This is a genomic window from Alicyclobacillus sendaiensis NBRC 100866 (assembly GCF_001552675.1).
Taxonomy (GTDB): domain Bacteria; phylum Bacillota; class Bacilli; order Alicyclobacillales; family Alicyclobacillaceae; genus Alicyclobacillus; species Alicyclobacillus sendaiensis.
Genome location: NZ_BCRQ01000019.1, coordinates 1 through 44,343, shown reverse-complemented (window position 1 = coordinate 44,343; position 44,343 = coordinate 1). Strand labels below are relative to the sequence as shown.

The following is a 44,343-nucleotide window of genomic DNA, read 5'->3' as shown; positions in this document are numbered from 1 at the left end:
TCCATCGCAGGAGTTGATCGCGCCGCGGCGATTCTCGTATGCTATCGACGCGTCGCACGCGCCGCCATGGCGGCGCCGCACCGGATGGCAACCGCGAGAAGGAGGACCCTGGTGACGACACAACTCGAATTTTCTTGTTACGCGGACGTGGAGAAGGCGATGCTTGAACTCGTCCAACATCATTTCTTCGAAGGGCGGTTTCTCAAGACCCTTTGCAGCGGCGGATATCGGGAAGATCAGCTTCGGCACTTCGCCCTCCAATATGGCTACTACAGCCGTCATTTCCCGCGCGTGCTCGGCGCTGCCATTGCCGCCATGCCACCTATCGACGCTTGGTGGGTGCCTATCGCAGACAACCTCTGGGACGAGGCTGGCCGAGGCGAACCGGGCCGGGCACACGAAAAGCTTTACCTCACCTTTCTGCGCACCGTCGCACCCGACGCGAAGTTGGACGAACACGGCATCCCGCACGTGCCGATGTCGAAGGCCGTGGAGACGGCCATCGAGACGTTCATTCAATTCTTTCGACAGGCCACGCCGCTCAAGGCCATGGCCGCGGTCGGACTCGGATCCGAACTATTCGCCGGTCAAGTGATGGCTCGCATTGGCGAAGGGTTTCGCCATCCCCATTACCAACGGCGCGGAGCTGTAAACACGCTTTTCTGGGAGGTTCACGCCGACGAGCACGAGCCGCGCCATTATCAGCTCTGCAAACAAATCCTCGAGACCTTCACGTCTCCGCGCGATCTCGCCGACATGTACGAGACAGGGCGATACATCGCGCTCTCGGAGGCGAGGATGTATGAAGAGTTACACGATGAAATGATGTCCCTGTGAGCGGGGACAAAACACGTGACACGAAGCAGGGGTGCGGAAATCCGGATGGGGATCCCGCACCCCTTGTCTTGCGGTCACGCCAGCGAATCCGTCGGCATCACAGGCAGCGCCGCCAAGCGCCTCCAGAGCTCTGGCGCAAACTTCGCGAGATTCACCGGGCGCAACGTGTCGCGATCGACAAACGCGTGGCGAGTCTCGCCCCATGCGCACAACTCGCCCTGCGCATCGGTGACCTCATAGCGGAACGCAAGCCGCGCTCGAGTCATCTCGACGAGGCCCGCCGTCACGCGCACCACGTCCTCAGCGCGCAGTGCCTTTCGGTAGTGGCAACCGACGTCCGTCACGACAACCGTGACGCCGCGATCGTGAAAATCGTTCATGTAACGGATGCCGTTTTCTTTCAGAAAGTGCATCCGGGCAATCGAAAACCAGTCGATGTACGACGGGTGATACACGATTCCGGCCGGATCGCACTCACCCCAACGGACTTCAAGCGTGGTGACGACGCGCTCTGGCATTTCGCATTCCTCCAGGCCTAGCGATGCCCTTCGATTCTACCAGACGCGCGCCGCGCAGTGCACGTCACGCTCCCGGGGGACGCGCGAATCCATCGGACGCCTGTTGGGGCGACTGAGTAGGACGAGCGGCCTCGGTGGCGGTGCTCGCCGCGGAATCCGCCGCCGAACCGCTCGATCCGCCGCCCGCTCCTCCGCCGCTTGATGCCGAACCCGACGCCCCAGACGCCGCTTTGCTGTGCGTCATGAAGATGGCGATCACGGTGACGACGGACGCCACCGCGTTGGCGATGGCGTTGATTTCAGGATCCGTGATGAAAGGAAGGCCGAGTGCATCCGTGATGAGCTTGGCTGACGCCAACAAGCCGATGATGAGTGTACTTAGCCGCTTGGTCTGAACCAGTTGGATCAACGCATTCCAGACCTTCATTGCGCTTCACCCCCTTTGCATGTTCTCGTGTATGTCACATGCGCTTCGAGGGTGCAAGCGTTGACACGAGGAGAAGGCACATCTGAGACTGCCTTTTTGAAAGCAGCTAACGGATCTTCTATAATGAGGTCGCGCCGAGGTACAGAGGTACATATGTAGAGGAGGGAATCGGACATGGCACAGTCTCTCAAAGGGTGGAACGCCATCGTCACGGGCGCTGGAAAGGGCATCGGCAAGGCCATCGCCGAGCATCTCGCAAAAGAAGGTGTGAACCTAGGGCTCATCGCCCGCACGGAGAGCGATCTGCGTATGGCAGCCGATGCCATTCGAAGTGCGTACGGCGTTTCCGTCTACACGCACCCCGCCGACGTCGCCGACCGCGCGTCCATTGAGGCGGCCATCCACCACCTGAAGGAGCAATTGGGCTCCGTCGATGTCTTGGTCAACAACGCCGGCACGGCAAGCTTTGGCACCGTGGTCGACATGCCCGTGGAGCAATGGGAGCAGATCATCCGGGTGAACTTGCTCGGGACGTACTACGCGACGCGTGCCCTGTTGCCTCACATGATCGAACGCAACCGCGGTCACATCATCAACATCAGCTCGACGGCGGGCGAGAAGGGATCCGCCACGACGTCGGCCTATTCGGCATCCAAGTTTGGCCTGCTCGGCTTCACGGAATCGCTGATGTACGAGGTGCGAAAGCACAACATTCGCGTCATCGCGCTCTTGCCGAGCACCGTGAACACGGATCTGGCGCGCAGCGTGGGACTCAAGCTGGGAGACGAAGATCATCAGATGCAGCCCGAAGACGTGGCCGAGCTCGTGGTCGATGCGCTCCGCCTGCCGAATCGCGTGCTGCTGAAATCCGCGACGCTCATCATGACCAACCCGCAGTAAAGCCATTCCCCGCCCACCGTCAGGTCTGGGCGGGGCCTGCCCGGGTTCGTCGCCTAACCGTGCGGCGAACTGCCGTCGCTCGTAGGTTGGTGCTGACTTCCCCCGACCACATTGCCGGTCTCTGCACTGTGATTTCCCAACGCTCGATTGCCGAGATCGGTCCGATTCGTCCCGGAGGCAATCGATGAACCGTTCACGGACTGATTCGCGCTCTCCCCAATGAAGTTGCCGCCGCGCTCACTGACGGTGTCGCATCCTGCGACGGCGACCGCCACCAACAGGGATAGCCCCACGACTGCCAAGCGCACGCGATCACACTCCTTTGAGTTTTGGCGAGATCGTGGTTATACTTGCCACGAATCGCTCCGCACATGCAGAGGCCACGCATCCATGTCACAGGAGGTCATTCCATTGAGCGCTGTCCTGCGAAAGCTTCCGCTATCTGTCCAGCACGTGTTTGCGATGTTCGGTGCGACAGTGCTGGTGCCGATTTTGACTGGCTTGAGCCCTGGCGCGACACTCGTGGCGAGCGGCCTTGGGACGCTCATGTTCCATGCCGTGACACGCGGCAAGGTTCCCGCGTACCTGGGCTCTTCCTTCGCCTTCATTGCACCGCTCACGCTCTACGTCACGCGCCATCACGCGCCCCAGCAAGCGGTCACAGGGCTCGTGAGCGTGTCCATCGTGTACTTCGTCTTTGCCCTCATCGTCCGCGCCGTAGGATTCGATCGCGTCCGCCGCGCCATTCCCTCCGTCGTGGTGGGCCCTGTCGTTTCGATTATCGGACTGTCGCTGGCCACGACAGCCGTCACGGTCGACGCGTCAACCCACTGGGACGTGGCCATCGTGACGCTGGCCGCCGCCGTCGCGTGTGCCATCGCAGGCCCCCGGGCCTTGCGAATCATTCCCATCCTTGCGGGCATCGTCGTCGGATACGTGTACGCCTTGGCCCGTGGCCTGGTGCATGTCGGACAAGCCGCCGCACAGGCGAAGTGGATCGAGTTCCCCACCTTCCATGCCCCGGCGTGGAGCCTGGCCGCCGTGGCGAGCATGGCGCCCATCGCGCTCGTCACGATGGTGGAGGATCTCGGTCACATGTTCGTCCTGAATGAGATCATCGATCGCGACGTCACGCGCGACCCGGGGTTTAGCACCATCCTGTTTGGCAACGGCCTCGCGACGCTGATTTCGGCGCTGCTCGGCGGACCCGCGGAGACGACCTACGCGGAGAACCTAGGCGTGCTCGCGATGACGCGCAACTACTCCAGCCGCATCATTCAAGGGGCGGCCGTGATCGCCATTCTTCTGGGACTTGTGGGAAAGGTGAGCGCGGTGATTCAGTCCATCCCGCCCGCCGTGGTGGGGGGTGTTGGCATCCTGCTGTACGGGATGATCGCGGCGATGGGCATCCGGCACATGATCGAGGCCAAGGTGGACCTGACGAAGACGAAGAACCTCATTGTGGTCGCGGTCATTTTCATCATCGGGATTGGCGCGCCTCAAAACGGGATCGCCATCGCGACGGTCGCCGGCCTCATGATCTACTGGCTGCTGCCCGATCGCACAGCATCGTGAGAAAAGAAAGAACCGCCGTATTGCCACGGCGGCCGCAATGAAACCCAGGGGGAATGGAAGGGTTCAATATGTAGCATACGCATTTTCGCTTGAAAGTCCATTGAATTTTTGTGACGTCGCGCGACAGAGCAGGACAAAGAAATGCATCGGCGAACGTGAGAAAGCGAAAAAAGGGGCCACCGCGTGTGCGGTGGCCCAGGATGTTTAGGGGGTTTCAGGGGGGTTCCGCAGTTTCACAATACCACGCCCAGCTTGAAGAACGCTCGAAATCCAGTGCGTTTCACAAGTTGCGGCGACGGCACATAGCCCACAGCCAGCACAGCCCGCGCTTTGAACGCATAGCCTACAACAAAAGTTTGCCTCGGGGAAACGATGTGTCCCTGGGGAAACTTGTGGACATCATGGGCACGTAGCGAGGAGGTCCAAGCGATGAAGTGGATCTTAGGCGCAGCCGCCGTCGGTGCCGTACTCGCAGCCCGCTCCGCCGTCCTGTACGGCGCAGGGTCAAGGGCCCGCGCCGGTGAACGTCGCGAACGAATCCGCCACAAAGGACTGTAGCGCGTGTGAAAAGGCCTGCTTCCCTTGCCTCGCTCTCGGGAAGCAGGCCTATAGACTGTGTGGCCGCATTCGCGACTCCTCTCCTTCACACAAGCGTCTCGGGGTGCCTCAGAAGCTCCCTTTCGCCAGGCCGATGACGACAAGCACTAACATGATGGCGATGTAGACCCGGAGTCCCCAGAACACCGCCTTGACCCAACCCTTCACCTCGGCGCGCGGCAGCGGTTCCGTGGGAGAGATGGGCGCTCTCGGCGCACAGTCGACAATCGCGTGGTTCTTCCGCTTCATCGCTCACACCTCCTCAGAACAAGTTCGGGAAGATCACCGTCAGCCCGTACAGGCCATTCAGCACGACCAAAAGCCCGATGATGGCGAAACCGGAGATGTTCTGCCACGGGCGATTGACGTGATCGCCCATCACCTCACGGTCATTCAGCAGAAGCATCAGGAACATGAGCGCGGCCGGCATAAAGATGGACGCAATGACCTGTACAATCATGTTCAAGAAGCCCAGCGGCGCGTGCGGAATGAGCACGATCCCGGCCGCAATCACGGCGCTCGCGATGCCGGGCACATAAAACTTCCACGCCAGGCGCGCCGGCATGTTGATGCTCTTCGGCCAGTGGAAGGCCTCGCCCATGGCCCACGACGTGCTCGCCGTCAACGCGATAGCGGCGATGAGCCCGGCTTCCACCAGCCCGAGCGCAAACAACCGTTCACCCACCGGGCCAATCTTGGCGCCAAGCAGATTCAGAATGCCGCTGATGTCCAGGTTCACGCCGTGCGAGCCGTGCATGACCGTGCCCGTGAGCACGATGATGGCGCAGGCCACCACAATCATCGCCAATGTGCCGAGCGCCGTATCCAGCTGACCGTGCCGGATGTCTCGCTCCGTGAGCCCTTTGTCCACCACGGACGACTGCTGGAAGAACAGCATCCACGGCGCAATGGTGGTGCCGAAGTTGGCCAACACGATGAACAAGAACGAAGCGGTGAACCCGCCGGGAACGTTCCAACGCACAAACGCATCCGCCACAGCCGACCAGTGCGGCTTCGCCATAAACATGAGCGGGATGAAGATGAGGTTTCCCGCGGCAATCCAAAGTGCGATGCGCTCCCACGTGTAGTACCGCAAGACGAGCAGTGCAAATACGTCGATGGCGAGCGCAAGGGTTTCGCTAATCCACCCCGGGACCCCAAAGACGCCCATGCCAATCTTGATCCCGATGAACTCCGTCACGAGCGTGAGCACGTTGGCCACGACGAGATCGATCAGCGAAAACCAGCCCCAGAACGCGCCATATCGGCCCCAGATCATCTCGGCATGGCCCCGGCGCGTGACGGCGCCCAACCGGACGGTCATCTCCTGCACGACATACGCGATGAACCCCGCGATGATGAGCGAAGGAATGAAGAAGCCAATCCCGTACGTGGCCCCCGTCTGCGCATACGTGATGACGCCGCCAGCGTCGTTGTCGGCGATCATCGTCAGCACGCCAGGGCCGATCAGCACCAAAAGGAGCCGCAGGCGCGCCCAAAAGCCGCGCTTGTTGTAGAGGCGGGCCACCCGAGCCATATCTTTGGCGCGAAGTTCACGCTCCAGCTCATGCAAATCCTTCGTTGCGTACACATTGGTGTTGCGAGCCATGACAATCACCCCTGGGCGGGCGATGGGCAGGAAGTCCCCACGCCCCAATATGATGCAATACCTTGAAATCCACTCCAATTCGAGCTCTCTGCCGATGCATCGCACATACGGAGCGACTACTCGACGGACTGTCCATACCCATCACCTCCTCCACGGTCTCCATCATGGCCCAATGAAAAGCCCCCTGGCGGACCAGGGGGCACGGGCGCAACCCTATGCACATCCCCCCTGGTTGAGCTTTGGCACTATACGACGTAGGGCAAACCCAGCCACGTTAGGTAAAGCCTTAAGCCGGCCATACCTGTTCTACCCATTGGCGTGTCTCCACGTTTCCGGGCAGTGGCATGTGTTCGTATAGTAGCCTCGCCTAACGAGGAACGCATCTTCGCTAGTTATGGTATGTTTCACGCGCAGCGCGGTGCCTGGGCGGATGCCCGTCACCGGCCAACGCAATACCTCTGTCTTTGTATCATTGACCGTCCCATCTGTCAAGGGTTCTGAGGGTCAAGAACGCGTTCTCCCTGAAACCTTTTTTGTTGCGCACGTTTCCGGAGGCTACGGCTGCCATCTTCATGGCGGAGGTCCAATCACGCCTGGAGAACGGTCTGAAGCAGCGTGGCGAACGTCAACGCGATGAGCAGGGCAACCATCGCCCAGCCCCATATGCGCCCCCACCGTTTCGTGCGATACGGCCCCATCAGCTCCTTGTCACTCGTCATCACAACCAGAAAAATGAGGAGCGGCGTCATCAACACGCCCCCGATGACCTGCGTCACGATGGAAATCAGGTTGAGCGGCATGTGCGGAATCAAGATGGCAGCCGCCGCTATCACCAAACTGCCCGCGTAGATGGCATAGAATTTGGGCGCTTGCCGTACTTTGTCATTGAGGCTGTTGGACCAGCCGAACAGTTCCGCAATGCTCCAGGAAGACGAGAGTGACACCGTGATGGCAGCCAAGAAACCTGCGTCAAACAGGCCGATGCCAAAGAGCGTCGCACCCAATCGCCCCACGGTTTGCCGGAGTCCCCCGATGATATCCGCCGGACTCAGACTCGCCACGTTGTGGAGATGACCATATAGCGACGCTCCACAGACGATGATGGCCGCAGCGATCACGGCCTGCATCAGGCAGCCGAAAGCCGTGTCGATTCTGCCCAATCGAATATCGCGAGCGCTGACCCCTTTGTCAATGGCGCCGCTGCCCTGGAAGAAGATCATCCAAGGCGCGATCGCGTTGCCCACCGTGGCGATGACAAACCAGATCACGCCGTCCCGGAGCGAGGCGGGAACGTTCCACGTCGCGAACGCCTTCCCCAGGGCCGCGAGGCTCGGATGCGTCATGGCGGCCACGACGAGAAAGACGATGTTCAACCCGCCGATGACGAGGGCGATGCGTTCTTTTGTGTAGTAGCCCGTGAATACGACGAACGAGATCACGAAGATCAAGCAGAGGAGATCGGCTACCCACATGGGGATTCCGAGCATCGCAAGCCCAGCCGACATGCCGATGAACTCCGTCATGAGCGTCAACAGATTCTCGAAGGCGAGCGTCGTCACGTGATACAATCCCCAAAATCTGCCGTATCTCCGCCACGCGAGTCGCGAAAATCCTTCCTGCGTCACGGCGCTGAGTCGCATGCTCATCTCCTGGACGGTGAACGTGAGGACCGACAGGCACAGCACCAAGGGGACGAACAGCCCAATCCCAAATTGGACGCCCGTGGCCGTGTACGAGATGACGCCGCCCGCGTCATTGTCCGCGAGGGCAGCAAGAAAGCCAGGGCCCAAGAGCACCCAGAAAGACCACAAGAACCTTTTCAATCCCTTGTTGGCACTCGCTGCGGAGATCTCCTGAAGTTTCGACGGCGCATCCGATCTCGCCTGAGCTTGCGATGTTGCAGAACTCATCTCCATACCCGCCAACCCCCCTGCTCACTCCCCATCCGATTTGATGGAGTGGTCCATTGAGGTATCTGCCGACGTATCCTATGCACAGGGGAAACATCGGGTGATGCCGTCCGTTGCGAAATTCGAAACTCGCGAAACGCCGACAACACATCTTTCCTTCATGGAATGGATGAGGGTGAAGCAGGATGGGGCAGTTAGAAGAAACGGTGAAATCTTTGCTGAGACGCCGTTCCATGTCCATGCGCCAGCTGGCCACCGCCACGGGCATCAGCGTCAGCACCATTTCAAAAATGATCGCCGGGAAACAGAGAGTCAACTTGGACTACCTTCGGCGCATTGCGGACGTACTCGGCGTGCCTGCCATCGCGCTGGCAGAAGCTGCAGGACTTACGCTCAACAACGCATCCACCGGATTCAGCGAGCGCGACGATCATTCGTCAATGAATGCACTGCTCGAGTACCTCGGCATCGAGAACTGGTCTGCGCTGAGGGGCGAGATCGAGCGAGAACTCGAAAAATATGAGGCATACGCGCAAACGGACGAGGGCCAGCAACTCATCGCGGAAAAGTACCCCATCAAGCGAGGACAAATTCAAGGCGTCGGAGATTTCCTGCACGATCTCGACGAGATCTACGATCAATTCACACGCCCCGACACGCCTGAGGATGAGCGGTGGATCTTGGCCAGCGGCATCCTGTACTTCCTGCTCGCTACGGACGCCATCCCGGATTATCTGTTTCCCACAGGATATTTGGATGACGCGATCGCCATGCAAATGGTCCGCGAACGTCTGGCGCGCCGCCGAGACATGAAGATCCAGGGTTCCGACGGCTCCGCCGGTGACGGCAGGAAATTTTGATAAACAAACGAAAGAAGGTTGAAAGAAGTCGGCGCTTGCAAGAAACAAAACGGGCTCCCAGAAAACCCAGGAACCCTCGTCACCACTGTGGTGCCGGGAGCGGGACTCGAACCCGCACGGGGATACCCCCAGCAGATTTTAAGTCTGCTGCGTCTGCCTGTTCCGCCATCCCGACGTATGCGCAACATACCTCCATTATCCAACGCTCCGAGAAAATCCGCAAGCCCGGTTTGGAACCGGCGAGCGCATTGCCAATGAAGATCAAATATTCCAAGCGGTTCAATAAAATGCGACCGTTTGCGCCTCTGTCGCTTAGCGATGGGGCTCGAACCCTTGGGTCTGCGCAGTGGAGCACCCTGACTGCTTTCACGAACGGAAGCGGAAAGCGGAGAGAGACGTTCCCACACGCCCCATAAATCCTGCACAGCCGCTTCCGTCGAACGGCGGCGCTCAAGCAAAGGTTCCAAAGCCATCACCAGGTCCCAGACCGCTTCGTCGAATGGCCGCCCCGTGGTGGAAGGGTCCATGCCCATCCCGCCCTTTGGACTCAAGTGTGTTCTTGTTCTGAATTCTTCATCTTGTTTTCAGTTCCTTCTTCGGTCTTCGGGTCACCACCGGCCGCCCGATGCGGCGCATTCAAACTCATGTTCTGCTGCTGCAACACAGCGGCGTCCAAGCGCTTCAACAGGCGCTCCAGTTGCAGCAATTTCCCTTCGATTCGGTGCAAGTGACTCTGCATATCATCGATTTCCTGTTCGGCCTTGTAGTTAATTGCGAAGTCGATGATGGCCTCATGTTTGTCCCGAGCAGCCTGCCGATTCTGGCTCATCATGATGATGGGAGCCTGGAAGGCGGCCAAGAACGATAGACACAGATTCAAGAGAATGAACGGAGGCGGATCGAAGTGAAATTTCTGCGTACCCGGCGCCGCATTCCACACCATCCACGCTACCAGCAGGGACGCAAAGATGATGATGAACGTCCAACTTCCCCCAAAAGAAGCTATGCGATCCGCAAGCTTGTCTGACCATTTTGTCTTGCGCTGATACTCCTCGTCCAACATGGACAGGATATTCTCTTCATACAGGTTGACCAGCCGAGCAATCCGCTTGGCGTCGCCCTCGTTAATGGGAATATCAAACCCTTCCAGGTTGGCATTGTCGTCATCATCGCGATCCGTGTACACGTAGTAATACCGCTTCGCCATGCGACTCACCTCCATCGCGAAAGCTGTTTGCGACGCCACTCTGCATAAACCGTCCGTTTCCCCTCCATGTATTCATCCAAGTTCCCGCGATGAAACCGATGGACCCATCGCTCCTTGTGAGATTCCCAGCGGTGCAAAGCATCCTGGTGCGTCTGAAGCCACCTCGTCCAGGCGATGGAAGCTCGTGTATATCGGTTGCCCGATTTCGCGATCTGCAAATGGACAGCAGGCCACGAGTCATCCCCTTCGCGCACCCAAAACAAGCGTCCCTTTACGCCGGCATTCCCGCAAAATCGGTAGCCACATTGCTCGAGCGCGCGCCACTCTTCCTTGTGCAAAACGGGCCGACGCAAGAGGACCAACACGTCGATGGCGTCGTTTGCGATCGCGCCCTCGATGGTGGTCGTCCCAATGTGCCGGATCGAACAGTAGACGCGCCGATGAAACACGCGCGAAATCTGTTCCCGCTCCCGTTGGAACGCCAACAAGTGCCTGGTGCTAACCTCAATGAGAGATACGGGGACGCGAACAGCGTCGGGCGGGCGAAAGCCGAATTGACGGCGCAGGAGCACAACGCCGAGCCAGACCAAAAACGCGATGATCGAAGCGAGGGCGAACGCCTGGGTGACAAGCCCGTTCTGCGTGGAAAGCCACGTCACCCACGCGTCGTACAAGCTGTGCACGCACATGACAAGCACAATACGCCCCGTGATGATGGCCATGATGGCCAAGATCAAACCCAAACAACTGAACATGTACCACGCTTGCAGGCGTTCATGCGTAAACTCGAGGATGTGTCCACTCCCGAAGGCCAGGGCGCTGAGCAACATCGCGATGGCCAGTCCGGAGATACGCGCCCCCGGGGCGTCCCACACCCGGCGGAACAGAAGGCGGATCAGGGCGATCACGGCAATTACGCAACTCCAGCGCCAGATCTCTTCGAGGCCGGCCACCAGGCTTACTGCGTAGTCTACCCACGTCACATGGGACGCGACGTTGCTTAGGTTGAACCGCAACACGCTGCTCGCGGCATCGGCAGTCAATTCCAAGCAACCCAAGAATGCAAAGGGGGTCAAGACGTACAGATAGCATCGCGTCGCCGCGCGCGCAAGGGGACGGCGAAGCAAGAGGCGAGATCGCAACGGATCCCACGTGCAGAACAGCGCGCGCCGAAGGGAGGGAAGTACAATCACCAAGCTCAGGACGCTGAGCCCGAGATACACCTCTGCAATCCACAACACCTGACCGCCATCAAACAGATTGGCGAATGTCGCGAACGCCGCAAAGAAGGTGGCATACGCCACTTGCCACACGCGCATCTCTGCCACCAAGCGTTCGCACAACTCGTATAGGCGCGTCACCCGGTCATCCTCCAGCCTCCCCCGCATCTGCGAGGGAGGTCCACCCAGTCTCCGCATCCCATTATACTCGAGCGCGTGTCCGCGTGTCGCCTGTCAGGGATTCGAACGAGACCTCGGCCTGAACGTCTCGCAACACGTTTCCGCGGACGATCGCGCCTGAGTCTCCGGCGCAGACACCGCGAACTCGCGGCCAAACTCTTCCCGGAAGGATGTCCCGTGCCCACCCACGGACACCACGATGGATGGAGCCGCGCACTCATTACCTTCATGCCAAAAGAGACAATTCGCGACGGTACACTTCACGTCGACCTTCATATGCGGTCCCTCCTCCAATCGAGTTTCACGCTTAGTCTGCCGATCATGCGCCAGCTGTCATCCGCGCAGTGATTGACAACCGATCCACCTGGGATACCGGTGCGCGTCCCTCTGCTCAAGCTTTTTGCCCAAGACGCTTGACATCCCGAACGCAGGGTGTATAATAGCCTCAACACCGAACTCCATACGATGGAAGTCTGGATCTTTGAAGCCGGTCGTTCGGCCTCAACGGGTCGGGTGGCTGGCTTTTTCGTTCAGCGTCAGCGCACAGGAGTTCGGAATCTAAAGCAAGTGCTTCTGGTAAGCACCATGGAGGAATTTCGGATGTACGAAGGTACGGTCAAGTGGTTCAACTCGGAGAAGGGCTACGGTTTCATTCAGGTGGAGAACGGGGACGACGTGTTCGTGCACTACAGTGCCATCCAGGGCCACGGCTTCAAGACGCTGGACGAAGGACAACGCGTGACGTTCGACATCGTTGAGGGGCCGAAGGGTCCGCAGGCAGCGAATGTCGTGAAATATTAATCGGTCGCTCAAAAGCCCATGTTGCGACATGGGCTTTTTTTATGTCATCATGAAGGCATCGCCCAGCTGGCTCGTCCCGAGAGGCGAGAAGTGAGGAGAATGAGCCGATGATCACGATGTTGCTAGGCATTGTGGCCGGCATGATCGGCGTGTTGGAGACGCTGCTCGACGTGGTTTCCCAACAAGGTTATACGCCAAACGCGGACTGGCATGCGTACGGCGCCATCGCCGTCTCTGCGTTGGGCATCGCGGTTTCCCTGTTTGCTCGCCGCCACCCCAAAACTGCGGGCATCCTGCTGTACGCGTGCGGCGTTCTCGGGTTTATCTTCGCCAAATGGTCCTATCTCCCGCCGGGCATCGTGTTTTTCATCGCGGCGACCATCGCGCTGTTTTTCGACATGCGCGAGCAACCGTCGTGAGAAGACAAACCGAGGTTAGAAGAAGGGCGGCTCCTCGAGCCGCCCTTTATGTTTGTCACCAGCCCCAAGAGAGCTGAACCGCGATGCTCGTTCCATTGCCCATCGGGATGTCGATGGACCAGTGGTGATGACCCGTGGGCCAGATCCACTGCGTCCACCCCGCGCCATCTCCTGGAATCGAAATCGACCATGTGGTCTGGCTTGGCCACCCGTTTCCGGTGCCCACGCCCCCGCCCTGTCCCCTCGGGAAGGGGAAATGCGACGTCCCGGGCCACACGCTCGATGGACCGCTTGCATTCCTCCATCCGCTCGATCCCGGCCACGACGTCGTTGTGCCGTCCAAATACGTGGTTGTCGTGAACGATTCCCCATCCGTTCCAATCGAAGACGGCGCAATGACCACATTCCCAAAACGGTCCACCATGGCCACAGGCTGCACTTGATTCGAGGACGCAGCCAAGGGCTCTCCGTTCACCGTTGCGTCCGTGAACTGAACCGCGCCGGCATTGGCAAGAGGATACAATCCGCCCCGCATCGTCGAGGGATCCTCGCTGATCCACTCCGCAGAGGTGCCGATGTTCTCCGCATATCCATTCGAGAGCGTCACCGTGATGGTCTTGGATAAGGTTTGGCCCGACGGCGTAACGGCTCGCAGCGTCAGCTCCCACGTGGATGCGCTCTGCTGCTGAATTGCCGCCCAGACCTTCGAGCCCACAGGGATGGTCATCACGGTGTTCGCGGCGTTGGGAAGCTTTTCCCAGAAGACCTGGACCTGCGTCTGTCCGTTTTCCACCTGTTCGAGCGTCCCAATCTGCAGCAGATCCTGGGTTTGCACGCCGCCCAGCCCTATCCACTGTGCCGCCATCGCGCCCTCGCGGCCGGTGATGCTCGGCACCGTCCACGCGCCCGTGATACTGGTGTAGCCTTGCGATCCGGCCGGCGTATCGATGTATCCGCCCCAGTTCTCGGAGGTCTGTGTTCCCGACGGCAGGCTCGCTTCGCTGGTCAAATACACGCCGCTCGCCTTTTCAGATGCGCCGCCGACCGCATGAACATACGTCCAAGCCGCGCCGACGCCCCCCATCAGCACGAGGGCCGCCATCCAGCGCCCGCGGCGCGGCCGCCGAAAAGCGCGCTTCGTTGCCCCCATGGTCTTTCACATCCCCTTCGCACGACGTTTCTCCTACGTTTCGGTCCTTCGCAACTTCAGTCTAAGCCATATCCCTTGAAAATTGCTAGAACTGCGAGCCCGAACCCCGAGACCTGTGCACTTACGCGCCGGAATTGAACGTTGGAATATGTGGAAGAAGGATTCCAATTGTTTTTGTTGAAAACGTTTGATGATACCACGCCAGAGGAGGAAGCCCCATGAAGTATCGTCAGTTGTCCAATGGCATTCTCGTCTCCGAGATCACGTTTGGATGCTGGGAACTCGGCGGAGGACAATGGGAAAAGAAAGACGACGAGGTCAACATTCGGGCGCTGCAGCGCGCTTATGAACTCGGGATTCAGTCGTTTGACACGGCCGAGGGTTACGGACAAGGCCATTCCGAAGAAATCGTGGGCGTAGCGCTCGAAGGTGTTCGAAAAGATTGCGTGATCGCCACGAAGGTTTCACCCGGCCATCTGCGGCGAGATGATATCCTTCGCTCTGTGGAACAGAGCCTGAAGCGCCTGAGAACGGACTATATCGACATCTATTACGTCCATTGGCCGAATCGCGATATCCCCCTTTCGGAGACGATGACCACCTTTGCTGACTTGCGAGATCAAGGGGTCATTCGCAGCGTCGCCGTCTCGAATTTCTCCCGGGAGCTCCTTGAGGAGGCCATGAACTACACGCGCGTCGACTGTATCCAACCCGAGTACAGTCTCTTGGAACGGCGTATCGAAACCGATGTGCTTCCCTACTGCCGAGAACACGGGATCGGCGTGCTCACGTACTCGTCCGTGGCAAAGGGAATCCTGACAGGAGCTTATCACCTTGGCGGTTTGAAGCTGTCTCCCAACGACTTTCGCCAGGGCCGGCGCCTGTTCAAGCCTGAACATCTGGAAGCCGAGGCACCGCTCGTGCAGCACGTGAAAACCATTGCCGATCGGTACGGTGTGACGAGCGCAGAGGTGGCCATCGCGTGGATTCTCCACCAACCAGGGATCACAAGCGCCATTGTTGGAACCCAAAACATCGCGCACCTGGAAGATAACGTACGCGCGGTGGACCTCCGCTTGGACGAGGATGAGCTCCGCGAACTGGATGAGGTGAGCCGCAGCGTTCTGGCGCAAATTGACGGGCCGTCCTCGTCATCCAAATAGGTGGCGGACCACCCACAGCCAACCGTACATGCTCGCCAGGACGCTCAACAGCGTGGGCCACGTGAAGACAAGTCCAGCGCGCATAAAAGAGGAGACCGTGATGCGCACGCCGCGCGACTCCAACACGTGCAACCATAACAAGGTGGCGAGCGAACCGATGGGCGTCATTTTGGGGCCGAGATCGCACCCGACCACGTTGGCCAGCGCGAGAGCCACCTGGTCGGAGACGGGCAATCCCGTGTGCTGAATCGCCAGGAGCCCGAGCATCACGCTGGGAAGGTTGTTCGTCACGCACGACAGACACGCGGAGACGACGCCCATGACCATCACGGCCCAAAACAGGCCCGCGTGCGATGTCGTTTGCACCAGGCGGGTGAACCAGTCCGTCAGATGCGCGCGCTCCAGCCCGTACACCACGAGATACATGCCGACGGAGAATACGACAATCGACCACGGCGCTTCGCGAAGGACGCGCCGTGGGTCGGCCGTTCGGGTGCGCCAGCCGGCCAGAAGGAACGCGATGGCGATCACGCCCTCCACGGCAGACACCGGAACGTGCGCGATCTCGCTCGTGACGTAGCCTAACGCCATGACGCCGAGCATCCACCATGAAAATTTGAACATGGTCCGATCGCGGATGGCACTCGCCGGATCCGGCAACGCCGCAACGTCGTAGGACGACGGAATGTCGCGGCGAAAATAGAGATAGGTGACGCAAAGACTCGCCCCAAAGGAGACGAGATCCGGCACGAGCATGCGCAGCGCGTACCGCAGAAAGCCCAGGTGGTAGTAGTCCGCGGAAATGATGTTGACCAGATTGCTGATGATGAGCGGAATGGACGTGGAATCTGCGATGAATCCGCCGGCGAGCAGAAACGGGACCATCTCCCGCGCCGAGAACTGCAACTTTTTCATTTTCTCGAGCACGATGGGCGTGAGAATGAGGGCAGCTCCGTCGTTCGAAAAAAACGCGGAAACCATGAAACCGAGGGCCAAGATCAAGACGAACGCAAGCCGACCACGCCCTCTGGCTCGGTGAGCGATGGTCAACGCTGCCCACTCAAAGAACCCCGACGCGTCGAGGACGCTCGACACGATGAGAATTCCCACAAACGTGAGGGTCGCGTCCCAGACGATGTTCCAGACGGTCCACACGTCCTGGATCCGCACCACTCCGGCCGCGAGAGCCAAGAGCGCGCCGAAAAGCGCGCTCCAGCCCACCGGCACCCCCCAAGGGCGCCACACCACAAGCACCAACGTGGCGAGAAAAATGGCCAGCGCGATGAGAGCCACGTCTATCCTTCATCTCCTCATTGAGCACCCTCGGGGCTTGGCGCATGGCCGTACGCGGGGACGGGACCTCGGCTCGGCGCCGCCCACCGACAAGCGTTCACAATCACCCGCTGGATGTTCGAATCGTGATACGTGGGATATGTCTCATGTCCAGGTCTGAAGTAGAAAATTTTACCTAACCCTCTCCGAAATGTGACGCCGGAGCGGAAGACGTCACCCCCTGAAAACCACGATAAGAACACGATCTCGTCCGGAACCGGGATGTCGAAATGTTCTCCGTAGGTCTCCTCTTTGGGGAGCTCGAAGTAGGGCGGCAGTCCCTCCGCAATGGGGTGCGTCGGATCAATCACAAATAGCCGTTCCTTCTCGTCTTCTTCCCGCCAGCGCAGGTCGCACGATGTGCCCATGAGGCGCCGAAATACCTTCGAGAAGTGCCCGGAATGGAGCACCACGAGCCCCATGCCCGCGTGAACGCGGTTCACGACGCGGTCCACAATGTCGTCCTGCACCTCGTGATGCGCGACATGCCCCCACCACACCAGCACGTCGGTTTGGTTCAGCACGGCCTCGGTCAGCCCATGCTCCGGTTCGTCCAGTGTGGCGATGCGCACCTGCATGCCCGCGTCGGACAGCGGTTTCGCAATCGCCGCGTGAATACCGTTTGGATACACGTCGCGGACGACTTCATCGCGTTGTTCGTGGCGGAACTCGTTCCAGACAGTCACTCGGATGGTGTTCAACGAAAGCCCTCCCTTGAACGATACCCTACCCATGATACCCAAACCCCGTCTCGTGACCAAGACACGAAGTCCCAGAAGCCACGCAATGAGGCCTGAACATGCGAAGGGCAGCCGGATGAGGCCGGCTGCCCATGGGTCGTTCTGTGGGGTCCGCGGCGTCACTCGCTGGGCTTGGCCAGCGATGCGATGAGAAATACAATCCCAAACACGAGGCAGACGACGCCCCACCATAAGTCGATGTTGAGATGGAGACTCGGCGTATGCGGATCCGCCACGGCGCCGTACAAGCCGAGCACGACGCCGTACACGATAAACAGCACACTGATCATGAACCGAAGGTCCAAAAAGCGATTCATTTTCTCATCATCTCCCCGGGATGGATCACCAGAACGCGATATTCAGGCCCACCAGGATCACGAACACAAGGGCTGCCAAATAACCCGGGCGTTTGTACCAGGGATAGCCGCTGTAGTCAGGCCGTTTGCTGAGGCCGTACACAAGGCCCTCCAGCTCTTCGGGACGCTTGCCCTTCGTCACGAGGCTGACCAGAACCGTGACGACGACCGTGATGACCCACGCCCACCAGGCGCGCCAGAAGTTCCCCGCATCCGGGCTCGAGAACATATGCGCGGGCAGGAAGAAGTACAGGGCGAAGGCACCGACGATACCGGCGAGCAGGCCCCAGAATCCGCCCCACGGCGTCGTTTTCTTCCAGAACATCCCCAACAAGAACGTGGCGAACAGCGGCGCATTGAAGAACGAGAACAACGTCTGCATGTAGTCCATCACGCTCGGGAAACCGGCCGCGAAGTAGGCCGTACCGATGCTGATGATGACGCCTACCACGACCGCCCAGCGTCCCATATTCACGTAGTGCTTGTCCGAGGCATCCTTCTTGATGTACGCCTGGTAGATGTCATACGTCCAAACGGTCGTGAACGCCGTGACATTGCCCGCCATACCGCTCATGAAGCTTGCGAGCATGGCCGTGAGTCCAAGCCCGAGCATGCCAGGCGGATAATACTTCGCAATGAGCAACGGAAGCGCCAGATTGTAGCTCATGTTCGGCGAATGGCCGATCTTCGGAAAGATGGCGAGCGCGATGAGCCCCGGGATGATGACCAGGATCGGCACAATCATTTTGAAGAACGCCGCGTAGATCGGCGTCAATTGGGCGGCGCGCAAGTCCTTAGCTGCCAACGTGCGCTGCACGACGAGAAAGTCCGTCGTCCAGTATCCGAAAGAGAGCACAAATCCCAGCCCGAGCACCACGCCAAGCCAGCCAATCCCCATCGGGTTGTGCGACGGCGAGCCGAGGTTCGCCCAGAGATGTCCGAAGCCCGCGGGCAACCGAGACATCATGCCTTGCCAGCCGCCCAGACTGTGCAAGCCGATGAGCGGAATGGGAAGCAAGCCAGCCCAAATCAAGAAAAACTGGACGACCTCGTTGAAAATGGAGGAGGTCAGACCGCCGAGCGCCACGTAGATCAACACCACGAGTGCAGACACGAGAATGCTGGTATCAAACGACCAACCAATCAGGATCTGGAAGATCAGAGCCATGGAGTACAGGCTGATGCCCGACGTCAAGACGGTCATCACGGCAAACGCGATGGCATTGAGCGCGCGGGTCGCTTCATTGTACCGCAGTTTCAAGAACTCCGGCACCGAGCGCACCTTCGACACGTAGTAAAACGGCATCATGTACAGGCCGAGAAACAGCATAGCCGGGATCGCGCCGATCCAGTAAAAGTGAGTCGTGAGCATGCCGTATTCGGCGCCGCTCGCGGTCATGCCCAGAATTTCGAGCGCGCCAAGGTTGGCGGACAGAAAGGCCAGGCCCGTGATCCAGGCCGGAATGGATCGGCCGGACAAAAAGAAATCCTCACCAGTGCGAACGCGGTTGCGAAGGACGAATCCGACACCGAGGACGAAGGCGAAGTAGACCAGGATGATGATGTAGTCCACGGCGTTCGCGTGAAATAGCGCGTGCACCCGATGCACCTCCTACAAATCAGGGTTTGGACCGATAGCGATTTCAAGTCGCTTACATGCACTCGTGACCACATCCCGCCGGAGGACGCGCACACGGTCAGTATGCGCCCGGAGGTAGCGGCTCATGTGCTGGGCCTGCATCGCCACCTGCGTGAAGACGTGTACAGCGCTGCCGCTATCGCGTGACCGCCTCCGAATATAGCAATTTGGACAAAGAAAGACAAGCGAAGATCGCGAGTTGAGCACGTTTGAAAAGGCGTGAACGCAAGGCGGATCCCCTTTTTGAACGGATCGCCCAAATCAAGATGGTTGATAGCTCAAATAAAAAGAGGACCGGCCTGCGCGCCGATCCTCGTCCTCGCCCGCCCTCCATCAGGGCAGCTGATAACCCGCCGCGAGGTAGATCTCGTACCACTCCTGCCTCGTCAGCTGAATGTCCGCCGCTTGACAAGACGCGCGCAGGCGGTCCACGTTCATGGTCCCAATGATGGGCTGCATCTTTGCCGGATGGCGCAGCAGCCAAGCGATGGCGATGGTGACGTTCGACACGCCGTACCGCGACGCGATCTCATCCAGCTTCTGATTCAACTCGGGAAACTTCGGATTGTCCAAGAACACCCCTTCGAAGAAACCGTACAGGAACGGGGACCACGGCTGAATCGTGATGTCATGGATCCGGCAATAGTCGAGAACACTCTCGTCGCGATCGACCGCCCATTCGTTCCCCATGTTCAGGTTCATGCCCTGCGCGATCATCGTCGCATTCGTGATGCTCAGTTGCAATTGATTGGCCACAATCGGCTGGTGGACATACTTTCTCAGCAGCTCAATTTGCATCGGTTTATGATTAGACACGCCGAAATATCGAACCTTGCCGGTCGTCTGCAGAATTTCAAACGCCTCGGCCACTTCTTCGGGTTCAACAAGCGCATCCGGTCGGTGCAAGAGGAGCACGTCGAGGTAATCGGTGCGAAGGCGGCGCAGGCTCCCGTCGACGGCCTCTAAAATGTGTTCTTTTGAAAAGTCGTACATCCCTTTGCGAATGCCACACTTCGACTGCAGGATGATCCGCTCGCGCACGTCGTCGTTCATGTGAATGGCCTCGGCGAACTTCGCCTCGCACTCCCCGCCACCGTAGATGTCCGCGTGATCGAAAAAATTCGCGCCAAGTTCAAGCGCCGTCTGGATGTATCGCTCGGCTTCCGACTGACTGAGGCGATCAATGCGCATACAGCCAATGCCGACGACGGGCACCTCTAGGTGCGTGCAACCGAGTTTCATCGTTCGCATCCTTAACGTCCTCCTCTGAACAAGGTCTCGCCATGCGTGCTCGAGTTCATAGGCCGCGGCGGGCCTCGGCGAGGACACCGCCGTTGCCGCGTTATCGCCCTCCGCCGCCCAAATAACTGAGCCTGCGAATGGCTTCCCCAGCCTGCCTCAGTTCGGGGACCGGGTCTTCAAAGTTGCACTCGATGGAGATGGGGCCTTGGTAGCCGATCTCCCGAAGCGCCGCAAACCATTCCCGGACGGGAAGCGATCCGCTGCCCGGCCACTTGCGCTCTTCGTCCGCAACGTGCACGTAACCGATGCGCCCACGCGCTCGATGGAGTTCACGGACGGGCTCGCCATTTTGCACGAGGTGATAAAAATCGACGAGCAAATCAACGCGAGGGTGACCAAGCTCTTGCACAAAGGACACCGCTTCTTCCACCGTGTTGATGAGATTCGTCTCCGCGCGGTTGAAAAACTCGAAGTGAACCCACATCCCGTACCGAGCGGCGAGATCGCCCGCCATCCGCACCACCCGGGCCAGTTGCGCGCGCGCCTCTTCCTGCGGAAACCCGTCAGGCACGCGCCTGTTTTTCCCCGCCCCGAAGCCCACATGTTGGCCGCCGAGATCGGCCATTCGGGCGAACGCAACATCCAGATAGCGCGCGATCTCGTCCATATCCACCGCCGGACCGACGATGGGCATGTCCGGCGGAAACAGGCGATTGAACGCGAGCAGCGGAACCTGATTCCGCAACAACTCGTCGCGAATCGTCTGCCATTCCGCGTCCGACTTGCTTGGGTTTGTTACCTTCGCGTTCAGTTCCGCGTAGTCAAACCCGGCGTCGCGGACAAAGCGCAACTCTCGAGGCCCCACATAGCACCCTAACAGCACGCCACTCCCCCCTCGTAAGCGCTTGCTAGCCGCGCACGTTCCCTCGGCGTGCGCCAGTTTCACTTTGGTCCTCCGCAGGGTACAATGAATTTAAACCATCACGCCCGGCGGACGAAAGGAGATTTGCGATGAGCGACATTCAATACGTGATCAGCGTGATTGTATATGAGGACGGCCATTGCGACGTCATGTGGGATTCCTCCGTGCCGATGGAGCACTGCTATGAAGCGCTGAAGGAGGTCACCGATGACATGGCCGCGGCACTGGGTCCCAAGCCCCCGGCTCCGCAAAACCCAGGCGCCAAGATTTTGCGGCTAAAATGACGTGACGGCGCTCTGCGCTCTCACGTCGCCTCTCTCGAGGTGTAGAGTCCTTCGATCTCCTTGGCCTCGTCAAAATCCTCAGATGTCAAACCACCGGCGTGCCAAGTCGTGAAGCGCAGGGTCACGTACTTGTAGTCGATGGAAATGAACGGGTGATGGTTTCGGCGTTCCGCGATTTCCGCCACGCGATTCACGAACGCCACGGCTTCTGGGAACGATGCAAACCCGAACCGCTTGCGGATGAATTGCTCCTCGCGCTGCCATCCAGGCAATTCCGCGAGCCTCCGCTCGATCTCGTCCTCCGACAATTTCATCCTCTCACCCTCGTTTCAGACCGTGTTGCTCCATCCACAGGAACGCCTTCAATAGCCCAACCACACTCACGGCATCCGTGATTTCGCCTCGCAGGCACATCTCAACCGCGTCTTCCAAAGGAACCCATGCCATAGTCATCGTCTCGGTAGGCTCACGCTCCGCTTTCCCGAAGGACAAATCTTGCGCGAGAAACAAATGCGTCTCCTGCGTCGAGATGCCCGCGCTCAGGTGCGCCATTCCGAGCGGCGTCCACGAACGCGCGGCAATGCCGGTCTCCTCCCGAAGTTCCCGCGCAGCGGCCATCTCTGGCCCTTCCTCGCGAAACTGGCCGCTCGGAATCTGCCACAGGAACCTGTCGACCGGAAACACGAACTCGCGGAGCAGCGCCACGCGTTGTTGGTCATCCACCGCCACGACGCCCGCGTTATGCCCCGCGTCGACGACACCGTAGAGGCCGGGCTGCCCGTCTGGGCGAAGGACGTCGTACTCCATCACCCGGATCCATGGATTTTGATACGCGACTCGCTCGGAGAGAACGGTCCACAGGTGTCGCCGCAACGATACCCCTCCTACAACCACGTCAGCACAAGGATTCAAAAATCACAGAAAAGATTATAGCACAACGATCACGCGGGCGACGCCAAATCGCGTTGCGTCGTGGGGCTGGAGGTGTGAACATGCCGGGAACGAAAAACGCGGCCGCGAAGATCTCGCGAGCCGCGTCACAACAAGCTTTTTCAACTGGAGGCGCCGGCCGGATTCGAACCGGCGGTGAAGGTTTTGCAGACCTCTGCCTTACCACTTGGCTACGGCGCCTTGAGGCTGCGCAACCCGGACGGAGACTCGCCCCGCCCGGGTCCTGCAGCGAATGCCCTGGAGCGGAAGACGGGATTCGAACCCGCGGCCCTCGCCTTGGCAAGGCGATGCTCTACCCCTGAGCTACTTCCGCATGGGTGGTGGCTCGGGACGGAATCGAACCGCCGACACGAGGATTTTCAGTCCTCTGCTCTACCGACTGAGCTACCGAGCCGCCGTGTACCATATGGTGGAGCCGATGGGACTCGAACCCACAACCCCTACGCTGCCAGCGTAGTGCTCTCCCCTTGAGCTACGGCCCCGCAACGCACGAGATAGATTATACATTGTGTTCGGCCATCGCGCAAGTATGTATTTGCGTTTTTTAACTCGTGGTCGGATCCGTCATGCGGCGCGCAGCAAAAATTCCATAATATGCATGTTCACGTTGGCATTGGACATGCTAATTTCGACAGCTCAAGTCACGCAAAGGAGTGAGCCCCATGAAACGATGGTTCCTCACCGCAGCCGCGGCAGCCTGCCTTCTATCGACCGGGTGGTGGCAAGCGCCCGCACGCATTCTTGCTGCTCCAGCCGTCGAATCGGCGGAACCGAACGCCCCCGTCAACGGGCCTTCTCACCAGTTCGAGATCCATTCCAGTGTGCAGGTCTCGCGCGAGACGCTTCGCGAGGCCTATCAGGCGAGCCACGACGCGTACACCAAGAAACTGCAAAAGTATGCAAAATGCACCGAGGCGCAGGCACGCAAATCGGTCATGGCGGAACATCCGGGCTGCAAAATCGAGGACATCCAGCTCCGCAACATCCGCACAAACTTGGTATACATGGCTATTGCGCGCGACGACGAGGACAAATATCTCGTCATCGTGGACGCGGGCAACGGCAATATCCTACTGGATCGACGCATTCCGACACACCACGAGCGCGTTTTCGCAGGCGCACCGGTTCCGAGCCGGAACGAATAAAAGGGCGCCCACTTCGCGCCCCAGACACGCGCGGGGGCGCCGATGGATCGGCGCCCCGATTGCCGAGCGGCACTCTCCTCCGTTAGAGCGCGCGCACCTTCACATCGTGCACCTGTATCTGGCCTACGCCGCGAGGAAGCTCTATTGCTTCAAGGCGCTTCGCGCCCAGGTACTTCGTGATGTAGTCGCACGCCACATTCGGATCGATGCGATCCCCGCAGGTGTACACATCGATGCTCGCGTAGCCATGCTCGGGAAAGCTGTGAATCGTGAGATGTGACTCCGAAATGATGACGACGCCGCTGACGCCCTGCGGCGCGAACTTGTGGAACGCAACCTCGCGAACCTCCGCGCCCGCCTCTAAGGCCGCGGTCACCATGGCGCGCTCGATCCCGTGAACGTCGTTCAGACGCTCCGGATCACACTCCCAAAGCTCTGCAATGACGTGACGCCCCATCGTGTCCATGAAAAAAGTCCCCCTTTGCAAACAAATCGGCCATGCCGTTCTGAAGAAAAAGGCATGTGGAATCGCACTTACACCACGGGGGAAAGTTAGTCCTCAGAGGTCCTAACCCTTTAAGTGTAAGTCCTCTTCCATTTGCAGTTGACTGCACTCGCCATGGCGCACGTGGACATCATGCGCCGTCCGACAGGTCAACACTACGATGAGTAGTATACGGCCTCCCTAGACAATTTGCAATCAGGAATTGAATGCCTCACCAGGACAGTGGCAACGGCGTCGCCAGATCCCACACCAGGCTGAATCCACAGGCCAAGCTGCAGATCCAGGCCAGGACCGTCCAAAACCGTGGGTTCCGAAGCCATCTGGCAAATGCGTAGGTCAAGGCCATCCCGGTGGCGAGCCCGCCCAAGTGCGCCATCCAGCCGATGGTTCCCAGATTCATGATGTCGATCACGACGTTGATCGCAAGGACCATCAGCAACTGGTTGCGGACATATGGCGGAAACATCCCCATCAAGGCGAGCGCAAGCATCGCGCCGAAGAGGCCGAAGATGGCCCCGGACGCGCCGGCCGAGACTTGGTCCGGCGAAATAGGGAGCGTCAGCAAGCTGCCGACGGCGCCCGAGATGACGTACAGCGCGATGAACACCGGCGTCGACAGCGCCTGTTCCACTACAAACAACGTCCACAGCGAGACCATATTCACGAGGATGTGCCAGAGGCTCACGTGGACGAACATGGTACTGAGGACGCGAAACCACTGTCCGTGCCCCACGAGCGGCGGATACAGCGCGCCTGCGCGCAGCAGGCCGAACGTCGACCGGCCCGTGATGGTCTCGACGATGAGGTACCACAACACCGTGACGGTCAGAAAGGTCCACCCAGCAGGGGCGGGATCGCCGTAAGGTGTCGGAGGTAAGAAGCGAACGCGCCATACGCGCCGCCGTCGCCACATGATGGATTCACCTCGTCTGTTCAGGATTCGCCGGGAGCCGCCAGCCGCTTCTCACCGCATCTTCTTCGAGCACCGTGTAGCCGCGCTCGTACGCCACGACCATGCGCTCCGGGGTGTAGCGTGGCAACACAAGCCGCTCAAACCGTTCGACATACGACGCCCGCAGAGCGGCGTCCGTGAGCATTTGGCGCAGGGCACGCGCGAGGGCCTCGGCATCGCCGGGCGGCACGAGGACCCCCGCCTCGCCGTCGAGCAGCATACGCCGAATGCCCGGCACATCCGACCCGATGTTCGCGGCACCGTAATAGCCGGCCTCCAACATCGAGGTGGGCGCTCCTTCGCTCTTCGACGGCAGAACGTGAACATCGATGGCGCAATACAAGTCCCGCACATCCTGCAGATGTCCAAGGAAATGAACCCGTGATCGCACGCCACTGGCCTCCGCCGCCGCCTCTAATCTCGCGCGATCTCGCCCGTCGCCTGCCACAAGCAGGTGGACGTCCAGGTCTGAGAGACGTGCCAGAGCAGCGATGGCGACGTCAATTTGCTTGACGGGATCGAGCCGAGCCGCAATACCGATGAGTTTCGTTTCTGGGTTCAAACCTAACCGATGCCGCCATTCCGCCGCGCATACGTCACGCGAAGTCCGCGGCGGAATCGGATAGAAGGCGTTGGGAACCTCCAGGATGGTCCGACAGGGAAGGGCGTCTCCCAGCGCGGGTTGGACCACAAACAGGCCGCGCGCTCGGGATAGGCGCCACAGATGAAGGCTCGGAAAGAGGGCAGCTTTCAAGGGGTGCCCCTCGAAGTCATATCGAGGATGGCTGTGAATCGTTGCGGTCCAGATGACCCCCGCGCTGGATGCGGCAAACGATGCGATCAGGTTCATGCGGGGCCCGTGGGAATGGAGAATCCACGCGCGCTCGCGTCGGAGCACGCGAGCCAAATCGCGAATGGCGCCGACCGTCCCGGCGACCGCGCCGTGCAACATGCCCATTTGCCGCAGCTCGCCCGCGAGCGGCCCATCCCCCAAGCTGACAAAACGATAGTGGTAGTCGACCTGTCCGCCCTTCAGCGCCTTCGCCCACGTCACGAGGTGCGTCGCAGCGCCGCCCACTTCGTTCCCGGCAAAAAATACGATCACGGTGCGCTCCGAAGCCAACCGATTTCCTCCAACTCTCTCAACAGGGGCGGTAACCCTGCATGGTGTGCGCCTGAATGTACCGATCCAAGTCCTCTTCATCAAACCAGAACGGCCCTCGGTACAGAAACACGTAATCGACGGGCGTATGAACTCGCTCCGCCGTGAACGCGAGGATATGGTTCCTCCGAACCGTCACGTCCGGCCAAACGTCTTCAAAGCGCCGATTGATCCGATTGTACTGCTCAGGCGTCATGCATGGCAAAAGGCACACAAAAGCCTCATTCGGCAGTTCAAGCACATCATAATTTTTTCCGTCGTACTCGATGTTCAACCCCAAGCGCATCCGCAACCATCCTTATCAAGCACAACCTCGATGTCGCCTATCTTCACACTCTCTGCCCTCAGTATACTGGACAGCCCAAATAGGTACAAACAGCGCGCAACTTATTCGTATTATTCGTACCGCAGGGCGTCAACCGGATGGAGATTCGCCGCCTTCGCCGCCGGATACAGCCCGCACACCACGCCGATGGCCGCTGAGAAGACGAACGCCAGCGCGCCGACCGTCCACGGCACGAAGGCCGGAATGCCGGTCAGCGCCCGCAGGGCAGCGCTCACCACAACCCCCGTCGCAATCCCGGCGACGCCTCCCATCGACGTGATGACCATCGACTCCACAAGAAATTGGAGCACGATGTCACGTTTCCTGGCACCGAGCGACACGCGAATTCCAATCTCCTGCGTCCGCTCGGTGACCGACACCAGCATGATGTTCATCACGCCAACGCCACCCACGAGCAGCGCGATTCCCGCCACCGCGCCAATCACGGCGGTCAAGATGGTGGTCACCTTTCCAACCAAGGCCGCAACACTCGCGGCGAGACCTGACGAGTCGATGAAGGCCGTGGGATCGCCCGCATGGATGTTGAGCGCCAACACGATGCGGTTCGCGAGGCTCTGGACGTCGACGCCCGGCTGCACGACGACATCCATCTCAGACGCTGTCCAATTCGGGAAAATATCTTCGCACGTGGTGTCGGGTATGTACAGATTGTCACTCCCCATCACCAGCGAGTACAGGCTCGCCTGCTCCGGCTGCGCAACGCCGATGACTTCGAGCGGCACGCCGGACAAGGTGATGATCGCGCCGAGTGGATTTCCGCTCCCAAACAGCTTATTCGCGAGCGACTGGCTGATGACCGCGACGTTGCCGTGAGACAAGACGTCCTCCGCGGTGAACATATGGCCGCGGACGACGACAAAGCGGGCGAGGCGGTCCAAATCCGCCGGACCGGCGAAGAGCGTCACATTGTCCGACTTGTCTCCGCTCTGCACCACGGCCGTGCCGTAGAAGGTCTCGTTGACGCTCTCCACGCCAGAGAACGATGCGGTGATGGCGAGATCGGAATCGTCGATGGAAAGCACCTGCCCGGGCTGTGGCAAACCAGGCGCGACGAGCTCTCGCGGCACAATTTGAATCACGTTGGACTGGTTTCCGCCTGAAATTTCCCCAATGACGAGCGCTTTGCCGCCGTTGCCGATGGCGACAATGGCGAGAATGGAGGCCACCCCAATCCAGATGCCGAGCATCGTGAGGAATGCCCGTGTCTTGTTGGCCGCGAGCGAGGCCAAGGCCATGCGGAGCATCTCATCGAGGTTCATCCGGCACCTCCTCTCGGACGATCTCGCCGTCCACCATGTGCAGGATGCGCTGACCGGCTCGCGCGACACGCGGGTCGTGCGTGATGACCATGACGGTTCGGCCGTCCGCGTGGAGGTCCTGCAGAATGCGGAGGATCTCCCCACCCGTCTGCTGATCGAGCGCGCCCGTGGGTTCATCGGCGAGCAGCACCGCAGGGTCATTGGCCAGCGCGCGCGCGATGGCGACGCGCTGCCGCTGACCTCCCGACAGTTCATTCGGCAGGTGGTGCGCGCGGTTCGCCATGCCGACCATCTCGAGCAGTTCCATGGCTCTCGCACGCCGCTTGCTGCGAGGCACGCCCGCGTACACCATGGGAAGCTCCACGTTTCGCACGGCGGACATGCGCGGGATGAGGTGAAAATTCTGAAAGACGAACCCGATGTGCTGATTGCGGAGGCGAGCGAGTTCGTTCGAAGGCAGATGGAGCACGGACGCGCCGTTCAGCTCATAGTCACCCGACGTCGGCCGGTCCAGGAGCCCGAGGATGTGCATGAGCGTGGACTTCCCACTGCCCGACGGCCCCATGACCGCGACGAACTCCCCCGGGTGGACCTCGAGATGAATGCCCTTCAGCACCGGGACGAGCTGATCCCCCACAGTATACGACTTCGTCACACCCACGAGGCGAATCATGACGTGCGCACGGCCTCTCCGCTCGCAAGATTGTCCGGCGGATTCACCACGACGCGATCGCCCGGCGACACCCCGGAAAGCACCTGGACCGCGGTGTCGCTCGTCATGCCGAGCTTGACCGGCACCAGATACACTCGGCCGTTTCTGAGCTCGTAGACCGCATAGCCCGTTCCGTTCTGCACAATGGCGCTGTAGGGCACGGCAGGCACGGGCGCTGGGGATTGGCTTTGGATGCGACAAGTGAGCTGATACCCGTAGGGAACCGGGAATGAGCCACGCGGCTTGACCGTCACTTTCACGACCGGAGCGCCACTGGAGGAAAGTTCTGCATAGGGCGCGATGGCCGTCACCACCCCGGCAAACGTCTGATTGGGATACGCGTCCGTCTGCATCGACGCCGTCATGCCCACTTTGATCTGCGCGGCGTCGACCTCCGACAAGTCCATGACGACGTCCTTGGCGGGGCTCACCACCTCGACGACCGGCGTCGGGTTGCCGTCAGCGTCGACGCCATTCGGATTTGCGATGAGCACCACGCCGGAAAGGGTCGCGGTGATGGTCAACTGGGCCTCTTGCGCCTCCGCCTGGGCAAGTTGGCTTCTCGCCGACGCCACCGAAGCCAAAGCCGCGTTCAATTGCGGCAGAAAGAGCGCCTTAAGCGCCGTCGGGGCCTGATTGTACTGCGCCAGCACGCGCTGATACGCCGACTCCGCGTCGGCGAGCGCCGATTTCGCCGCCTCCACGCTGGCGTTTGCAGAAGCCGTGTTCAACTGAATCAGCGGTTGCCCTGCCTGCACCCGCTGCCCCACGTGCACCAGCACGCGCTCGACGGGCGCCGGCAGGTTGTCCAAATTCACGATCTGACGGGCCACCGGTCTTACGGTGCCTGACGCGAGCGTCACGCGCTTGATGCGCTGGAGCGAAACAGTCGCGGTCTGCACGACAGGCAAGGCGTGCCGAGATCGCCATAAGGCGAGTCCAGTCGCGAGGAGCGCCACGAGGACGACCGCAAGCCCTACGGCAGCGGCGATCCGCCGGCTTCTCCGCTGTTCTGACGAGATGGCCAAGGACACCCCTCCCGATCAAGTCACGTAGTTAACATACCACACGGGCGCTCGAACGGACATCGAAGCTCATGGCCTCGTCCCGGTCCGCATACACATCGAAATAAACGGATGAAGCGAGGTGCCCTTCTTGAAACCGAGATGGGTTTGTCGAATCATTGGGTGGATATACGCTGCCCTGGGTGCAGCTGGTACCTTGAGCCGGGACATCGGCGCCTATTTTCGATTCACACCTGTGGAAGCTTATCTGTACCTCGGCCTCGGCGTGTGGGCCGTCTGGGCTGCGCGCCGCCGCACGCGGACCAGCGTTCTGGCGCTCGCGTGCGTCGGGCTCATCTCGTTCGCATGGGCGCTGTCACCCTGGATGGGCCTCCCTGCTCTCGTCGTCCGCGCCATCGGCCCGCAGCAGCCCCTGGACCTCCTGATCCGACAACTGGTGGCCATCTGGGGTATCGGCACGGCTGTCAAAGCGGTGCTCGACTGGCGCCAATCCCATCGATCCACCACCGCCTGACCCTTCGCCGACGGTGCTCGCGGGACATACTACGGCGTGTGAACCGATGACAGCGAGGAGGGACGTCACATGAAAGTTCAGCAGATCATGACCACGGACGTCGCGTGCTGCTCGGCGACCGACTCCATCCAGAAAGCCGCTCAGGCGATGAAACGCGAGAACTGCGGGTCTATCCCGGTATGCGAGAATCGCCGCGTCGTGGGCATTGTCACCGATCGCGACATCGTGCTGAAGGCCGTGGCGCAGGGCAAATGCGACGCTCGAGTCGAAGACTGCATGACCAAGGCGGTCGTCACCGGCCGGCCTGACATGGACGCGCACGAAGCTGCCGATCTCATGGCGCAGCATCAAATTCGGCGTCTGCCCATCGTGGACGAGCGCGGCGACCTGTGCGGCATCTTGTCGATTGGCGATCTCGCCACCGTCGACATCCACGTGAACGAAGCCGGCGCGGCGCTCAGCAAGATCTCCGCGCCCACGGAAGCCCAGAACAACATCGTCCACTGAACTTCATCGGTTCGCCGACACCCCGCACCCGCGGGGTGTCGGCGTGTCGACACGGAAAAGGCTGGGGTCCGCGCCCCAGCCTATCTCGCGTTCGAATGTCACGGCGATCCCACGTTGCCTTGCGCCAGCCGCTCCTGCGCATAACGGACGAGTCGTTTGGTGATACTGCCACCGATGGAACCGTTCTCGTATGACGAGACGAATCCCCAATAGCCGTCCGCGGGGGGCGTGATGCCGAGTTCTCCCGCTATCTCGTACTTCATGTCCTGCAGTGCTCGCGACGCTTCATCGAGCAGCAGTCGCTGATTCCTTGCCATGATCCATCCCTCCCTGGCCCTTAGCATGCCCCGGGAGAGGAGACGGCGCGCTGCGAATTCGCGCCAGCGGGCGAAAGCCCTGGTACGCTGTCGGCGAGCGCTCAAGAGCGCGCTCAAAGCCCGCCCTGTAAGCGTGAACGGCGCGCCATATATCGGCACGCCGTTCATCAAAACATCTTGGAAGACAGCGCTCAGCGCTCGCTGAGTGGGACGAACTTCCGGTCCGTCGGTCCGACGTACTCGGCCCGCGGGCGGATGAGGCGATTGTTCTTGTACTGCTCGAGCACGTGGGCCGTCCAACCGGAGATGCGGCTGCACGCGAAGATGGGCGTATACAGGTGCGTCGGGATGCCGAGCGAATAGTAGAGCGACGCCGAGTAGAAGTCCACGTTTGCGTGCAACCCCTTGACCTCGAGCATGTGCTTTTCAATCGCCTGGGACATCTCGAACCACTTGGTTTCGCCCTTCAGCTCGCCCGCCTTTTTGCTGAGTTCGCGAAGGTGCGTCGCGCGCGGGTCTTCAGTCCGGTACACGCGGTGACCAAAGCCCATGATCTTCTTCTTCTGCGCGAGCGCCTCGTCGATCCATGCAATGGCCTTGCTCGGTTCGCCAATTTCGAGCAGCATGCGCATCACTTGCTCGTTGGCGCCGCCGTGCAAAGGACCTTTGAGCGTCCCGATGGCCGAAGTGATGGCAGAATACATATCCGAAAGGGTGCCTGCCGTGACGCGCGCCGAGAACGTCGAAGCGTTCAATTCGTGGTCTGCGTGCAGAATGAGTGCGGTGTTAAAGGCTTTCTCCTCGAATTCCGATGGTTTCGTGCCGCGGAGGAGATAGAAGAAGTTCGCAGCGGCGCTCAGCGAAGGATCCGGTTGCACGGGGTCCAGTCCTTGGCGGATGCGCTCAAACGAGGTGACGATGGTCGGGATCTTCGCGACGAGACGAGCGGCTTTGCGGTAGTTCGCTTCCAGGCTCTCGTCGCCGTCGTCCGGATCGTACAAACCGAGGAACGAGACTGCCGTGCGCAGGACGGCCATGGCGTTTGCATCTTTCGGAAGCCGTTTCAACAGGTCGAGCACAGGTTCAGCCAGGGCGCGCTCGCGCGCCAACTCCTCGGTGAACGCTTTCAGCTGTGACTGATTTGGCAGATCGCCGTGCCACAGAAGGTACACGACCTCCTCAAACGACGCGCCGCCGTCGACAAGATCGTGGATGTCATACCCGTAGTACAGAAGGCGCCCCTGTTTCCCATCCAAGAAGCAGATTTCGGACGTGTTGGAGACCACGTCTTCCAGTCCGGCTTTGAATGTCGTTTCCGCTGCCATCAGCAGAACCTCCTCATCCCTCGCGATCTCGCCCGCATCCCCTGGGTCAAAGCGAGATCGCCCAATGCCGTATTTTGTACTCGGTCATTATACTACATCCGTCGGTGCGCTCAAAAACCGTCAAGTTTCGGCAGGACAAGGATACGCGGGATGTCATGCCATGGCGGCCATCCAGCCGGCGACCGCGAGGAGCACGAGGCCCGTCAGCCGCTCCGCAGGCAGCTCCGCAGGCCATTGCGCCAAGCGCGAGGCGAGGAAACGACCAGCCTCGAGCCCGGCCACCGTGAGAAGAAAACTGACGGTGCCAAACACGACACCGGCGAACGCGAGCGGGGCGCGCATCACGCCGAGGCTGAATCCGACGGTCAGATTGTCGATGGAAAGCGCGATGGCAAGCAGGATGATCTGGAGGCTCTTGGCGCGCTCGACAGCCTCCATGTCGTCGTCCACCTCGCCCCGCTTCAACAAACTGTAGAGGCCGAGAAGCGCCAAGATGCCCACGCCGACCACGTGCGCGCTTCGCCCCAGCACGCTGGAGACCTCGCGGCCCACCAAGATGCCGAGGACAGGCATCCACGCCTCAAAGACCGCGAAGATGAGCGCGACGCGCCACTGCTCGCGGCGGCTGAGCCCGGAAGTGCCGAGGCCAACGGCGGCCACTCCGTTGTCAAGTCCAATCCCGAGGGCGATGAGAAGCAGCTGCGTCAGCACGTCGCTTCATCCTCTCCAGTGTGCATCCAAATGGGCCCCGTCGGCACGCCGAAGTGGCGCAGCGCGTCGCCGACAAACGACTGCGTGCCCACGAGCAGGACGAGATCGTCCCGGGACGCCGCTTCGAGCGCCTGGCCGATGGCTTCGTGGGGGCTCGACTCGCGGGACGCGGCGTAGCCCATCGCCGCCGCGAGCGACACCAAATCGCGCGTGAAATGAAGCGCTGGGTTGGTGGTTTCGGTGAATAAGATGCGATGCGCCATGGGCCCAAGCTCTCGCAGAACGCCTTCGGCGTCCTTGTCGTCCGGCAGAGACAGCACGAGGTGAATGCGGCCGCGCCCCTCCCGCCCAAGGCGCCATGCCTCGGCGAAGCGCCGCACGTACGCCGCGCTCAGTCCGTGAATCGCGCCATCAATCACCACGTCCGGCTCGCGCCGCACTCGCTGAAGCCGCCCAATCAGCGTGAGCCCTCGCAGGTCGACGGCCAACTCGCGCGATGGCCGGCCGAGATCGCACAACACGCGGTGCGCAGCCGCGGCGGAGGCTGCGAGGTTGTCCGCGTAGGGAACCAAGCGCTCGTCCACGCGGATGTCCGCGGTAAACCCGAGCCCGCGGACCTTCACACGCCCTTCGGCACTCGCGCCATCCAGCGACCACTCGACGTCGCTCCCCACCTCCATCACCTCGCCGCCCCTGGCGCGAAACGCCGTCAAGAACGGCGCCATCACCTTGCGCGAGAGCGGCGGTTGCGCACTCAGCGCCGCCCACGCCGCGTGGTCCGTCAAGATGCCCATTTTGGCGATCACGACATCTTCCCAAGTCGGCCCCAGCCTGTCCAGGTGCTCACCGAAGATGGGCGCGACGATGGCCCCGCGGTGCACCACCTGGTTCACGTCGTCGTGACGCGCGCCGCGGCCAAGTTCGTACACAGCGGCCTCGACGCCCTGTTCCGCATACCACACGGCCGCCATGGCGGCGACGAGGCCGACGGGACCGAGATATTGATCGGGCGGCACGGCGAGTCCTGACGCGGCCTCACGGACGGCGGCGCCGACGCGCACAAAGTCCGCCTCCGGAATCGGCATGCCCTGCAGCCGGATCCGCTCGAGAAAGTCGATCAAATGAGGGCTCGTGAACAGCCCGACGCGCACGCCCATCTGCTGGAGGATGGCGGCGGTGAGGATGGCGTGCGATCCCTTGCCCTTGCTCCCGGTCACAGCGACGTTGTACACGCGCTCGTCCGGCCTACCCATCGCGTCGAGCAGGCGCCTCGTCCACTCAGGGTGTCGCACGTCGCGATCGAACCCCTGCCGTTTCTCCCGCGGCACTTGGCTGTAGGACGAGAAGATCCAGCGAATCGTCTCGGTGACTTGTTCCGCAATTGACGTCATGAACGAATGTCCCTCGCTCTCCGCGGGTAGTGTATCACAGGGCGAGGCGCGCGCAAACAGACGGCCGCTGGAGGGCCATCCCCAGCGGCCGAGCGGGCGTTTTGGTTATGCGTAGACGAACTGATACGGGCGTCGCGACGCTTCGTAACGGGCGATCTCGTCCTCGTACTGAAGCGTGATGCCGATGTCGTCAAGCCCGTGGAGCAACATGTGCCGCTTGTGCGGATCAATCTCGAAGGAGAAGGTCACGCCGTGATCCGTCGCGGCGGTCTGTTGCTCGAGATCCACAGTCATGCGGCGCCATTCGCCCCGCGCGTGCGACTCGGAGAGCTGCTTGTAGAGCTCGCGCGGGATGCGAATGGGAAGGAGGCCGTTTTTGAAGCAGTTGTTATAGAAGATATCGGCAAACGACGGGGCCAGGATGACCCGAAACCCATAGTCGCGAAGCGCCCACACCGCGTGTTCGCGGGAGGAGCCGCAGCCGAAGTTGTCGTCGACCAAGAGGATGGTGGCGCCTTTTGCCTCCGGCCGATTGAGCTCGAAGTCGGGATTGGGCGATCCGTCCGGCAGGTACCGCCAGTCGAAGAACAGGAACTCGCCGAATCCGTCGCGCTCGATCCGCTTGAGGAACTGCTTCGGAATGATTTGATCCGTATCCACGTTCACGCGGTTCATACAGACCACGAGGCCCTCGTGCCTGACGATAGGCTCCATCACGCCGTCACTCCTTCCGAGGTCAATTCCCGGACATCGACGAAGTGCCCCGCGATGGCCGCGGCCGCCGCCATGGCCGGGCTGACGAGGTGCGTGCGTGCACCTTTCCCCTGGCGGCCTTCGAAGTTCCGGTTGGACGTCGACGCGCACCGCTCCCCGGCCGGAATGATGTCGGGATTCATGCCGAGACACGCGCTGCACCCGGGCTCGCGCCACTCGAAGCCCGCTTCGAGAAAGATCTCGTGGAGCCCTTCGGCCTCCGCCTGCTGCTTCACCTGTTTCGATCCCGGCACCACCACCGCTCGCACGCCGTCCGCGACGCGCCGGCCCTTGACGATGCTCGCAGCCAGGCGCAGGTCCTCGATGCGCGCATTGGTGCAGGAGCCGATGAAGACGTGTTGAATGGGGATCTCCGAAATCTTGGTTCCCGGTTTCAGGTCCATGTACTCGAGCGCCTGGCGGATGGCCAGCGCCTCCTCCTCGGACTTCGCATCCTTTGGATCCGGCACGACCCCGCTGATGCCGGTCCCCTGACCCGGATTGGTTCCCCAAGTGACCTGCGGCTCGAGGTCGTGGACGTCGAACACCACGTCGACGTCGAAGACGGCGTCGAGATCGGACTTCAGTTCGCGCCACTCGGCGACGCACGCCTCCCAGTCCTCGCCTTTCGGCGCATAGCGCCGGCCCTGGACGTACGCGATGGTGGTCTCGTCCGGCGCCATCATGCCCGCCCGCGCGCCGAACTCAATCGACATGTTGCAGATGGTCATCCGCTGCTCCATGCTGAGCTGCGGAATCAGGCTTCCCGCGTACTCCACCACGTGGCCCGTGCCAAAATTCACGCCGTACTTCGCAATGAGGCCCAAGATCACGTCCTTGGCGGTGACGCCGGGTTGAAGCGCGCCGTTCAGCTGAATGCGCATCGTCTTCGGCCGGCTCTGCCAGAGGCATTGCGTGGCGAGGACGTGCTCCACTTCGCTCGTGCCGATGCCAAAGGCGAGCGCGCCAAAGGCGCCGTGCGTCGACGTGTGGCTGTCCCCGCAGACGATGGTCTTCCCCGGCATGGTCAGGCCAAGCTCCGGCCCGATGACGTGCACAATCCCCTGGAACGGGCTGTCGAGTCCAGCCAGTTGGACGCCAAACTCGCGGCAGTTCTGCTCGAGCGTCTCAATCTGCTTGCGGGCAATGGCATCCCGGACGTCCTTGGGATTCACCGTCGGCACGTTGTGATCCATGGTGGCAAACGTCAACTCGGGGCGGCGAACCTTGCGCCCCGCGAAACGGAGCCCGGCGAACGCCTGGGGCGACGTCACCTCGTGGACGAGGTGCAAATCAATGTAAAGAAGCGTCTGTCCGTCCGGCAATTCCTTGACCACGTGCGCATCCCAGACTTTTTCAAACAAGGTCCTCCCCATTAACCGAGCCTCCTTTTCACGTCCTCGCAAACCATGGCACTGACTTCCGCCGTTTTGACAAACGCCTCGCCATGTCTGGCGAGATCGCGCGTGCGGATACCCCGCTCAATCACGCCGTGCACCGCCTGTTCGATGGCGTCCGCAGCCTCGGGAAGGTGCAGCGAATGCCGCATCATGAGCGCCACGGACAAAAACGTCGCCAACGGATTGGCGAGGCCTTGGCCCGCGATGTCCGGCGCGGATCCGTGCACGGGCTCGTACAGGCCCGGTCCGGCCTCGCCGAGGCTCGCGGAGGGCAGCATCCCGATGGAACCCGTGATGACAGCCGCCTCGTCGGACAAGATATCGCCGAACATGTTCTCAGTGACGATCACGTCGAACGTCTTCGGCCGCGTGATGATCTGCATGGCGGCGTTGTCCACCAGCAAGTGCTCGACCGATACGCCGGGGTAGTCGGGAGCGACCTCCTCCACCACCTCGCGCCACACGCGGCTCGACTCGAGCACATTCGCCTTGTCAACCGAGGTCAACCGCCCCCGGCGACCCTTCGCGAGTTCGAACGCCATCTTCACGACGCGGCGGATCTCGGCGCGCGTGTAATGAAGCGTGTCCACCACCGCCTCGCCGCCATCGAGGCGCGCCTTCGGCTCGCCGAAGTACAGACCGCCCGTCAGCTCGCGCACAATGATGAAGTCCACACCTTCCACGAGCTCCGGTTTGAGCGGGGAAGCGAGCAACAGCCCAGGCCAGGTGCGGATGGGCCGCAGGTTCGCATAGACCTCGAGCGCCTTGCGGATGCCGAGCAGCCCTGCCTCGGGGCGCTTGTCGCCAGGGAGATGATCCCACTTCGGCCCGCCGACCGCGCCGAGCAAGACGGCGTCCGCCGCGCGGCAGAGCCGCACCGTCTCTTCCGGCAAGGGCGATCCTGTCGCGTCCAGCGCGCTGCCGCCAATGAGGCCTTCCTCGAGATTCCACGTCTCACCCCGGCTCGCGGCAACCACCTGGATCAGCTTGACCGCCTCCGCGGTGACTTCGCGGCCGATGCCGTCTCCCGGCAGGATTGCAATGTTCTTTGTCATGCCATCCGTCCCTTTCCACTCGGATGTTACAGAAGCGAAAGGCGAGCGCAGGCGCCCGCCTTTGTGCGCATGGACGCGATCAAGCCCGGTCCGCGGTCGCCGGGACGCGATCGTCCCCCGGCCGTTTCGCCTTGATGAACGGCATCATGCTGCGCAACTTGCGCCCCACCACCTCGATGGGATGCTCGAGTTCGCGCCGGTTGATGGCGTTGAACATCGGCCGATTGGCCTGATTTTCGAGGATCCAGCTCTTGGCGAAGGCTCCGCTCTGGATGTCGGCGAGGATGCGGCGCATCTCCTGCTTCGTCTCCTCGTTGATGACGCGCGGACCCGACGTGAAGTCGCCCCATTGCGCCGTGTCTGAAATGGAGTACCGCATGTATTCCAGACCGCCCTCGTAAATGAGGTCGACGATGAGCTTCATCTCGTGCAGGCACTCGAAGTAAGCGATCTCCGGCTGGTAACCCGCCTCCACCAGGACCTCGAATCCCGCCTTGATGAGCGCCGACAGACCTCCGCAGAGAACGGCCTGCTCGCCGAACAAGTCGGTCTCGGTCTCCTCGCGGAAGGTGGTGGTGAGGATGCCCGCTCGGCCCGCGCCGATGCCGCGCGCGTACGCGAGCGCGAGGTCCTTCGCCTGCCCGCTCGCATCCTGGTGCACGGCGATGAGCGCCGGCACGCCGCCCCCCGCCTCGTACACGCGGCGCACGAGGTGACCCGGGCCCTTCGGCGCCACCATGAACACGTCGACGCCCTTTGGCGGCTGGATCTGCGAGAAGTGAATGTTAAACCCGTGGGCAAACGCCAGCGCCTTACCCGATGTGAGATACGGGCGGATCTCCTGCTCGTACACGGCCGGCTGCCGCTCGTCCGGCAACAAGATCATGATCACGTCCGACTCTTCGACGGCCTCGCCCACCGCCATGACGCGAAACCCATCCGCCTCCGCCTTGGCCCAGGACGAACCCGGCCGAAGCCCAATCACGACGTCAAACCCGCTGTCCCGGAGGTTTTGCGCGTGCGCATGGCCCTGCGACCCATAGCCGATGACCGCGATCCGCTTGTCCGCAAGCGGCTGAATCGAGATGTCGGCGTCGTAGTAGATCTTCTCCATTTCATTCACTCCTCGCTTATGTAGAGGTTGCCACGCAAGGTGGAAGGTCGTTAGTTACTGCGTGCTCAGCGGGGCTTCGCGCCCCGCCGCGACAGAACCGTTAAATGTGAAGGACCTGCGCCTCTCCGGACCGCTTCGCATCCGCCGAGGATGCCGCTTCGCGCGGCAGCGCGGTCAACCCCGTGCGCGCCAATTCGCGAATGCCGTACGGCCGGAGCAGTGCGATGAGCGCGTCGATCTTCTCCGCATCGCCAGTCACCTGCACCGTCACCGTCTCGCGCCCGACGTCGACGATGTTGGCCCGAAAAGGCTCGATGAGCGAATGGATGACCGCCCGCTCCGCGATGGGGCTCGACACGCGGATGAGTGCCAGCTCGCGCGCGACCCTCGCCTGATCCGTGAGATCCGTCACTTTCAGCACGTCGATCTGCTTGTGAAGCTGCTTGATGACCTGCTCCAGCGCAGCCTCGTCCATGTCGCTCATGACGATGGTCATGCGCGAAATCTCGGGGTTTTCCGTGATGCAGACGGTCAGACTCTGGATGTTGAACCCCTTGCGCATGAAAAGCGCCGTGATGCGGTTGAGCACGCCAGGTTTGTTGTGCACCAGCACCGACAAGACGGGCGTCATGGCTTCACCCCCACCATCTGGTGGATACCTGCACCCGGCGCGACCATCGGGTACACGTTCTCGTTCGGGTCCACGACGCACTCCAAGAGACCCGGACCGGGCTCCCGCAGAAACGCCTCGAGCTTCGCGCTCAACTCCTCGTCCCGCTCCACGCGCGCCGACGGGATGCGGTACGCCTCGCCCAGCTTGACGAAATCCGGCTGCCACGGAAGCAGGGATTCTGAGTACCGCTCGCCGTGGAACAACTCCTGCCACTGCCTCACCATGCCGAGCGCGCTGTTGTTGACGATCACGACCTTGATGGGCAACTGATGCTCACCAATCACGGCGAGCTCCTGCAGCGTCATCTGGAACCCCGCGTCGCCAAGGATGGCCACCACGAGCTTATCCGGCTGGCCGAAGTGCGCGCCGATGGCAGCCGGTAAGCCGAACCCCATGGTGCCAAGTCCGCCGGATGTCACCCACCGATCCGGCTGATTGAGCGGGAAGAACTGCGCAGCCCACATCTGGTGCTGGCCGACGTCCGTCGTCACGACGACGTCACCCTTGGTGATCCGCGCGATTTCCGCGATGAGCCGCTGCGGCTTAATGTGCGGTCCATCCTGAACCCACCAGAACGGAAGCTCCCTTTTGACCTGCAGCAATTCCTCGCGCCACGCCTCCGCGTCCGGCGGCGGAACGTCGATGCTCAACATCATGGAGAGCGCCTCGCCGACGTCGCCCACCACGGGGATGTCCGTCGGCACGTTTTTGCCGATCTCGGCCGGATCGATGTCGATGTGCGCCACCACCGCCTGCGGCGCGAAGTGCTCCAACTTGCCGGTCAGCCGGTCATCGAAGCGGGCGCCGAGGTTGATCAGAAAATCCGTCTCGTACAGCGCCTTGTTGGCCGCCGCGCTGCCGTGCATCCCGCCCATCCCCAAGCAGAGGGGATGAGACGCCGGGAAGCTGCCGAGACCGAGCAGCGTCTGGACCACCGGAAGCTGGTACTTTTCCACGAACGCGAGCAGCTTTTCCGTCGCCCGCGCGTGGAGCACGCCCGCGCCCGCCAGCACCACCGGCCGCTTGGCGTGTTGCAGGCCGTGCATCAGCTTGCGAATCTGCATGTGGTGAGGCACCACGGTCGGCTGATACCCAGGCAACTGCGGCGGATCGTCATAGGCAAACCAGGCCTCTTCCCCCGACACGTCCTTGGGAATATCGATCAGCACAGGCCCTTTGCGGCCCGAGTTGGCGATGTGGAACGCCTCTTTGAAGACTTTCGGAATTTCCGACGCGTGCCGAATCTGGTAGTTGTGCTTGGTGATGGGCGTCGAGATGCCGATGATGGACGTCTCCTGAAAAGCGTCGGTGCCAATCACGGTCTTCGCCACCTGTCCGGTGATGGCCACGAGCGGAATGCTGTCCATCATCGCGTCGGCCAAGCCGGTGACCAGGTTGGTGGCGCCAGGCCCGCTTGTGGCGATCACGACGCCCGGCTTGCCCGTTACGCGAGCGTAGCCCTCCGCAGCGTGAATGGCACCTTGCTCATGGCGTGTCAACACGTGTCGAATGCCACATTGGTAGAGCGCGTCGTACAGCGGCAGCACGGCCCCACCCGGGTAGCCGAAGATGACCTCGACCTGCTCGCGGCGCAGCGCTTCTACGACCATGTCGGCACCTTTCATCCACATGGCTCCGCCTTCTCCCGAGCGCGTCAGCGTCTCGTCATCTGCCGGTTTCGACATTCCAGGCATCGCGTTTCCTCCTCTCCACAAGGGTTCTCATGCGTCCACCGTCAGAACGGCACCGGTGTTCGCCGACGTGACCAGCTTCTGATACCGAGCGAGGTAGCCCGTCAGCTTTTCCTTCGCAGGCGGTTGATACCGCGCCCTACGCGCCGCCAGTTCCTCGTCCGACACCTTCAGCGTGATGGTGCGATTCGGGATATCAATCTCAATCTCGTCCCCATCCTCGACGAGCGCAATCGGCCCGCCCACGCCGGCCTCGGGCGAGATATGGCCGACGCAGATCCCTCGCGTGGCCCCCGAAAAGCGGCCATCGGTGATGAGCGCGACCTCGCGGCCGAGGCCCCGGCCCACGATGGACGACGTCGGCGCCAGCATCTCGGGCATCCCTGGCCCGCCCTTCGGCCCCTCGTAGCGAATGACCACGACGTGGCCCGGTTGCACCTTCCCGCTGTTGATCCCTTCCATGGCCTCGTCCTGCGAATTGAAGCAGATGGCGCGCCCGACGAACCGCTGGATGTCGGGATCGACCGCGCCCACCTTCAGCACCGCGCCGTCCGGCGCGAGGTTGCCAAACAGGATGGACAGGCCGCCTTCGCGGCTGTAGGGGTTGGAGGCCGGGCGAATAACGCGTTCGTCGAGGATCTTCGCGTCCTTGACCTGTTCGTACAGCGTCTTGCCCGTCACCGTGATGCGATCCGGGTGAACCGCGTCGGTGTGCTCGCACAGCTCTCGAATGATCGCCGAGACGCCACCCGCGCGGTGCACGTCCTGGATGCTGTATTCGGACGCAGGGCTTATCTTTGCGAGATACGGCACTCTTTTGGCAATTTCGTTGATGTCGTTCAGGGAATAGTCGATGCCCGCCTCGTGCGCGATGGCCATCAGGTGCAGGACGGTGTTGGTCGATCCGCCCATGGCCATGTCCAGCGCGAACGCGTCATCGATGGCTTCGCGGGTGATAATGTCGCGCGGCCGAATGTCCTGCTCCACCATGCGGATGAGGTGCTTCGCGGCCTCATAGATGAGCTCGTGGCGCTCCTTGGACGTGGCGACCAGCGTGCCATTGCCGGGGAGCGCAATTCCCAACATCTCCATGATGCAGTTCATGGAGTTGGCGGTGAACATGCCCGAACACGAGCCGCACGTGGGGCACGCGTTCCGCTCCAGATCCAGCAGGTCATCCTCCGAAATCTGCCCGCTCATGTACTGGCCCACGCCCTCGAAGACCGAGCTCAAGGAAAGCGGCCGACCGGTGCGCGACCTGCCGGCTTCCATCGGACCGCCGGAGACAAAGACCGCAGGCACGTTGCAGCGCACCGCCGCCATGAGCATGCCAGGCGTGATCTTGTCACAGTTGGGAATGAAAAAGACGCCGTCAAACCAGTGGGCGTTGATCATCGTCTCGGCCGAGTCGGCGATGAGCTCGCGGCTCGCGAGCGAATACCGCATGCCGATGTGCCCCATGGCGATCCCGTCGTCCACGCCGATGGTGTTGAATTCGAACGGGACACCGCCTGCCTGGCGAATGGCATCTTTCACGACTTCTGCAAATTCGCGGAGATGAACGTGACCCGGAACGATGTCGACGTACGAGTTACACACGCCGATGAACGGTTTGGACAGATCCCTGGGTTTCACACCCGTGGCATAAAGCAGGGCCCTGTGGGGCGCCCGGTCCACGCCCTTTTTGATCATGTCGCTTCTCATTGGATTTGCCACTCCTCGCAAAACCTTGTCTATCTCTGTCTTCTCCGCGTCTTTCGTGTTGACGTGACCGTCTCGCCGGACGATTTTCGTCCGGCGAGTTCACGCGCCGCCCTCGTCCGAGCGCAGCGCGCGCTGGGCAACACCGCCGATTTCAGACCCGGGCGCCCTCGATTCGCACGCCGTCCGCGCGCACGATGTCTTGGAAGGCGGCGTGCACCCGCTTCGTCACCGGCCCCGGTACGCCCTGACCGATGACGCGCCGGTCCACTTCGACGACCGGGACAATTTCGGCCGCTGTGCCCGTGAGAAACACCTCATCGGCGACGTACACGTCGTGCTGGGTGAACGGCTCCTGCCGAACCTCGAGGCCGAGTGCAGGAGCCAAATCGATGACCGCCTGACGCGTGATGCCTTCGAGCGCTCCGAGATACGCCGGCGGCGTGAAGAGGACGCCATCTCGCACGAGAAAGATGTTCTCGCCTGACCCCTCCACCACGTAGCCCTCATGGTTCAGGACAATCGCTTCGTTGGCACCCGCGTGCATCGCTTCCATTTTGATCAGGATGTTGTTGAGGTAGTTCAGCGACTTGATTTTCGGATTGAGCACGTCGCCTCGCGGGCGCCTCGTCGCGGCCGTGATGGCGCGAATGCCCTGCTCGTAGAGCGCCTTGGGAAACATCGAGAGCTGCTCCGCGATGATGAAGACGCGGGCCTTGGGGCAATTGTATGGATTCAGCCCCAGGTCTCCGCTGCCGCGCGTGACCACGAGGCGGATATACGCAGAAGACAGGTGATTGCGCCGAACGGTCTCGCACACGAGTTCTGTCAACTCTTCTGGCGTATATGGAATCTCAAGGAGAATGGATTTGGCCGACCGAAAGAGCCGATCGATGTGCGGCCCGAGGCGGAATACGTTTCCGTCGTATGCGCGGATGCCTTCGAAAACGCCATCGCCATAAAGGAGGCCGTGATCGAACACTGACACGCTGGCTGCGTCGCTGGAGACAAATTCGCCGTCGAGAAAAACCTGTAATGCCACGTCCAACGCCCCTCTCTCGCCCAGTCGGCGAGTTTCTCTCTCGCGTGTCTTCGTCGGTTGGCAAAGATCGATTGACGAAATATTCCGTCAAAACAAGACCGCCAACTCAAGTGCCTGAAGCACTCGAATTGTCACGCGAATTGGATGACTTGCTCGTCATTGTAGTACGCTCGGCCCGCGCTGTCAATTGCCGAGCGACCCTTG

General features: G+C 61.1%; 49 protein-coding genes, 5 tRNA genes and 1 riboswitch. Of the genes, 12 read left to right on the top strand and 42 right to left on the bottom strand.

Going from position 1 to position 44,343, the window contains the following annotated elements; all coding sequences use genetic code 11:
* Positions 1–837 (top strand): iron-containing redox enzyme family protein (locus tag AS26_RS05675; protein ID WP_373278154.1); only part of this gene is annotated, 837 nt, incomplete at its 5' end.
* A gap of 74 nt (positions 838–911) precedes the next feature.
* Here AS26_RS05675 and AS26_RS05670 read toward each other — a convergent pair.
* Positions 912–1,355, bottom strand: a complete 444-nt coding sequence (locus AS26_RS05670; protein ID WP_062307030.1) for an acyl-CoA thioesterase — start codon at positions 1,353–1,355, stop codon at positions 912–914.
* A 64-nt stretch (positions 1,356–1,419) separates the two neighbouring features.
* Positions 1,420–1,782, bottom strand: a complete 363-nt coding sequence (locus AS26_RS05665) for a hypothetical protein (RefSeq protein WP_062307029.1) — start codon at positions 1,780–1,782, stop codon at positions 1,420–1,422.
* Between the two features lie 174 nt (positions 1,783–1,956).
* Here AS26_RS05665 and AS26_RS05660 point away from each other — a divergent pair, with 174 nt between their 5' ends.
* A complete protein-coding gene (locus AS26_RS05660; RefSeq protein WP_062307027.1) occupies positions 1,957–2,682 on the top strand; it encodes a 3-ketoacyl-ACP reductase in 726 nt (241 codons plus the stop codon).
* Between the two features lie 53 nt (positions 2,683–2,735).
* Here AS26_RS05660 and AS26_RS05655 read toward each other — a convergent pair whose 3' ends face one another.
* A complete protein-coding gene (locus tag AS26_RS05655; protein ID WP_062307024.1) occupies positions 2,736–2,990 on the bottom strand; it encodes a hypothetical protein in 255 nt (84 codons plus the stop codon).
* Positions 2,991–3,093: 103 nt separating this feature from the next.
* On the opposite strand from AS26_RS05655, the gene AS26_RS05650 reads away from it, so the two are divergent.
* Positions 3,094–4,257, top strand: a complete 1,164-nt coding sequence (locus tag AS26_RS05650) for a solute carrier family 23 protein (RefSeq protein WP_083515997.1) — start codon at positions 3,094–3,096, stop codon at positions 4,255–4,257.
* A gap of 429 nt (positions 4,258–4,686) precedes the next feature.
* The gene (locus AS26_RS14835; RefSeq protein WP_281176947.1) at positions 4,687–4,815 is read left to right on the top strand and encodes a hypothetical protein; all 129 of its coding nucleotides are present in this window, start codon (positions 4,687–4,689) and stop codon (positions 4,813–4,815) included.
* A 108-nt stretch (positions 4,816–4,923) separates the two neighbouring features.
* On the opposite strand, the gene AS26_RS05645 is transcribed toward AS26_RS14835, so the two are convergent.
* The 3 genes from AS26_RS05645 to AS26_RS05635 all read right to left on the bottom strand — a co-directional run bounded on the left by AS26_RS05645 (position 4,924) and on the right by AS26_RS05635 (position 8,379).
* Positions 4,924–5,103, bottom strand: a complete 180-nt coding sequence (locus AS26_RS05645; RefSeq protein ID WP_062307022.1) for a hypothetical protein — start codon at positions 5,101–5,103, stop codon at positions 4,924–4,926.
* A 13-nt stretch (positions 5,104–5,116) separates the two neighbouring features.
* Complete coding sequence (locus AS26_RS05640) at positions 5,117–6,463, bottom strand: NRAMP family divalent metal transporter (protein WP_062307019.1); 1,347 nt, start codon at positions 6,461–6,463, stop codon at positions 5,117–5,119.
* Between the two features lie 217 nt (positions 6,464–6,680).
* Positions 6,681–6,845, bottom strand: a riboswitch (M-box (ykoK) riboswitch).
* Between the two features lie 205 nt (positions 6,846–7,050).
* Entirely contained in the window at positions 7,051–8,379 is a 1,329-nt protein-coding gene (locus AS26_RS05635) for an NRAMP family divalent metal transporter (RefSeq protein ID WP_062307017.1), read from the bottom strand.
* Between the two features lie 227 nt (positions 8,380–8,606).
* Between AS26_RS05635 and AS26_RS05630 the strand changes: the two genes are divergently transcribed.
* Positions 8,607–9,233 carry a helix-turn-helix domain-containing protein gene (locus AS26_RS05630; protein ID WP_245629634.1) on the top strand — a complete coding sequence of 209 codons (627 nt, stop codon included), beginning with the start codon at positions 8,607–8,609 and terminating at the stop codon, positions 9,231–9,233.
* An 88-nt stretch (positions 9,234–9,321) separates the two neighbouring features.
* Here AS26_RS05630 and AS26_RS05625 read toward each other — a convergent pair.
* From AS26_RS05625 to AS26_RS05610, 4 genes are all read right to left on the bottom strand, one after another.
* Positions 9,322–9,408 (bottom strand) — tRNA-Leu (locus tag AS26_RS05625).
* 372 nt (positions 9,409–9,780) lie between these two features.
* Positions 9,781–10,419: a DUF1003 domain-containing protein gene (locus AS26_RS05620; RefSeq protein WP_245629633.1), complete on the bottom strand. Its 639-nt coding sequence runs from the start codon at positions 10,417–10,419 to the stop codon at positions 9,781–9,783.
* 26 nt (positions 10,420–10,445) lie between these two features.
* Positions 10,446–11,801 (bottom strand): GrpB family protein, encoded by a 1,356-nt coding sequence (locus tag AS26_RS05615; RefSeq protein ID WP_062307009.1) that lies wholly within the window; start codon positions 11,799–11,801, stop codon positions 10,446–10,448.
* 93 nt (positions 11,802–11,894) lie between these two features.
* Positions 11,895–12,116, bottom strand: a complete 222-nt coding sequence (locus AS26_RS05610; RefSeq protein ID WP_062307007.1) for a DUF1540 domain-containing protein — start codon at positions 12,114–12,116, stop codon at positions 11,895–11,897.
* A 324-nt stretch (positions 12,117–12,440) separates the two neighbouring features.
* Between AS26_RS05610 and AS26_RS05605 the strand changes: the two genes are divergently transcribed.
* Together AS26_RS05605 and AS26_RS05600 are read left to right on the top strand one after the other, a co-directional pair.
* Positions 12,441–12,641 (top strand): cold-shock protein, encoded by a 201-nt coding sequence (locus tag AS26_RS05605; RefSeq protein ID WP_008340254.1) that lies wholly within the window; start codon positions 12,441–12,443, stop codon positions 12,639–12,641.
* 107 nt (positions 12,642–12,748) lie between these two features.
* A complete protein-coding gene (locus tag AS26_RS05600) occupies positions 12,749–13,060 on the top strand; it encodes a hypothetical protein (protein ID WP_062307005.1) in 312 nt (103 codons plus the stop codon).
* A gap of 55 nt (positions 13,061–13,115) precedes the next feature.
* Here the strand turns inward: AS26_RS05600 and AS26_RS05595 are convergent, their stop codons facing one another.
* The gene (locus AS26_RS05595; protein WP_083515996.1) at positions 13,116–14,210 is read right to left on the bottom strand and encodes a G1 family glutamic endopeptidase; all 1,095 of its coding nucleotides are present in this window, start codon (positions 14,208–14,210) and stop codon (positions 13,116–13,118) included.
* Between the two features lie 218 nt (positions 14,211–14,428).
* Here AS26_RS05595 and AS26_RS05590 point away from each other — a divergent pair, with 218 nt between their 5' ends.
* Positions 14,429–15,373, top strand: coding sequence for an aldo/keto reductase (locus tag AS26_RS05590; RefSeq protein ID WP_062307002.1), 945 nt, complete (start codon positions 14,429–14,431; stop codon positions 15,371–15,373).
* Here the strand turns inward: AS26_RS05590 and AS26_RS05585 are convergent.
* The 6 genes from AS26_RS05585 to AS26_RS05560 all read right to left on the bottom strand — a co-directional run bounded on the left by AS26_RS05585 (position 15,362) and on the right by AS26_RS05560 (position 21,565).
* Complete coding sequence (locus AS26_RS05585) at positions 15,362–16,666, bottom strand: arsenic transporter (protein ID WP_062307000.1); 1,305 nt, start codon at positions 16,664–16,666, stop codon at positions 15,362–15,364. The genes AS26_RS05590 and AS26_RS05585 overlap by 12 nt on opposite strands.
* Before the next feature lie 17 nt (positions 16,667–16,683).
* Complete coding sequence (locus AS26_RS05580; protein WP_062306997.1) at positions 16,684–17,406, bottom strand: ThuA domain-containing protein; 723 nt, start codon at positions 17,404–17,406, stop codon at positions 16,684–16,686.
* Positions 17,407–17,564: 158 nt separating this feature from the next.
* The gene (locus AS26_RS05575; RefSeq protein ID WP_062306995.1) at positions 17,565–17,762 is read right to left on the bottom strand and encodes a hypothetical protein; all 198 of its coding nucleotides are present in this window, start codon (positions 17,760–17,762) and stop codon (positions 17,565–17,567) included.
* Positions 17,763–17,787: 25 nt separating this feature from the next.
* Positions 17,788–19,401 carry a sodium:solute symporter family protein gene (locus AS26_RS05570; RefSeq protein WP_062306992.1) on the bottom strand — a complete coding sequence of 538 codons (1,614 nt, stop codon included), beginning with the start codon at positions 19,399–19,401 and terminating at the stop codon, positions 17,788–17,790.
* A 372-nt stretch (positions 19,402–19,773) separates the two neighbouring features.
* Positions 19,774–20,691: an aldo/keto reductase gene (locus tag AS26_RS05565; RefSeq protein ID WP_062306989.1), complete on the bottom strand. Its 918-nt coding sequence runs from the start codon at positions 20,689–20,691 to the stop codon at positions 19,774–19,776.
* Between the two features lie 91 nt (positions 20,692–20,782).
* Positions 20,783–21,565 (bottom strand): sugar phosphate isomerase/epimerase family protein, encoded by a 783-nt coding sequence (locus AS26_RS05560; protein WP_062306987.1) that lies wholly within the window; start codon positions 21,563–21,565, stop codon positions 20,783–20,785.
* 128 nt (positions 21,566–21,693) lie between these two features.
* Between AS26_RS05560 and AS26_RS05555 the strand changes: the two genes are divergently transcribed.
* Positions 21,694–21,888 (top strand): hypothetical protein, encoded by a 195-nt coding sequence (locus AS26_RS05555; RefSeq protein ID WP_062306985.1) that lies wholly within the window; start codon positions 21,694–21,696, stop codon positions 21,886–21,888.
* Between the two features lie 20 nt (positions 21,889–21,908).
* Here AS26_RS05555 and AS26_RS05550 read toward each other — a convergent pair whose 3' ends face one another.
* From AS26_RS05550 to AS26_RS05525, 6 genes are all read right to left on the bottom strand, one after another.
* A complete protein-coding gene (locus AS26_RS05550; RefSeq protein ID WP_062306983.1) occupies positions 21,909–22,202 on the bottom strand; it encodes a 4a-hydroxytetrahydrobiopterin dehydratase in 294 nt (97 codons plus the stop codon).
* Positions 22,203–22,206: 4 nt separating this feature from the next.
* Positions 22,207–22,761 carry an NUDIX domain-containing protein gene (locus AS26_RS05545; RefSeq protein ID WP_062306979.1) on the bottom strand — a complete coding sequence of 185 codons (555 nt, stop codon included), beginning with the start codon at positions 22,759–22,761 and terminating at the stop codon, positions 22,207–22,209.
* A 184-nt stretch (positions 22,762–22,945) separates the two neighbouring features.
* A tRNA-Cys gene (locus AS26_RS05540) sits at positions 22,946–23,019 on the bottom strand.
* A 58-nt stretch (positions 23,020–23,077) separates the two neighbouring features.
* A tRNA-Gly gene (locus tag AS26_RS05535) sits at positions 23,078–23,152 on the bottom strand.
* Between the two features lie 5 nt (positions 23,153–23,157).
* A tRNA-Phe gene (locus AS26_RS05530) sits at positions 23,158–23,233 on the bottom strand.
* Positions 23,234–23,246: 13 nt separating this feature from the next.
* Positions 23,247–23,321: transfer RNA gene (locus AS26_RS05525), tRNA-Ala, on the bottom strand.
* A 180-nt stretch (positions 23,322–23,501) separates the two neighbouring features.
* On the opposite strand from AS26_RS05525, the gene AS26_RS05520 reads away from it, so the two are divergent.
* The gene (locus tag AS26_RS05520; protein WP_062306976.1) at positions 23,502–23,984 is read left to right on the top strand and encodes a PepSY domain-containing protein; all 483 of its coding nucleotides are present in this window, start codon (positions 23,502–23,504) and stop codon (positions 23,982–23,984) included.
* An 82-nt stretch (positions 23,985–24,066) separates the two neighbouring features.
* Here AS26_RS05520 and speD read toward each other — a convergent pair whose 3' ends face one another.
* From speD to AS26_RS05485, 7 genes are all read right to left on the bottom strand, one after another.
* Positions 24,067–24,450, bottom strand: coding sequence for an adenosylmethionine decarboxylase (gene speD / locus AS26_RS05515; RefSeq protein ID WP_041695357.1), 384 nt, complete (start codon positions 24,448–24,450; stop codon positions 24,067–24,069).
* A 250-nt stretch (positions 24,451–24,700) separates the two neighbouring features.
* Positions 24,701–25,402 carry a rhomboid family intramembrane serine protease gene (locus tag AS26_RS05510; protein WP_062306974.1) on the bottom strand — a complete coding sequence of 234 codons (702 nt, stop codon included), beginning with the start codon at positions 25,400–25,402 and terminating at the stop codon, positions 24,701–24,703.
* Positions 25,403–25,409: 7 nt separating this feature from the next.
* A complete protein-coding gene (locus AS26_RS05505) occupies positions 25,410–26,564 on the bottom strand; it encodes a glycosyltransferase family 4 protein (protein ID WP_062306971.1) in 1,155 nt (384 codons plus the stop codon).
* 19 nt (positions 26,565–26,583) lie between these two features.
* Positions 26,584–26,889: a hypothetical protein gene (locus AS26_RS05500; RefSeq protein WP_062306969.1), complete on the bottom strand. Its 306-nt coding sequence runs from the start codon at positions 26,887–26,889 to the stop codon at positions 26,584–26,586.
* A 110-nt stretch (positions 26,890–26,999) separates the two neighbouring features.
* Complete coding sequence (locus AS26_RS05495) at positions 27,000–28,208, bottom strand: ABC transporter permease (RefSeq protein WP_062306967.1); 1,209 nt, start codon at positions 28,206–28,208, stop codon at positions 27,000–27,002.
* Positions 28,195–28,881 (bottom strand): ABC transporter ATP-binding protein, encoded by a 687-nt coding sequence (locus AS26_RS05490; RefSeq protein WP_062306965.1) that lies wholly within the window; start codon positions 28,879–28,881, stop codon positions 28,195–28,197. The genes AS26_RS05495 and AS26_RS05490 overlap by 14 nt, the downstream gene beginning before the upstream one ends.
* Positions 28,878–29,954 carry an efflux RND transporter periplasmic adaptor subunit gene (locus tag AS26_RS05485; protein WP_245629632.1) on the bottom strand — a complete coding sequence of 359 codons (1,077 nt, stop codon included), beginning with the start codon at positions 29,952–29,954 and terminating at the stop codon, positions 28,878–28,880. The genes AS26_RS05490 and AS26_RS05485 overlap by 4 nt, the downstream gene beginning before the upstream one ends.
* Positions 29,955–30,066: 112 nt before the next feature.
* On the opposite strand from AS26_RS05485, the gene AS26_RS05480 reads away from it, so the two are divergent.
* Positions 30,067–30,459 carry a hypothetical protein gene (locus AS26_RS05480; RefSeq protein ID WP_245629631.1) on the top strand — a complete coding sequence of 131 codons (393 nt, stop codon included), beginning with the start codon at positions 30,067–30,069 and terminating at the stop codon, positions 30,457–30,459.
* 69 nt (positions 30,460–30,528) lie between these two features.
* Complete coding sequence (locus tag AS26_RS05475; protein WP_008340229.1) at positions 30,529–30,966, top strand: CBS domain-containing protein; 438 nt, start codon at positions 30,529–30,531, stop codon at positions 30,964–30,966.
* 98 nt (positions 30,967–31,064) lie between these two features.
* Here AS26_RS05475 and AS26_RS05470 read toward each other — a convergent pair whose 3' ends face one another.
* The 12 genes from AS26_RS05470 to ilvE form a co-directional block, all read right to left on the bottom strand.
* Complete coding sequence (locus AS26_RS05470) at positions 31,065–31,283, bottom strand: alpha/beta-type small acid-soluble spore protein (RefSeq protein ID WP_062306957.1); 219 nt, start codon at positions 31,281–31,283, stop codon at positions 31,065–31,067.
* A 191-nt stretch (positions 31,284–31,474) separates the two neighbouring features.
* Positions 31,475–32,608: a citrate synthase gene (locus tag AS26_RS05465; protein ID WP_062306956.1), complete on the bottom strand. Its 1,134-nt coding sequence runs from the start codon at positions 32,606–32,608 to the stop codon at positions 31,475–31,477.
* Positions 32,609–32,761: 153 nt separating this feature from the next.
* On the bottom strand, positions 32,762–33,319 hold the full coding sequence (locus tag AS26_RS05460; RefSeq protein ID WP_062306952.1) for a manganese efflux pump MntP: 558 nt from the start codon (positions 33,317–33,319) through the stop codon (positions 32,762–32,764).
* Entirely contained in the window at positions 33,313–34,710 is a 1,398-nt protein-coding gene (locus AS26_RS05455; RefSeq protein WP_062306950.1) for a glutamate ligase domain-containing protein, read from the bottom strand. The genes AS26_RS05460 and AS26_RS05455 overlap by 7 nt, the downstream gene beginning before the upstream one ends.
* Before the next feature lie 105 nt (positions 34,711–34,815).
* Positions 34,816–35,424 (bottom strand): 3-isopropylmalate dehydratase small subunit, encoded by a 609-nt coding sequence (gene leuD / locus AS26_RS05450; RefSeq protein WP_062306947.1) that lies wholly within the window; start codon positions 35,422–35,424, stop codon positions 34,816–34,818.
* Positions 35,424–36,839, bottom strand: a complete 1,416-nt coding sequence (gene leuC, locus AS26_RS05445) for a 3-isopropylmalate dehydratase large subunit (protein ID WP_062306944.1) — start codon at positions 36,837–36,839, stop codon at positions 35,424–35,426. The genes leuD and leuC overlap by 1 nt, the downstream gene beginning before the upstream one ends.
* The gene (gene leuB, locus AS26_RS05440) at positions 36,839–37,918 is read right to left on the bottom strand and encodes a 3-isopropylmalate dehydrogenase (protein ID WP_062306942.1); all 1,080 of its coding nucleotides are present in this window, start codon (positions 37,916–37,918) and stop codon (positions 36,839–36,841) included. The genes leuC and leuB overlap by 1 nt, the downstream gene beginning before the upstream one ends.
* A gap of 79 nt (positions 37,919–37,997) precedes the next feature.
* Positions 37,998–39,032 (bottom strand): ketol-acid reductoisomerase, encoded by a 1,035-nt coding sequence (gene ilvC, locus AS26_RS05435; protein ID WP_062306939.1) that lies wholly within the window; start codon positions 39,030–39,032, stop codon positions 37,998–38,000.
* 100 nt (positions 39,033–39,132) lie between these two features.
* Entirely contained in the window at positions 39,133–39,663 is a 531-nt protein-coding gene (gene ilvN, locus AS26_RS05430; protein WP_062306937.1) for an acetolactate synthase small subunit, read from the bottom strand.
* Positions 39,660–41,390, bottom strand: a complete 1,731-nt coding sequence (gene ilvB, locus AS26_RS05425; protein WP_062307035.1) for a biosynthetic-type acetolactate synthase large subunit — start codon at positions 41,388–41,390, stop codon at positions 39,660–39,662. Before ilvB ends, ilvN begins: the two co-directional genes overlap by 4 nt.
* 36 nt (positions 41,391–41,426) lie before the next feature.
* Positions 41,427–43,100 (bottom strand): dihydroxy-acid dehydratase, encoded by a 1,674-nt coding sequence (ilvD, locus tag AS26_RS05420; RefSeq protein ID WP_062306935.1) that lies wholly within the window; start codon positions 43,098–43,100, stop codon positions 41,427–41,429.
* Positions 43,101–43,251: 151 nt separating this feature from the next.
* A complete protein-coding gene (ilvE, locus tag AS26_RS05415; RefSeq protein ID WP_062306934.1) occupies positions 43,252–44,139 on the bottom strand; it encodes a branched-chain-amino-acid transaminase in 888 nt (295 codons plus the stop codon).
* Positions 44,140–44,343: the final 204 nt, after the last annotated feature.

What these genes read in the sequence shown, in the direction of transcription:
- AS26_RS05510 (WP_062306974.1), bottom strand. Translation starts at nt 25,402, where the DNA reads ATGTGGCGACGGCGGCGCGTATGGCGCGTTCGCTTCTTACCTCCGACA.
- AS26_RS05645 (WP_062307022.1), bottom strand. Translation starts at nt 5,103, where the DNA reads ATGAAGCGGAAGAACCACGCGATTGTCGACTGTGCGCCGAGAGCGCCC.
- ilvN (WP_062306937.1), bottom strand. Translation starts at nt 39,663, where the DNA reads ATGACGCCCGTCTTGTCGGTGCTGGTGCACAACAAACCTGGCGTGCTC.
- AS26_RS05630 (WP_245629634.1), top strand. Translation starts at nt 8,607, where the DNA reads ATGTCCATGCGCCAGCTGGCCACCGCCACGGGCATCAGCGTCAGCACC.
- ilvC (WP_062306939.1), bottom strand. Translation starts at nt 39,032, where the DNA reads ATGGAGAAGATCTACTACGACGCCGACATCTCGATTCAGCCGCTTGCG.
- AS26_RS05660 (WP_062307027.1), top strand. Translation starts at nt 1,957, where the DNA reads ATGGCACAGTCTCTCAAAGGGTGGAACGCCATCGTCACGGGCGCTGGA.
- leuC (WP_062306944.1), bottom strand. Translation starts at nt 36,839, where the DNA reads ATGGGGAGGACCTTGTTTGAAAAAGTCTGGGATGCGCACGTGGTCAAG.
- AS26_RS05455 (WP_062306950.1), bottom strand. Translation starts at nt 34,710, where the DNA reads ATGACGTCAATTGCGGAACAAGTCACCGAGACGATTCGCTGGATCTTC.
- leuD (WP_062306947.1), bottom strand. Translation starts at nt 35,424, where the DNA reads ATGGAGCCTATCGTCAGGCACGAGGGCCTCGTGGTCTGTATGAACCGC.
- ilvB (WP_062307035.1), bottom strand. Translation starts at nt 41,390, where the DNA reads ATGTCGAAACCGGCAGATGACGAGACGCTGACGCGCTCGGGAGAAGGC.
- AS26_RS05590 (WP_062307002.1), top strand. Translation starts at nt 14,429, where the DNA reads ATGAAGTATCGTCAGTTGTCCAATGGCATTCTCGTCTCCGAGATCACG.
- AS26_RS05610 (WP_062307007.1), bottom strand. Translation starts at nt 12,116, where the DNA reads ATGAAGGTCGACGTGAAGTGTACCGTCGCGAATTGTCTCTTTTGGCAT.
- ilvD (WP_062306935.1), bottom strand. Translation starts at nt 43,100, where the DNA reads ATGAGAAGCGACATGATCAAAAAGGGCGTGGACCGGGCGCCCCACAGG.
- AS26_RS05605 (WP_008340254.1), top strand. Translation starts at nt 12,441, where the DNA reads ATGTACGAAGGTACGGTCAAGTGGTTCAACTCGGAGAAGGGCTACGGT.
- AS26_RS05600 (WP_062307005.1), top strand. Translation starts at nt 12,749, where the DNA reads ATGATCACGATGTTGCTAGGCATTGTGGCCGGCATGATCGGCGTGTTG.
- AS26_RS05635 (WP_062307017.1), bottom strand. Translation starts at nt 8,379, where the DNA reads ATGGAGATGAGTTCTGCAACATCGCAAGCTCAGGCGAGATCGGATGCG.
- AS26_RS05665 (WP_062307029.1), bottom strand. Translation starts at nt 1,782, where the DNA reads ATGAAGGTCTGGAATGCGTTGATCCAACTGGTTCAGACCAAGCGGCTA.
- AS26_RS05555 (WP_062306985.1), top strand. Translation starts at nt 21,694, where the DNA reads ATGAGCGACATTCAATACGTGATCAGCGTGATTGTATATGAGGACGGC.
- speD (WP_041695357.1), bottom strand. Translation starts at nt 24,450, where the DNA reads ATGGACACGATGGGGCGTCACGTCATTGCAGAGCTTTGGGAGTGTGAT.
- AS26_RS05520 (WP_062306976.1), top strand. Translation starts at nt 23,502, where the DNA reads ATGAAACGATGGTTCCTCACCGCAGCCGCGGCAGCCTGCCTTCTATCG.
- AS26_RS05490 (WP_062306965.1), bottom strand. Translation starts at nt 28,881, where the DNA reads ATGATTCGCCTCGTGGGTGTGACGAAGTCGTATACTGTGGGGGATCAG.
- AS26_RS05670 (WP_062307030.1), bottom strand. Translation starts at nt 1,355, where the DNA reads ATGCCAGAGCGCGTCGTCACCACGCTTGAAGTCCGTTGGGGTGAGTGC.
- AS26_RS05640 (WP_062307019.1), bottom strand. Translation starts at nt 6,463, where the DNA reads ATGGCTCGCAACACCAATGTGTACGCAACGAAGGATTTGCATGAGCTG.
- AS26_RS05465 (WP_062306956.1), bottom strand. Translation starts at nt 32,608, where the DNA reads ATGGCAGCGGAAACGACATTCAAAGCCGGACTGGAAGACGTGGTCTCC.
- AS26_RS05500 (WP_062306969.1), bottom strand. Translation starts at nt 26,889, where the DNA reads ATGCGCTTGGGGTTGAACATCGAGTACGACGGAAAAAATTATGATGTG.
- AS26_RS05595 (WP_083515996.1), bottom strand. Translation starts at nt 14,210, where the DNA reads ATGGGGGCAACGAAGCGCGCTTTTCGGCGGCCGCGCCGCGGGCGCTGG.
- leuB (WP_062306942.1), bottom strand. Translation starts at nt 37,918, where the DNA reads ATGACAAAGAACATTGCAATCCTGCCGGGAGACGGCATCGGCCGCGAA.
- AS26_RS05475 (WP_008340229.1), top strand. Translation starts at nt 30,529, where the DNA reads ATGAAAGTTCAGCAGATCATGACCACGGACGTCGCGTGCTGCTCGGCG.
- AS26_RS05470 (WP_062306957.1), bottom strand. Translation starts at nt 31,283, where the DNA reads ATGGCAAGGAATCAGCGACTGCTGCTCGATGAAGCGTCGCGAGCACTG.
- AS26_RS05495 (WP_062306967.1), bottom strand. Translation starts at nt 28,208, where the DNA reads ATGAACCTCGATGAGATGCTCCGCATGGCCTTGGCCTCGCTCGCGGCC.
- AS26_RS05550 (WP_062306983.1), bottom strand. Translation starts at nt 22,202, where the DNA reads ATGAAATTGTCGGAGGACGAGATCGAGCGGAGGCTCGCGGAATTGCCT.
- AS26_RS05565 (WP_062306989.1), bottom strand. Translation starts at nt 20,691, where the DNA reads ATGCGAACGATGAAACTCGGTTGCACGCACCTAGAGGTGCCCGTCGTC.
- AS26_RS05575 (WP_062306995.1), bottom strand. Translation starts at nt 17,762, where the DNA reads ATGAATCGCTTTTTGGACCTTCGGTTCATGATCAGTGTGCTGTTTATC.
- AS26_RS14835 (WP_281176947.1), top strand. Translation starts at nt 4,687, where the DNA reads ATGAAGTGGATCTTAGGCGCAGCCGCCGTCGGTGCCGTACTCGCAGCC.